Origin of the sequence: Acetobacter musti (genome assembly GCF_011516835.1) — a bacterium.
In the GTDB taxonomy this organism is placed as follows: domain Bacteria; phylum Pseudomonadota; class Alphaproteobacteria; order Acetobacterales; family Acetobacteraceae; genus Acetobacter; species Acetobacter musti.
This window is the reverse complement of the sequence record NZ_WOTB01000001.1, coordinates 1-57,497: the sequence shown is the minus strand read 5'-3', so window position 1 is coordinate 57,497 and position 57,497 is coordinate 1. Positions and strand designations below refer to the sequence as shown.

Sequence of the window (57,497 nt, the reverse complement as noted above, 5' to 3'; positions counted from 1 at the left end):
TTCGACGAAGGCGGCGCCGCTTTCCGGAGCGGAAGCATTGCCGCGGTTCGTGGTGGAGGATGTCTTGCCGCGTTTCGCGGCGGGGGAGAAGCCGGAGATCGTATCCATCATCTTTACTCCGCAGCCACGGGGGCAGAGGCCTGTTTGCCGGTAACCTGTTCGCCGACGGTCTGTTCGCCGATCCAGCGGTCGATCTGTGCCGCCGCGTCGCGGCCATCACGGATGGCCCAGACGACGAGGCTGGCGCCGCGCACGATATCGCCGGCGGCGAAAACGCCAGGGATGGAGGTTTCGAAGCGCTCGCGGTCGACTTTGACCGTGCCCCAGCGCGATACTTCCAGGTCCGCGGCCTGCCACAGCTCGGGCAGCGGCTCGGGATCGAAGCCGAGCGCTTTGATGACGAGGTCCGCCTTTATGGTGAACAGGCCGTCGGGTTCCGGTTCGATGGACTGGCGGCCGGTGGCGTCCGGCAGGCCGAGCCGCATGCGCTGGGCGCGTACGCCGGTGACGGTCTCATCGCCGAGGAAGGCTTCCGGGGCGGCGAGCCAGACGAACTCAACCCCTTCTTCCTCCGCGTTCTTCACTTCGCGCACCGAGCCCGGCATGTTCGCGCGGTCGCGCCGGTAGAGACATTTTACCGAGCGGGCGCCCTGACGGATGGCGGTGCGGACGCAGTCCATGGCGGTATCGCCGCCGCCGATGACGACGACGTCCTTACCGGCCGCGTCGAGTTCGCCCGCGGGGACTTCGTCACCGAGCGAGCGCCGGTTTGAAACCGTCAGATAATCCAGCGCGCGCACGATGCCGGACAGTCCCGCGCCGGGGCCGCCGGTTTCGCGCGCTTTATAGACGCCGGTTGCGATCAGCACCGCGTCATGGCGTTCGCGCAGCTGCTTCAGGGTGATTTCCCCCTCTCCGCTGCCGATCGCCTGGCTGAGATGGAAGACGACGCCCTGATCCTGAAGCAGTTTTTCCCGGCGCGCGACGATGTCCTTTTCCAGCTTGAAGCCGGGGATTCCGTAGATCAGAAGCCCGCCGACCCGGTCGTGGCGATCGTAGACATGGACCTGATGGCCGGTGGCGCGCAGGCGTTCGGCGGCGGCGAGGCCTGCCGGGCCGGCTCCGATGATGCCGACGGAGCTGCTGAGCTCGCGCACCGGCATGGCGGGTTTCACCCAGCCCTTCTCGAACGCCGTGTCGGTGATGTAGCGTTCGACGGCGCCGATGGTGACGCTTTCGAAGCCCTTTTCGATGACGCAGTTCCCTTCGCAGAGACGGTCCTGCGGGCAGATGCGTCCGCAGATTTCGGGAAAGGTGTTGGTCGCCTGCGACACGGCGTAGGCTTCTTCGAGCCGCCCTTCGGCTGTCAGCATCAGCCAGTCAGGGATGTTGTTTCCGAGCGGGCAGTGAATCGAGCAGAAGGGCACTCCGCACTGCGAACACCGGCTGGCCTGCGTGCCGGCCTGCGCGGGCGTAAAGTCCTCATAGATCTCGTCGAAGTCGCCACGGCGCTCGCCGGCCTCGCGCCTGGGAGGCTGCGCCTGCGGAACAGAGACGAACGAGAGCATTTTCGCGGACATGCGCTGAGGTTCCTTGTCGACGGGTTGCTCCGCCGGACGGACGCTGCGGCGTACTCATCCTGTCTGAAGCCGGAAGCAGCGATAGCTTAGCGCCAGTCAAAACAAAAGACAGCAGTACTGTCCTATTTACCAAAACAAACCCGGAGGCACTTCCGGCATCGATTTCGGGAAACGGGAAAAAGGGTCCGTTTGAGACCTAATTTACGCCACTCACCTGATTTATAACGAAATTTTTCTCCGAGCCATTGGCGGCATACCGTCTGAGGCAGGCGGGGGCGATCAGGTCCATCGGGACGGGCGCCATGCCGAGTTCCTGGAATCCGGGCATTCCGGCGGCCACGACATTATCCACGGACAGCATCCGGAGCTGGTCCCGTGTCAGCATCCGTCCCGGCAGCCGTTCGAGGATGGTGGCCTGGAGAGAGGCGAGGCCGGCGGGCACGGCGAAGACGGGTTTGCTTCGTCCCGTCATCACCAGAACGCGGCGGCAGATTTCCGCCATTGTCAGCACCTCCGGGCCGCCGAGTTCGCACACGCTGGTTTCCGTCGGGCGGACCTCGGCGGAGGCGGCGACGATGCGGCGGATGGCTTCGGCGACATCGGCCACATAGACCGGCTGCATGCGTGTCTGCGCGCCGTAGACCGGCATGACGAGGGGGACGTACCGGGCCAGGGCGGCGAACAGATTGAGGAAATGATCTTCCGGTCCGAACAGCACCGAAGCCCGGACGATGGTGGCCGCCGGGAAATTCAGACGCACCTCTTCCTCGCCGGCGCCGCGGCTTTTTGCGTACAGGGAGCCGGCCGATGTCGAGGCGCCGATCGCGGACATATGGATCAGCGTTCCGACGCCCTGGGCGGCGGCGATCCGGGCGACGCGGGCGGCGCCTTTGACGTTCACGGCCTCCAGTTTCGCCACGGTCGATGCCGAAAGGATGGCGGCGAGATTGATGACGACGCTGGCACCGGCGATGGCGGCTGTGACATCGTCCTCGCTCTGAAGCGGGGCATAGAAGGGCGCGACCTGTCCGACCGCGCCGAGCTGGCGCAGGCTGTTGGCGAGGTCGGTGCGGCGGCAGGCCACGCGGACTGCGTATCCGTCTTCCGCCAGTTTGCGGACGACATATGTTCCCAGAAATCCTGATCCACCGAAGACGGTCGCAACCGGCTGACCTGTCATCAATTCCACTCCCCGCGTCGTCCGGGGAACAGCCCCGGATCATCACACCGGAATGACAACGTGCGAAACGCCAGTCAGGCCGGTCTTTCTGCGCGATACGATACATCCGGTATGCTCCCTGTCCACAGGGCGGCTGTTCATCCGCGCGTGAACAGCCGGAACGGCGGCGGGAGACCGCGCTCCGTTCCGGGCGGGTCGCGTTGTTTCGGCGGGTCTGAGGGCTTCCGCAGGAGCCGGAGAACCCAGCGCGATAAATCTTTGATAAAATAATAAAAGTTTTTGGGTGCCGCCTTTTTTCAAAAAGGCGGCGTCTTCCGAAGCTTTTTGAAAAAAGCTTCACCAAAAACTTCTTTATAATTTATCAGGCGGTTTCAGAGACGGACTTATTCTCAGTGTGTTTCGGTACCGATATGGGAAGCTGGCAGCCATTGCGCGATTGCCGGCTGGGCGCGCAGGCGGAGGCCGATATTCGCCGCCACCTGTTCGGCGCTGCGGCTGGCCGCGATCCGCGCGCCCGAGGTGGCGGAGCTGGCGGGGGCTGCTTTCATCTGCGCGACGATGTCGGGGCTGAATGTGGCGCCGGCGATCGAGGGGAGCAGATCCTCGCGGCCCTGCGGGGTCAGGCGCGATGCGATCTCAGCCTGATTTGTGACGACCTGTTCCCAGACGAGATCGGGCTGTTCGCTGTTGTAGGCGAGTGTTGTCAGCACACGAACGATACGTCCGTTCGGGATGGCGCCGCTCCATGCCAGACGGGCGGCTTTACGGACCAGTTCCGGATTCTGAGAACGGGCGAGGGCTGCGAAAAAGCGGCGTTTCTGTTCGGTGTCCGGCACGTTCCGGACGACATCCGCGAGCACGGCCCATGTTGCCGGGTCGGCGTGGAGGCCGACGGTCTGCATGACCGGCTGCACCAGGGAGGGATCGAGGGCCGCCGGATTTTTCCGCCATACCTCGAACCGTCGCGCGGCTTCGACGGCGACATCGGGATCGTCCATGATGCCGAGGGTCTGGATGATCTGCGGGCGCAGCAGCGTGTCGGGGAAACTGTCGCCTGGCTTCGGGTCCCAGCCCAGCCGGGTCAGCTGCGGTTTCAGCAGGTCCCGGACGAAGAGCCGGAACAGGGGGCGCGACGGCGAGCCGCGCAGCAGATCGTCGAGCCGGGTGAGATGGTCGATCGTGTCCTGCCAGACCGCCACGCTGGTCTCGCCATTCCGGGACAGGCCGGCCACGAGATCGAGGTAATCGGCCAGGTCGCCTTTCTCCGCCAGAAAGAGAGCGAACTGGTCGCCGAGGAGATTGACCCGGTCGGTGGCGTCGAGGCGGGTGAAATTCGCTTTCAGGGAGCGGAAGGAGTCCGGATCATAGGCTGTGCGGTAATATCCGCTCTCGCCGAGATTGGCCTTGATCGCGAGATTGCAGCCAGGGAAATGAAGGGTTGCGTTATCGGAAAGCACGACTTTCTGCGCCGTCACGCCGGGGCCGCCGATGACGACGGGCACATGCCAGTGCAGCGGTGAGGCGTCCGGATCGTGAATTGTGAACCGGCTCTGCTTCAGAGAAACAGATGTGTTGCCGTTCCGGCAGGTTTCCGAAACGCTGACCAGCGGGATGCCTGGCTGTTCGGTGAAGGAGCGGGCGACGGTTCCGACATCCTGATGTGACGCCGCGGAAAGGGCGTTCCAGAGATCGGCGCTTGTCGCGTTGCTGTAGGCGTGCGCTTTCATATAGGCGCGCATTCCGTCCCGGAACGTGTCCGGTCCGAGCCATGTTTCGATCATGCGAATGACCTGCTCGCCTTTTTCGTAGCTGATCCGGTCGAAGGCGCTGCCGGCCTGGCTGACATCGCGGATGGGCTGCTGAATCGGATGCGTTGTCGCGAGGGCGTCTTCTCCCATGGCGGCTTCGCGTCCTTTGTGTTCGCGCGGCCAGATTTCCCAGGTGGGATTGAAATGATCGAGCGCCTTCGTCTCCATCCAGGTGGCGAAGCCTTCGTTCAGCCAGATATTGTCCCACCAGGCCATCGTCACGAGATCGCCGGACCACTGATGGGCCATTTCGTGCGCGACCACGAGATAGACGAGTTCTTTCGTGCCGGGCGAGCTGTGGGCGGGGTCGTAGAGCAGGTCTTCGTCGATGAAGGTGATCGCGCCCCAGTTTTCCATTGCTCCGGCTTCGTAATTTCCGGGGACGGCGATCAGGTCGAGTTTCGGGAGCGGATAGGCGGTTCCGAAATAGGCGTTGTAATACGGGAGGATTTCAGATGCGGCCTGCGTGGCGTATTGCGTGTTCCGCTCTTCTCCTTTCGGAGCCCATGTGCTGACCGGCGTTCCGTCGGCTGTTCCGTGGGTTGCGGCGAGATCGCCGGCGACCAGCGCCAGGAGGTAGGTCGACATGCGGGGTGTTCTGGCGAACGCCACGTGCTGCGCGCCGCCTGGCGCGGGGGTCACTGTTTCGGCCGGCATGTTGCTGATCGGCTGCCAGCCTGCCGGCAGGGTGACGTTCAGACGGAACGTGGCCTTGAAGGCCGGCTCGTCCCAGCAGGGGAACATGCGCCGGGCGTCGGCGACTTCGAACTGGGTCACGAGCATGCGTTTCTTCGCGCCGGCGGCGTCATGATAATCGTCGTAATAGATGCCGTTGGGCGTTTCCGGGATCGGGCCGCTGTAGGTGATGTCGATTTTATGCGGCCCCGCCGGAAGCGGGCGGGCCGGGCGCAGTGTGAGCGTCTGCGCTTTCTCGTCCGTGCTGACGCTGACCGGCGCGCCGTCGGCCGTGGCGGAGCGGATCGTCAGGCCGGCCTGACTGAGGATGACGGTCTGCGCGGCGCCGGAGACGGTGACGGCGATCGATTCATGGCCTGAGAGGGTCAGGGCTTTCATGTCGGTGACGAGGTCGATGTCGTAAGCTGACGGCACGACGGTTTTCGGCAGCTGGCCCGGTGTTTTTGCGAATGAGAACGGCGCCTCGGCGCTGGCCGGGCGGCATGCCATCATGGACGACATGGCTGCGGTGCAGAGCAGTGTTGAGGCGAAGAGCAGAGAATTGCGCATGATGATATCCCGGGCCGTGACCGGGCGATGGAAACACAGTCTGTTCCGGACCGAAAGATATTGCCTCTCTCCGCGAAACCCCTCTTGACCGGTTCGGGCTGCACGTTTAAACGGCTCCTCCAGCGCCCGGGAGCAACCGGGTTGTCATCTTGCCCAGATGGCGGAATTGGTAGACGCGCAGGTTTCAGGTACCTGTGGCCGCAAGGTCGTGGAAGTTCGAGTCTTCTTCTGGGCACCAGAGTTTTTCTCAAAATCAGCATGGACGGGCCATGAGTGGCAGGCGGAGCTCAGCCGGTGACGCGATCACGCTGTATCGCGACGATCTGCCGGACGGGCTTGATCTCGGCCGGAGCGTTGCGGTCGACACCGAGACCATGGGCCTGAATCCTTACCGGGACCGTCTCTGTCTTGTGCAGCTTTCCTCGGGCGACGGCACGGCGCATCTCGTGCAGCTCGTTCCCGGCCGGCCGGGCGGGGCTCCGGCGGACTGTCCGAATCTGAAGCGGCTGCTGTCCGATCCGTCCGTTCTCAAGATCATGCATTTCGCGCGTTTCGATGTCGCTGTTCTGCAGCGCACGCTGGGCATCACCGTTGCCCCGACGGTCTGTACCAAGATTGCCGCGCGGCTTGTCCGCACTTTCACCGACCGGCATGGTCTGGCGGCGCTCTGCCGGGATCTGCTGGGTGTCGAGATCAGCAAGCAGCAGCAGAGCTCTGACTGGGGCGCTCCGGAGCTGACTCCGGAACAGCTTGCCTATGCGGCGTCGGACGTTCTGCATCTGCATGCTCTGTGGGAGAGGCTGGAGGCGCTGCTTGTGCGGGAGGACCGTCGGGAGCTGGCCCAGGCGTGTTACGATTTCCTTCCGGCCCGTACCCGGCTCGACCTTCTCGGGTATGAAGATCCGGACATCTTCTCCCATCGCGCCTGATTTCAGCGCGCGACGCCGGCGGGCCGTGATTGACCGGCACGTTCCAAGGGACGATAGAGGCTGGCATGAGCAACCCTGATCCACGCGGGCCATCTGCAGGAACGGTCGCGATGCGGCGGACCGGCCGCGACACGGCAGAAAATGGCACCGCAGAATGTGGCACCACAGATCCGTCACGTCATCCTGCGGCTTCAGGCTCCGGCCCGGTTGTGGCCGCGCGCGCTGTCCTGACGACCGAGATCGCGGGGCTGGCGGCGCTTGACGCGGCCATGGCCGATACGGAGGGGCTCGGGGCGGCGTTTACGCGGGCGGTTGACTGTATTGCCCGGCTCGATGGCCGTGTCGTTGTCACCGGGATCGGCAAATCGGGTCATATCGGCCGCAAGATTCAGGCCACGCTCAGCTCGACCGGTACGCCGGCGATTTTCGTGCATCCGGTGGAGGCGTCTCACGGCGATCTCGGGATGCTCGCCGCGGGCGACGCCGTTCTGGCGCTGTCCAACTCCGGCGAGTCATCGGAGCTGGCCGATATTGTGGCGCACAGCCGGCGCTACGGGCTGCCGCTTCTTGCCGTGACGGCCTGTGCGACGTCGGCTCTGGCGAAGGCGGCCGATATCGTGCTGCTGACGCCGGCGATGCCGGAGGCCTGCCCGATGGGGCTGGCGCCGACCACGAGTAGTCTGATGCAGCTTGCTCTTGGCGATGCGCTCGCCGTTTCCCTGATGGAGCGTCGGGGTTTCACTGCCGGAGATTTCGGCGTCTTTCATCCGGGCGGGCGGCTGGGAGCGAAATTGCGGACTGTCCGTGATCTGATGCGGACCGGGGAGGCTGTTCCGACGGTTCTGCCGGTCACCGTGCTTCGGGACGTGATCGTCGAGATGACTCACAAGGCGCTGGGCTGTGTTGCCGTGACGGATGCGGATGGCGCACTGACCGGGATTATCACCGATGGCGATCTGCGTGGCGTGCTCGATCGCGATCTGACGCGCACCTGCGCCGGAGAGGTGATGAATCGCCGGCCGCTGACTGTTGGACCCAATGTTCTCGGGGCTGAGGCGCTGCGGCTGATGAATGACCGGCCGAAACCAATCACGTCTCTCTTTGTTCTGGATTCAGGGAGACGCGTGACCGGTGTGATTCATGTTCATGATCTTCTGCGGGCAGGCGTTGCCTGATGAGCGACGATCCGGAAGATCGCGCCGGGGGTCCGCCGGACGGGCGTCGTGAGCCGTCTGTTACGGGCGCGTCTTCCGCCCGTGGGGCCGGTACCCGTGAGTCCGGTCTCCGTGAGTCCGGGCCGCGTGTCGAGCGTCAGGATTTCAGCCGCTCTGACGAGACCATACGCCGCCAGCGCACTGTGATCGAGGCGTCCGTTCTTGCGACGCGGCGCGCGCCGGGGGCGGCCGAGCTGGCGCGGCGGCAGACCGTGCTGCGCTGGGCGAAATGGGTGTTGCCGGGGCTGGCGCTTCTGCTGCTCGGGTCGATTGCCGTGTGGCCGGAGATCGACCGCATGATGAATGCCAGCCACACGGCTCTGACCGAGGCGACGCGGCTGAAGCTGGAGAGCGGAAATCTTGAGGGCGCCATTTATCGCAGTGTCGACACGCATGGGCGGCCTTTCATGATCACCGCGAAGACGGCTCACCAGATCGATCAGGACCGGATCGATCTGATCTCACCTGCGGCCGATACGCTGACCCAGAGCGGGCAATGGCTCTATCTGCAATCCGAGAACGGGGTTTACATGCAGCATGAGCAGATTCTGGATCTGACGGACGAGGTGACCCTTTATCGTGACGATGGTCTTATGATGCGCGGACCGATGGCCGATGTGGAGATGCGTCAGGGGGTTGTCGCATCCGATGCGTGGGTCCATGCGGAGGGGCCGTTTGGTGTCCTGGATGCGAGAGGCTATTTCCTGTCGGAACACGATGGTATTGCTCAGTTCCGTGGTCCGGGACGACTGATTCTGAATGACGACCGCGCCGGTCCGCACGACAAGGCCAGTTGAATGGTGCTCTTCTCCCCTGCCTTCATGACACGCCGGTCCGGCATGAGCGCCCGCGCGGCTTTCGCTTCTCCCGTGTTTTCCGGTTCTGCTGTCTTTTCGGGTTCTCTGGCATTCTCCGGCGCCGCGGCGGCTCTGATCGCCCTGACAGCTCCTGTGGATGCAGCCCGGGCTCAGGCGATCGATCTGTCTCATGGCGGGCAGATTACCGTGACGGCGGTGGGTGGCTTCGACTGGGATCAGAACGCGCGGAAGGTCACGGCGTATGATCAGGCGCAGGCTGTGCGGGGCGATGTCACCGTGACGGCGGATCGTCTGATTGCGTATTATCGCAAAAAGGAGGCCACGCCGGATGCGGTGAATCCGGCCGAGCCGGCGGAAACGGCGCCGGGGGCGGCTCAGGGTGGAACTGCTGCGCAGAGTGGAGCGACGCAGGGCGGCACAGCTCAGCCTGGGGGAGCGCCGGGTGGGACGGCGCAGGGCGGCGGCACGGCGCAGACAGGGACAGCGCCGGCCGGGGGTGACAAGGCTCCGGCTTCTGCCGGTGGTCCGGCCGGGACGTCTTCGCCTTCGCAGTCCGGGGGCATGGACAATTCCGGTTCGAATGAAATTTACCGGCTGGAGGCGATCGGCCACGTTCATATTTTCACGCAGACGGATCAGGGCTGGGGTGACAAGGCCGTTTATGACATCGACAAGGCGACTCTGGTGATGACGGGTCACGCGCTGAAACTGACCACGCCGCAGGACGTTCTGACGTCACGCGATTCGATGGAATATTACTCGGATACGCGGATTTCCATCGGGCGTGGCGACGCGACGGTGACGACCAATGAGGGGAAGCAGATTCGCGCCGATGTGCTTGTTGGTTACAGCGCGCCGCCGGACAAGGACGCTCAGCCTGCCGCCGGGGCGGCGTCGGCTCCGAAGCCGGCCCCGAAACAGGGGGGCGATCCGATCGCGGGCGGGTCGGGCAAGCTTGAGAAGGTCAATGCCTTTGGTCATGTCTGGGTGCGGACGCAGACGGAAGTCATTACCGGCGACAGGGGGGTCTATGTTCCTGACACCGGGATTGCCCGGGTTGTCGGGAATGTTCATATCACGCGCGGGCAGAACCAGCTTCAGGGGTCGGCGGCGGTCATCAACATGCATACCGGGATCGCCACGATGACGGAGCGTCCGGGATCGCGTGTCAGCGGGCTTGTTGTACCGAACAATGATGGCAACAGCGGTGGTGGCCACTGACCATGGCGAATTTTCTGGAAATCGATGAAGAAGACGTGACCGTCATTCCGGCCGAAGCCGGCGATGTGGCCGGCGATGCGGTTGTGGGGGACCGGAGACATGGGCTTTTCGCGGACGGGATTGGCAAATCCTACAAGAAGCGCGAGGTTGTGAAGAATGTCTCGATCGAGGTGCATCGTGGTGAGGCGGTGGGTCTGCTTGGCCCGAACGGCGCGGGAAAGACGACCAGTTTCTATATGATCGTCGGTCTCGTGCAGCCTGACACCGGGACGATCACGCTGGACGGCGCCGATATTACCCGCCTTCCGATGTATCGCCGTGCGCGGCTGGGGATCGGCTATCTGCCGCAGGAAGCCAGCATCTTCCGGGGGCTGAATGTCGAGCAGAACATCATGGCGGCGCTGGAGGTTGTCGAACCCGATCCGGACAAGCGTGACGCCATGCTGGACGGGCTGCTGGGCGAGTTCGGCATCTCGCATCTCCGCCGCTCCCCTTCTCTGGCTCTGTCCGGCGGCGAGCGGCGGCGACTCGAAATCGCGCGGGCGCTGGCGAGTCAGCCGCATTACATTCTGCTTGATGAGCCGCTGGCGGGGATTGATCCGATTGCGGTGGGCGAAATCCGTGATCTGGTGTCGCATCTGAAAGACCGTGGCATCGGCGTTCTGATCACCGATCATAATGTGCGTGAAACGCTGGGCGTCATTGACCGGGCCTATATCATGCATGGCGGTCAGGTGCTGATGCAGGGTCTGCCGGAAGAGATCGTCACCAACGAGGACGTGCGCCGCGTGTACCTCGGAGAAACCTTTACAATCTAATGTCGCCGTATGGCGATATCTCCCGGTCTCCGGCTCAGTCAGACACATAGTCTCGTCATGACGCCACAGCTGCGTCTGGCGATCAGGATCATGCAGATGAGCAGCGTCGAGGTGACGCAGCTCGTCGCGGAAGAGCTTGAGCGCAATCCGTTACTGATACAGGACGACCGGGAGGGGCCGGAGACGGCGGCGCCGGAAAGGCCGGCGCCGGATCAGATCGCCGGGGATGCCGGTCATGCTCTTTCCGCGCTGACACCGCTGAAAAGCGGCACTCTTGCGGGGCCGGGAGACCATCCTCTCGATACCGATTACGCCGCTGAAGCCTGTGGCGGGGGGTTCGATGACGGCTCCGGCGTTGACGGGGCGCCTGTTCCCTGGCGGCATGGCGCTGCCTCCTGGGAGGGGCAGGACGACCTGGCGGCGGCGGTGCAGCCTTCTCTTCAGGATCGTCTGAGCGCGCAGTTGCGGCTGACGGCTGGTCTGACGCCCCGGCAGCGTCTGATCGGGGCGAATCTGATCGCCTGTCTCGGGCCTGCGGGCCGGCTGGAGAATTCGCCTGCGGAGATTGCGGCCGCGCTGGGTGTGCCGCCGGACGATGTCGAACATGTCCGCGCGCTGATGATGACGGGTTTCGAGCCGGTGGGGCTTTTCGCGCGCAGTCTGAAGGAGTGTCTGACCGCACAGCTTGTCGTGCAGAACCGCTTCGATCCGGCGATGGAGGTGCTGCTCGGTCATCTCGATCTGATTGCGGGCAGGCATTACACGAAGCTGCGCGGTCTCTGCGGCGTCGATGAAGCGGATTTCGCGGAGATGCTTGCCGAGCTTCGGCGGCTCGATCCCAGGCCGGGATTCGAGGCTGAGGCCGACCCCGCGGTGACGATCATTCCGGATGTGCTGATCCGGCGCGCGGCGGAAGGGGAATGGCTGGTCGAACTCAATGAGGAGGCGCTGCCTCGTCTGCGCGTCGATGACAGGCTTCAGATGCGCGTCGTTCTGCATGGAGGGAAGGAAGACCGTGGCTTTGTGCAGGCACGGATTGCGGATGCGAACGGGCTGATACGGGCTCTTGCCCAGCGTGGCCGGACGCTTCTGCAGGTCGCCTCTGAAATAATGAGACGTCAGAGCGATTTTCTGAAAGAGGGTGTGACGGGGCTGCATCCGCTCACATTAAAGGACATTGCCGGGGCGACGGGGCTGCATGAAAGCACTGTAAGCCGGGTCACGTCGGGGAAATACATTGCCACGCCGCGCGGTGTGCTGGAGCTGAAATATTTTTTCACGAATGCGGTCAGGCGGATCGACGGTGGTGAAAATCACAGTGCGGCGGCCATTCGTTTCAAAATCCGCAGTATGGTGGACACCGAAACGCATGGCGCGATCCTGTCGGATGACGAGATCATGCAAAGACTTCGCAAAGAAGGAATAGACATCGCCCGCAGAACCGTGGCCAAATATCGGGATGCGCTGCACATTGCGAGTTCCGTGCAGCGAAAACGGGAGAAAGCCGCCCCGGCCTGACGGTACGCGGACTGTCAGGCGTTTACGGGCGACCGGTTTCCTCAGTGAAAGGAGCCTGTCAGAATGCAGATCCACGTTTCCGGTAAGCAGATAGACCTGTCTGATGCCCTGAAGCACAGGGTGACCACGCATCTTGATACCATTGCCGAGCGTTATTTCGATCAGGCAATGGAAGCGAATGTCACTTTCAGCAGGGCCCGTTCATTTTTCACGTGTGATATCAATGTTCATGCCGGTCGGGGTCTCACGCTTCGGGGTGAAGGCGAGGCCGCCGATGCTCCGACTGCGTTTGATGACGCCGCTGAACATATTGCCCGGAGGCTGCGCCGGTATCGCCGCCGGGTCCGGTCGCATTCGCGTGCGACGGCGCGTCATCCGGGTCCTGAGATCGGGCGGACCTATATTCTCCAGCCCAACGATCCGCAGCCTGCTTCGGCGGTGTCCGACGACAGGGCGGATGGTCCGTATGCGACGATCATCGCGGAGCAGGCGACGGAGATTGCGCTGCTGAGCGTCAGTGAGGCTGTGATGCGGCTTGATCTTGCGGACCGGAGTCTTCTGGTATTCCGCAACAGCGTCAGCCGGCAGATCAACATCATCTACCGGCGTGACGATGGCAATATTGGCTGGGTTGATCCCGGAGTTTCGTAATCACGACTTCTGATGTCGTCTCCCGGGCGATCATGTTGCCCGGGGCCTGTTGTCCGGGGTTGTGATGTCCGGCGGACTGGCGCTGTCCGGAGACAGCGCCGGCGGACCGGAATGGATGGCCCGGCAGGTGGTCAGTGAATGGTCATCGCCACCATCTCGTGTTCGGTAATCGCGGAGAACGCTGTTTCCGGATCTTCCGCGACGCCCATGATCTGGCCGTTTGCGGCGTGAATCGCAAAAACATTGCGGCCTTCACTTCTGTTTTCACGAACATAGACTAGTTTCGGCAGACCGAGTGTCAGAAACTGGTCGTCTGTCAGATTGCGGATATCCACGACGCCGGCCCCCGCATCCTGTGTGGCCCTGTCCTGTGGAGTCCTGTCGTCTCCGTTTGTCACATTTCTCTGCATATTTCCCTCCCGCGCCCCGCGCAGGCTTCAGCTGCAAAGGACCGGCCGCGCCGGCCCTGCCGTGTCATCAGTCATCGCCGATACTGCGCACCACACGCGGCGTCTGTGGCTTCACGCCTTCATCGGAGACTTTCCGGGGAGCGCCGCCTCTGCTGATATCGATGCGTCTTACCCGCACTTCCGGTTCCGGACGATACAGGTCAATATTCAGCAGCCCGTTATCGAGCCAGGCGCCGCCTATATCGATCCCTTCCGCGAGCACGAATGATTTCTGGAACTGCCGCGACGCGATGCCGCGGTGTAAGAAAACCCGTCCCTGCACATCTTCGGACTGCCGTCCCCGGATGACCAGCTGGTTGTCTTCCTGGGTGATCTGGAGATCGTCCATTGTGAAACCGGCGACGGCGAGCGTGATCCGCAGCGCGGACGGGCTGATCTGTTCGATATTATAGGGCGGATAGCCCTCTCCTGATGACTTCGACGCCCGTTCCAGCATGGTTTCGAGATGATCGAACCCAAGGAACATCGGCGACCCAAAAACCCGGCCTGACATTGCAGCCTCCTCTGATGAGCGAGACGAAACACGACCCCGTTACGGCGATCGTATCATCAGGATATGGACTGACGCGGGGCGGATGCAAGAGGGGGCGGCGCTTCGATTCCGGGTTCGACTCCGGCGGAAAGCTATCCGCTTACTGCATCACATGCATGTGAGCACGTCAGTGCTGTTTGGCTGCCGGTTCTGCGGTCCCCTTTTTGCCCGGAAAAGAGTCAGCAATCCGGCTTCAGAATGTGCATTTTATATAGTCATATGACTGGTTTTTGTGCTCATTATGTAATCATATGAAAGCCGGGCTGACGGCGCCTGAGAGGTGATGGCGCTCTTTTATTCATCCGTCCGGTGTTGAAAACCGCCTGTTAACTGTCGTTTTTTCTTTCTACATCTCCCATGCGTGTTTGCTTACTCAGGTATCCGACGGAAAAACTTGCCTTCGATCGCAAGGACGTGCTTTCTCCGCATAACACATTCATTCGGAGATATGACTATGCTTATGCACGAAACGTTTAACTTCCTCACGAACCCGGTCAGCGCACTGGCTACAGTTTCCCTGTTTGCTTTTGTTCCTGCCGTTGGCCTGCTGATGATTGCGACTGTTCTGTCCGACCGCGTCACGAACTGACGATGCCTGCCGGGACGACACGGCCCCGGAGAAACGCCTGAGAGGGCATAATGCCGATACAGGCGGGTAACCCGGATCAGATCTGATTTCTGTTCTGGTTTACGGTTTCTCCGGTGCGTGTTCCGGCGTCTGCGTGCGCAGAAGATATATCGCAGGGATCTCTCGCAGGGGATTTCCGGCGTGAGTCCGGAGAACGACGACGGGCCGGTTACTGTGTGACGGGGTCCGGTATCAGTTCTGGCGCCTGCTGATCCGTTGCGGATACGAGATGGCTTTTCCGTCTGACGATGGACGTTTAGCCTGGCCGGCCAGACGGTCTCTGGCTGTTTGATTTCTAAAATATCAGATGCATATCAGAAAATGTTCTGACTGCCGTCCGGGCTGAGCGCTATCCCCGATGACGCCACCCGGTTCCTTTGCCGTGACGATTTTGCGGCGTGGATTACTTTTCAGTTCCGCAAACAGCCTGATACTGTCGCGATCATTTCAATGGGCGTGATTTTCGGACGGCTGTGACTGCAGGACGTCCCTGAGGATTTCCATCTGCGGACGTTCGGAGCCGTCTTTTTTCGGCTCCAGGGTGTACATGTATTCGCCCCAGAGCGGGCCGCCGGCCCAGTAGGTCCATCCGTACCAGAGAGACGGACGCGAATAGATATAGGTCATGGCGTGACGGAGATCCGCCAGACAGGCGGGGCTGCGGCCGACGCCGAATTCGCCCAGCACTCCTTTTGCGTGATGCGCCTCGAGCCAGTCGGCAAAGGGGGCCAGGCGTCCTTCGACCTGATCCTCCGAAACGCAGTCAGGTGCGGTGCCGGAGGAATCGCGGTCGAAATACTGGTGGGCTTCGAAGAGCAGTGCTTTGCGGGGGTCGTGCAGACGCGCGAGCGCCGTTCCGTTGACCTGCTGGAAATTATGCGCGCCGTCCCAGTCTATACCGGCTGCCAGGATGCGGTTTGTCGCGCCGGTCTTTCGGATGGCGTTGATCGCCTGCTGCTGGAAATTCGCCCATTCATCAGCGGATTTCTGCTTCGGTTCATTCATCAGTCCGAAAAGCACGGACGGGGATGAGCCAAATTCGTGTGCGAGTTTCACCCAGAGATCCGTAAAGAGTGCGACGGGTGCTTCTTCGGTGCCGATAAGCTGGCCGCGATAGGCTCCGTAATTATGGATGTCGATGATGGTAAGGGCGCCGGCCGCCTGGGCCGCTGTGACGAAATCCCGGACATGCTGAAGATAGGCCTGGTCGAGCGGGCCGGACGGTTCCGGCTGCAGACGTTCCCATGACAGGGGCAGTCTGAAAAGTTTCATGCCGTGGGACGTGTAGTAATCGATTTCCTGCTGTTTCGGAAAGACATAGTCCCAGCCATAACGTCCCGGAATTTTCCCTGACGCGAATGCCGGACCGGCAAGGTTGACGCCTGGCAGAATGGCGGCCTGTGCCGGAGCCGCGAAGACCATACTGGCGGAGAGCAGGGTGGCGCAGAACGGAATGGCGGAGAGTGCGGCAGCGGCGCATGAGGTAATGGAAAAACGAGCGGCGGGACGACGGATTTTGATTCGCATCATTGTCTCCGTTGGGGTCGGTTTCTGACTCAGTAATCTGCCATCCGGAGCCTGTTATCCGGGGTCTGCTGTTTATCTGTTATCTGCTGTCAGATGCCTGCTCTCAGGGCCTCCGCCGGTCGCAGGATACGGGACAGGCGCTGTCAGTTCCGATGAAGTTTTCTGACGTCACCACAGGATCGCGTCAGGCGCAATGTCTGATTGTTCTGAACATGCCATTGATCGTATCGACAGGAACCGCAATGATCGGGCTGCTCAGCAGACACATTTTCCCTCTTCCCCATCAAGAGAGAACACACGCCGCATGTCCTGTTTTCTTGTCCTTTCGGTGCATGACTTCCGCTCCCGCCGCAAGGCGAGTGTCCATTTTATTACGTCCGAACTGGCGAAACGGGGCCACACCAGATTTTTCTCAACGGGGCTCAGCACTCTTTCCGAACGTCGTGGCGACACCCGCACCGATCTGGGCGGACGCGCGAACCGGGTCGAGGTGACTGACGGGGTTGAGTGTTATCTGCAGCGTGGCCTGTGGCATCCGTTCCGTCTCAAAAAACCGGCTCTTCGCTTTTTTGAGGCGGCGATGTTCCGGCTTTACCGGCGCCGGATGCCGGAGGTTCTGCGGCAGTGGATTCGCGAGGCCGATGTTGTCTTTATCGAATCCGGCATGGCGGCGGTGTATGTGGAGGATGTCCGGCGGATCAAACCGTCCGCCCGCATCGTCTATCTGGCTTCCGACGATCTTTCGGTCATTGGCGCGGCCGGGACCATTCTGCGGGATTTCTCGCGCAATTTCGACAAGATCGATCTTGTGCGTCTTCCGTCGCGTCTGCTGCTGGAGGGAATGCCGCACGGACGAAGCGCGATTTTTGCTCCGCATGGCGTGGATCGCGCGCTGATGGACAAACCCCGCGCATCGCCATTTGACGGGCGGGCGGCCTGTGTCTCTGTCGGGTCGATGCTGTTCGACGCATCGTTCTTCAATCTTGCGGCTCCGGCTTTCCCCGATCTTGAGTTCCATGTCATCGGAGCGGGCCGGGCGGCCGAGGCGCTGGATCGCAGGCCGAATATTATCGTGCATGACGAGATGCCGTTCGAGGAGACGCTCGCCTATGTGCGGAACGCCCGGTTCGGTGTCGCGCCGTACCGGGATGCCAGCACGCCGCGTTATCTGCTCGATACGTCTCTGAAGCTCAAACAGTTCGCCTATTTCGGGAAGCCGGCGGTCTGTCCGGATTTCGCGATTGGCGATATTCCCGGCCGCTTCGGTTATACGCCCGGGGACAGCGCGTCGATTGCCGCCGCGATCCGGGCCGCTCTCGCCTGCGATGAGCCGATTTCCATCGATCTGCCCGAGTGGAGCGAGATCGTCGACCGGCTGCTTTCGCCTGAACGTTTCCCGGAGTTTCGTCTTGCTCCGCAGACGGACGGGCAGACGGTCGCGGTGTACCGCACGGAAATCCTGCCGCTTTCGGAAACATTTGTCCGCGATCAGGCTCTCGCTCTGCGTCGCTGGCATCCCGTGCTGATCGGGGAGCGGGAGATCGGCAAGCTGCCCCTGGACGGGCTTGAGATACGGGCGTGCAGCAAGGGGCCGGCGACATTTTTTCAGAAGGTCCGTGGTGTCATTGGCCGGCGATTCGATCTGCCCTCCCCTGGCATCATGCGGATCGCCCGTTCTGTCGCGCCGGCGCTGGTTCACGCCCATTTCGGTTTCGATGGTGTGGAAGCCTGGCCCGTTGCCCGCCGGCTTGGCGTGCCTCTTCTTGTTACCCTGCATGGTTCGGATGTCACGACACGGATGGACTGGTTCGCTGCCGGCCGGTCCGGACGGCGGTGGAAGCGCTATCCGTCCAGACTTGCCAGGCTGGCTCGTGAAAAAAATGTCGGTTTTGTTGCCGTTTCAGGCCCCATCCGGGACGCGGCGATCCGCATCGGTCTTCCGGCGGAACGGATTTCGATCTGTCATATCGGTGTGGATGTGGACCGATTCCGTCCTTCGGAACCGACTCCCGGACAACGGGCGCCGGTTATTCTGTTCGTCGGACGGCTTGTTGAGAAGAAGGGCGCCTCTTTCCTTCTTGAGGCCTTTGAGCGGGTGAGACATGCGGTTCCGGGTGCTGAGCTGGTTATCGCCGGGGACGGGCCGGACAGGCCGGAGCTGGAACGACGCGTGGGGGGATCGGCGGGGGTCACGTTTATGGGCGCGGTCAGCCGTGACACGATTCAGGATCTGATGGCGAAGACCCGGGTGTTCTGTCTGCCGAGTATCGTTGCCCGAAACGGCGACATGGAAGGATTGCCGCTCGTTCTTCTGGAGGCTCAGGCCAGCGGCGTGCCGGTCGTGACTTCGGCGAGCGGCGGCACCACCGAGGGCATGATCGACGGCGAAACAGGTTTCGCTTTCGCGGAAAAGGATGTGGATGCGCTGGCGCGTCATCTCATTACGATTCTCAGCGACGACACGCTTGCCGACCGGTTTGGTGGTGCGGCCCGGTCTTTCATCGAGGAGGCACATGATCTCCGCGCCTGTACCGCACGTCTGGAAGCTGTTTACGATCAGATGGTGTCCCGATGACGTCCGGCTTTTCGGTCATTATTCCCGTCTATAATGCGGAAAATTTTCTGCTGCGCGCGGTTCGTTCGGTTCAGGAGCAGACGCTGGCTCCGCTTGAGATTCTGATGGTCGACGACTGTTCGACGGACGGGACGAGAGACGTTGTCGCAAAGCTTGCTGAAGCGGATTCCCGCATCCGGCTTCTTCAGACGGCGCAGAACGGGGGGCCGTCCGCGGCGCGGAATCTTGGGATCAACGCTGCAAAGGGAGACTGGATCGCCACGCTCGATGCTGACGATGCATTTGAGCCGGATCGTCTGCGCCGCCTTGCGGATCTGACTGCCGGCGCGCCTGAACCGGATATCGTCGCGGACGATCTTCTTTATTACGATTCGGGTGCGCATTGTCCGACCGGTCCTGCTCATGCCACGCGGGGTTTTACTGGCAGGGACATCACCCTTGCGGATTATCTCCGGCATAATCTGGCGGATGGCAAAGGCGCGGACTGGGGTCTTCTGAAACCCTGCTTCCGGCGCGACTTTCTTATGCGGACGAATCTGCGCTATCCGGCTTCGATGCGTCATGGCGAGGATTTCGCTTTTATGGTGTCGCTGCTTGAAAGCGGCGCGCGCTTCAGGCTCCTGGATGAGGCTCTCTATCTCTACACGCAGCGATCGGGAGCGATCAGCAGGCGCGTGTCCGATCTTTCACGGACCAGCATTGCTTACGGGGCTCTGGCGCGCTCGGCGCTGACGCTCGCGCGGGAGCCGGGGATTTCTGGCCGGCCGGACCTGGTGACGCTGCTGCGCCAGCGGGCCGACGGGCTCATGCGTCTTGATGATGCGCATTTCTTTTCTGTCGCCGTTCGCAGGAAGGATATCGGCGGCCTGCTGCGCAGGCTCAGAGAGCGGCCTTCGTTCGGGCCGTTTATCTGTCTGCTGATCTTTCGGGCCATCTGCCGGCGCGTTGTTCGCCGAGGGTAGAAGCTGTTCCTGAAACTGCCTTATGAAAATAAAAGTTTTTGGGTGCCGCCTTTTTTCAAAAAGGCGGTGTCTTTCGAAGCTTTTTGAAAAAAGCTTCACCAAAAACTTTTATCTTTATCAAAGATTTGTCGTGAAATACGGCTGAGCAGCCTGTTTCCGGAAGCAGTCAGGTCTTTGGCGGGAGTTTTCCCTGCTGTTTCAGGCTCAGCCAGTTTCCTCCCTGAAGAGCGATCATGTCATGCAGGGTGACTGCCAGAAGTGCTCCGGCGCGTGTGAGTTCGCGGGCGAGGTCTTCATCTCCGGGGGCAAACCGGGCTGGTCCCTGCCCGCTCGTGGTGCAGAGTCTGACCGCTATCAGAGCGGTCGCATGCAGGCTCAGGGCGCGGCGCAGAATCTTCGCGGCTTCGATCCGGGGGCCGCGACGGGCGCCCTCCCCTGTATTTTCGGCGCCTGTGTTTTCCGTGGGAACGGCTTCGTCGCCAAGCAGGCGATTGCGATTATCGAGGAACAGAATACGCAGCTGTCCGGGCACGGCTCCGTCCAGGGCTGTGTCGAAATATCCCAGGAGGGCATCCCAGTTGCCGAGCACGGGCCGCTGGCGCGCTTCCGCTTCGGCGAGACGGCATGCTGCCACGGCGGGCAGCTTCAGGGCGGTGATTGTCTCATCGTTCAGCTGTGCGGAGCGGAGCGCGGCGGGTGACGCGTTGAGGACGCTGGCGAGCGACCCGAACCGGTTGATCAGCGATTTCGCCAGCGGCTTCGTATCGCGCCGGGGAATTCCGTAGAACAGCAGCATTTCGACGAGTTCGTAATCCGCCAGCGCCGCTGCCCCGCGCGACAGGACGCGCTCCCGCATCCGTCCCCTGTGTCCTGTCGGTCCCGTGCTGGCAAACCGGGACGGCTCCGCGTTTTTCAGGCGCGGGAATGGCGAGTGCGGTGCGTCCATCCGTGATCATCCATCAGTGAGCCGCCGTTGCTTTTCCGTCGCCTTTGATCGGTGAGAGAAGGAAACAGAAGGGGACGACACAGAAGGCGGCGATGCCGAAAATCATGAAGGCTTCATTATAGGCCAGCATGGCGACCTGCTGCCCGAAATCGACGAACAGATGCCGCTGGGCCAGGGCGGAGGCGGCCTGCGGCTGGTTGTGGTCGAGGGCGAACTGCCGGCCCTGTGCGAGGTAATCGTTAAAGGGCTGATGAAACGGTGTCATCCACTGTACCATGTCGGACTGATGAGCCTGCCGGCGTTCGGTGATCAGCGCGGTCGCGCCCGAGATACTGAGTGAGCCGAGGAAGTTCCGGACCATCGAGAAGAGCGCGGAGGCATCGGCATTCATGTCGCGCGACAGGGTTGAATAGGCGATTGTCGACAGGGGCACGAACAGGAACGCGAGGCACGCCGTCTGACTCATGCGGAAGAAGACAAGATGCCGGAAATCGAGATACGGCACGAGATGGGCCGACCAGAACAGGGCGAGTCCCATCAGGGTGAAGCCGATTGCGATCACCAGTCTGACCGACATGACTGTCATCAGCCTGCCGACGATGGGGATCAGGAAAATCACCGCGATGCCGCCTGGCGAGAGGACGAGGCCGGACAGGGTCGCGGTGTAGCCGATGACCTGCTGCGCGAACTGCGGAACGATGATGGCCGATGAATAGAGCAGCGCGCCCATGGCGCCCATCAGGAAGGTCGCGACCGCGAAATTGCGGTCTCTGAACACCCGCAGATCGACCGCCGGCTGCTTTGCTTTCAGGAGCCAGATGACGGCGCCGATGATGCCGGTCGCGGCCAGCACGCCCATGATGCAGATGAAGTTCGAGCCGAACCAGTCATCATCTTCGCCGCGATCGACCATGACTTCCAGGCATCCGAATCCCAGCGTGATCAGGCTGATGCCGATCACGTCGATGGGTTCCCGGCGCTTCACCGCCCAGGGCGGGTCGTCCACCAGAAAGGCGACCGCGACTGTCGTGGCGATTCCGAACGGCACGTTGATGAAGAAAATCCAGCGCCAGGAGAAATTGTCGGTGATCCAGCCGCCGAGCGTTGGCCCGAGCACCGGGCCGACCACGGTGGCGATAGCGGTGAGGCCGAAAGCCGCCGCGCGTTTTTCCGGCGGAAATGTGTCCAGAATGATGGATTGCTGATTGGGCTGCAGTCCGCCGCCGAAGAACCCCTGGAGGAGCCGGAAGACGATCAGCTCGCCCAGGCTGGTGGAGATTCCGCAGAGGAAGGACGTGACGGTAAACATGGCGATGCACACCATGAAATAGGTCTTGCGTCCGAACAGTTTGCCCAGCCAGCCGGAGATCGTCAGGACGATGCCGTTGGCGACGAGGTAGGATGTCAGCGTCCAGGTGGCGTCGTCATATGTGCTCGACAGGCTGCCGGCGATGTGGGGCAGCGAGACGTTCACGATCGTTGTGTCAAGAATTTCCATGAACGCCGCCATGGTGACCACGAAAGCGATCAGCCATGGATTGTGCTTCGGCTTCCAGTCGTCAGCGTGGCTGCCGTTGCCCCCGGAAGCCGTGCTCATGGTGAGCCGGGCTCCGGCTGCCGGACATTGTGCGGCTCATGCTGCGGCCCGTTTTGAAGGCCGTTCTGCGGGCCATGCTGCGGGTCGCGGTCGACGATGCGGCCGTCGGGGCCGCGTGCCGGCGCGGTGTCCGTGTGGACGACCGGCACCACGGAAAGGCCGAGGGCGAGCGGCACTTCCGGGTCCAGCCCGCGATCGATGCGGATTTTGACCGGGACACGCTGGACGATCTTCACGTAGTTGCCGGTGGCGTTCTCCGGCGGGAAGGCGCTGAAGGTGGCGCCGGTGCCTTTCTGCAGCGAATCGATATGGCCGTGCAGATCGTGGGCCGGGTAGGCGTCCACCTCGATATCGACCAGCTGACCGGGGCGCATGCTGGTGATCTGGGTTTCCTTGTAGTTCGCGATCACCCACACTTCCGGTTCGACGATCGAAAACAGGCTCTGGCCGGTGGAGACGTAACGGCCGGCCTCGACATTACGCTGGGAGATCCAGCCATCGTGCGGGGCGCGGATTTCCGTCCATTGCAGGTTCAGGTCCGCCAGCGCGAGCTGCGCTCTGGCGTTTGCGAGCTGAGCTTCCTGGCCGGAGACCATGGCCTTTGCATTTGCGACGTTTGGCACGACCGGCGTTGCGATTTCGACCTGCGCCTGTGCTTCGTCGACCTGGGCACGCGCGGCATCGAGGGACGCTTTCGAGTAATCGATATCCTGCTGCGACGTTGCGGCCCGCATGACGGAGTGCTGGCGTTTGTAATCCGTTTCGGCGCGGAATTCCTGGGCTTTCGCCGCTGCGAGCTGTCCCCGGGCGGCGAGCAGGCGGCCGGGGAAGTTCTTTTCGGCGACTGCCAGCAGCATCTGATTGCCGGCCACCGAGGCTTCGGCCTGGGCTTCCGCGGCGGCGGCCTTGTCACGTTCGGCCTGCCAGTCACGCGGGTCGATCCGCGCGAGCAGTTGTCCGGCGTGGACGAACTGGTTGTCATCGACCAGGAGTTCGGTGACGTATCCGGAGACATGCGGTGCGATTGTGATCGCCCGGCCCTGGGTGAAGGCGTCATCCGTCTCGATATCAAACCGGTGCAGGAACCAGTAGACCGCTGCGGCGACGATCAGGAGCAGCAGCACCAGAATCAGGACTGCCCGGATCAGCGGATTGCTTTTTTTCTTAGGAGGCTTTCCCCCTTTGGCCGGGGCCGAAGCGGGACCACCGGAAGCAGTTGATTCGGTTGTCCCATGATCCTGCTGTTCGTCGGCCATGCCGTCTCCGTCTGTACACCTGAAATTTCGTCGAACGGCCGATTTTCAGCGCGTGACAACGCTGACCGATCGGTTCGGTCAGTTTTTCGCACGGCATTCAACTCTCATCAAGTCGCAGACGATACGAAGACGGGATTATCTGACGGCATCGGAAGCCAGATTGATCTTGACCGCCCGTTTGGGTGCAGGCAAAAGACGCCCGGACGAGAGCGGTCCTGTCATGCCTTTTTGCTGGCATGTCTGCCGGGTTAGCACAGTGGTAGTGCAGCGGTTTTGTAAACCGAAGGTCGGGGGTTCAAATCCCTCACCCGGCACCATAATTTTCAGAACAATTTGAAATGCGATCTGTCCGGATGAGCCGTTTGTGAAACGGTTTTTCGGGGCTTTGTTCCGCGCCCCGCAGGGGACTACCGCAGTCTCCTGAGGAGTCTCCGCCCGCGCTGGCGCAGGCGCAGTATGGCGTATCGTCTGGCAAAAAGCCGGACTGCTCTGGCGTAAAGCGCCCTGTCGGCGCGGGTCAGTGCGTCCAGGCGCGCGAGCAGTGCGGGGGTCATCGGCTCTTCGGGAGGCTTCACGAACGCCGCTTCGTTCCGCACCAGATCGTTGAGGACCTGGAGGGGGGCGACCGGCTGCATCGCCAGTCCTGTCGCGTCATTGATGAGGAGACGCGATTCTTCCATCCGTTCGACCAGCCCGAAGGCTGTCATCGCTCTGAGCGCCGTCCAGGCCTGTTCGCCGGCCTGCTCCGGGTTCGTGATGAGGATGTCGTCCGGTCCGGTCTCGCCTTTTGCCCCTGTGCGGATCAGCTGGCCTGTGATGGCGTCCCGGACCGAAGCGCTCCGAATGACGACGGGATCGGAGAAGAACGTCTCCGCGTCCATCGTCCGGGCGCGGCGGACCAGCGGATGGCTCTGTGTGGCTGCTGTTTCGCGGTGTGCCCGCCAGAAACGCCAGAGCGACATCAGCCGCGCCCGCGGTTCACGCAGCATGGTGATGACCTGCACGGTGCCGGGGATCGAACGGCAATATGCGAGATCGAAATGGCCAGAGAACAGATCGTACCGGGAGAGTTCGTTGATCGTCCAGCATCCCAGCGCGTCGAACCGCTCGGGGCAGATCCGCTCTGGCGGAAACTGGCTGGCCAACATCGCATGCAATGTGCTGCCGCCGCATTTCTCGATGTGAACGAAGGCCAGGCGACGTCCGGCGAGGACGGTACGGGAGATTTCACCGGCGTCTTTTTTCAGCTGTCGCAGGCGTGCCGCGAATTCATCGCTCAGCATGAGACGCCGGGCCAGAGTCTGTTCGCTGTCTGCCGGCTCCCGCGCTGCTTCGGCCTCGCGCTCGGCCTGTGTCGGCTCCCGGCCGAGCAGGAGGGGCCAGATCGGCGAAAGCGGGTCGTCAGCCATTTGCGGACAGGCTCTGAACGGGATTTTGCGAGGTTTGTGGTGAGCCCTGGCAGGGAGTGTGGTCTCTCTGAGTCAGGTTCACGGGCAGACAGGTGGTCATAAACGAACGGGGGTGAAGGGGCCTGCAGCCTCCTTCACCCCCGTTTGCAGGACTGACGATCACCTGAGGATCAGGCGGATTTCGCCATGATCTCTTCCGCGACATTGCGCGGAACCGGGTCGTAATGGTGGAACTGCATCGTGAAGGATGCGCGGCCTTTCGTCATCGAACGGAGATGCGAGATGTAGCCGAACATTTCCTTCAGCGGCACCTGAGCGCGAACCATGACGGTCGAGCCTGAGGTCTCCTGGCTCTGGATCATGCCGCGACGACGGTTCAGGTCGCCCACCACGTCACCGACGTGATCGTTCGGGGTTGTGACCTCGACGTCCATGATCGGCTCGAGGATCACCGGACCGGCCTGCTTCATACCCTCGCGGAAACAGGCTTTTGCGGCGATTTCGAAGGCCAGAGCCGACGAGTCGACATCATGGTACTTGCCGTCCAGCAGCGTGAATTTGAAATCCACGGTCGGGAAGCCGGCGAGCACGCCGCTTGTGGACTGGACGCGAATGCCTTTTTCGACGGCCGGGATGTATTCCTTCGGAACCGAGCCACCGACGACCTTGTTCTCGAAGGCGATACCTTCGTTCCGCTCCTGCGGGGCGAACTCGATCTTCACTTCGGCGAACTGACCCGAACCACCGGACTGCTTCTTGTGGGTGTAGGTCTCGGTGTGCGGCTTGCTGATCGTCTCGCGGTAAGCGACCTGCGGGGCGCCGACATTCGCGTCCACGCCATATTCACGACGCAGACGGTCGATGATGATGTCGAGATGCAGCTCGCCCATGCCGGAGAGAATGGTCTGGCCCGTTTCCTGGTCGGTCTTCAGACGCAGGGAAGGATCTTCGCCGGCCAGCTTCTGCAGAGCCAGCGTCATTTTCTCGACGCCGTCCTTTGTCTTCGGCTCGACCGAGAGATCAATGACGGGAACCGGGAAGCTCATCCGCTCCAGCACGACCGGATCGGCCGGATCGGCCAGCGTGTCACCCGTCTGGCTGTCTTTCAGGCCGACGAAAGCGGCGATGTCACCGGCATGGACTTCGGACAGTTCCTCGCGTTTGTCGGCGTGCATCTGATAGATGCGGCCGATACGCTCCTTGTGCCCTTTCGTCGTGTTCAGAACGGTGTCGCCGGTCTTCAGAACACCACGATAGACGCGCACGAAGGTCAGCGTGCCGTATTTGTCGTTGATGATCTTGAACGCCAGGCCGGCGAACTTGCCGTTCGGGTCGACCGGGATGATCGGCAGTTTCTTCTCGTCCACATCGTCGGCGTCTTCCGGCGGGGCGCAGCGGATACCTTCGACGTCATCGGGAGCCGGCAGATAGTCGATGACGGCATCGAGAAGCGGCTGAACGCCCTTGTTCTTGAACGCCGTGCCGCAGAGGACCGGGCGGAACTCGCCGGTCAGCGCGCCCTTCTTGATGCATTTCTTCAGGGTTTCGACGGAGACGTCGCCCTTTTCGAAATACTCTTCCATGGCGTCGTTATCGACGGCCAGGGCTGTATCGAGCAGGTTCTGACGCGCTTCCTCGGCTTTCTCTTTCAGATCGGCCGGAATTTCCTCGTCATGGAACTTCGCGCCGAGCTCGCCGCCTTCCCAGACGATCGCCTTCATCTCGACCAGATCGACGACGCCGAGGAAGTTCTCCTCGGCTCCGATCGGGAGCTGAAGCGGGATCGCAACGATGTCCAGCTTCTCTTTCAGCGTATCGAAGGCGCGATAGAAATCGGCGCCCGTGCGATCGAGCTTGTTGATGAAGATGATGCGCGGAACATTGTAGCGGTCGGCGAGACGCCAGTTGGTCTCGGACTGCGGCTGCACGCCCGCGACGCCTTCGATGATGAAGATGGCGCCGTCCAGCACGCGGAGCGAGCGGTTCACTTCGATGTTGAAATCGATATGACCCGGCGTGTCGATAATGTTGATGCGGTGGTCTTTCCACTCGCATGTCACGGCGGCGGAGGTGATGGTGATGCCGCGCTCACGCTCCTGCGCCATGTAATCGGTTGTGGTGTTTCCCTCGTGAACCTCACCGATCTTATGCGACACGCCTGTGTAATACAGGATGCGCTCGGTCGTCGTGGTCTTGCCGGCGTCGATATGCGCGGTGATCCCGATATTACGGATTTTCGAGAGTTCGGACTGGGCGGACACGGGGGTTCTCCGGGAAACGGCTGGGCCAGGAATGGGCCAGAAAACGGACAGAGATGAACAGGCCTGGGGCAGGAAATCTATGGAGCATGGCGGGAGAGATGTCTCTCCGCGCCTTTGCCGGATATGAAACAGGCTCCGGTCCGGAGCCGGCCACCGCTACGACGCTGTCTTGACACAGCCTCCGCAGGCATGCGGCGATCAGGACTGGCGGCGGCCCGCCGCAATGCGGGGTCTGCCGCCGTCAGACTTCAGGCAGCGGCGCCTGCCTGCTTCTTCGCTCTGGCGCGCTGGATACGGCGCTTGATCACCTGAGCTTCGGTGGTGAGGTTACGATTCGGCGTGTCGAGCAGGAAAGCATCCAGGCCGCCGTTATGCTCGATCGTGCGCAGGCCGCGCGTGCTGACGCGCATCGGCACCGACGCTCCGAGGATCTCGGAAAGAACCGAGACTTCCTGAAGATTCGGCAGAAAACGGCGGCGGCTCTTGTTATTGGCGTGGCTGACGTTGTTGCCCGTCAGGACACCCTTGCCAGTGATCTCGCAACGGCGGGACATGATTACTTCCTCGGTCAAAAAAGAACAGGGGCCGAGGCGATGCCCGGCTTTCATCCTTCACAATCAGGCGCGGCTTATGACGGAGGCGTTCTCCACAGTCAAGCAAACTATGGCGGTCAGCCGGCACGAATGTGCTGCGCGCGGCTCTTCCCGCCTGGATTTGCCGGTTCTGCGCCCTCCGGCTCCCCCGCCCGATAAAGCGGATCAGGTAAAGCGGGTCAGGCGCTCCCGGACGGGCTGGCCTTCCCGGCCTGCTGCAGTTCGCCGGAACGCACGCTCTGCATGGCGCTGTCCAGGATCTTCAGAATCGTATCGCGATCCATGGTGCGGGCGAGGAGGCCGAGCGATCCGCCCAGCAGGGCGGAGGCCACGGAGAGCGGCGCGTGGTGCTCGTCGAGCAGATGCTCGATGGCGTGCTCGACGACCATCGCGCATTTGGTCAGTTCTTCGGAGATCTGCTCGGGCTGGGGGCCGGATTCCGTCACCTGTTTCGCCGGGGTCTGTTTGTCGCTCGTTTTACTGTCGGTCATATCGTCTCATCCTCTGATAACGCCGGTCATGCGGCCCTGCGTTCTGTTCAGCCAGTCTCAGACCGGCAGTTTTTCCGGCACAGTCTGCGCGGAATCGTCCATTCCGGCATCCTGCGCGGCCCACATGGCGGCGTACAGGCCGCCTTTCGCCACGAGATCGGCATGACGGCCCCGCTCCTGCACGCGACCGTCTGCCAGTACCAGTATTTCGTCTGCATCGACCACAGTTGAAAGACGGTGTGCGATCACGACAGTGGTACGTTCAGCGGAAACCGCCCGCAGCGCCGACTGGATCTCCCGTTCGGTATGGGTGTCGAGCGCGCTGGTGGCTTCGTCCAGGATCAGGAGCCGGGGGTCCTTGAGAATCGTGCGGGCGATGGCGACGCGCTGTTTTTCGCCGCCGGAGAGTTTCAGCCCCCGCTCACCGACACGTGTTCCGTAACCGTCGGGCAGCGACACGATGAAGTCATGGACCTGGGCCAGCCGGGCCGCGTGTTCGATCTCTTCCTGGGTGGCGCCGAGACGCCCGTAGGCGATATTGTAGCCGATGGTGTCATTGAACAGGACGGTGTCCTGCGGGACGACGCCGATTGCGGCCCGGAGGTCGGCCTGGCGATAGGCGCGGACATCATGGCCATCGATCATCACGTGGCCGGACCAGACGTCATAGAAGCGGAACAGCAGCCGGCTGATGGTCGATTTTCCGGCGCCGGTGGGGCCGACGATGGCGACGAGGGTGCCGGGAGCGGCGGAGAAGCTGACGCCGTGGAGAATCTCCCGGTCGGGCCGGTAGCCGAAATGGACGTCTCTGAACGCGACGCTGACGGGTGCGGCGTCGTGCAGTCTTGCCGCGATCGGCAGGGGGTGGGCGGGGTCCGCGACCTCGACCGTTTCCTCCAGCAGGCCGAACATATGCTCCAGATCGACCAGCGCGTTACGGATCGAGGAGTAGATGGAGCCTAAGAAATTTAGCGGTGCGTAGAGCTGGAGCAGGTAGGTGTTGACCAGCACGAAACGTCCCACGCTCAGGCGGCCGGCGGAGACGTCCGCGCCCGCGAGCAGCATGATCAGCATCAGGGCGGTCCCGATGATCGCGGCCTGGCCGAAATTCAGGAGTCCGAGCGTGTACTGGGTCTGCGTCGCCGCGCGGGCGTAGCGGGTCTGGGCGTCTCCGTAGCGTCTCGCCTCGTGCGCCTCGTTGCCGAAATATTTGACGGTTTCGTAATTCAGCAGGCTGTCGAGCGCCTTGTCGGTGGCTTCGCTGTTGATGTCGTTCATCCGGCGGCGGATGCCGATTCGCCAGGAGGTAAAGGCGAAGGTGAAGACGACATAGGCGATGACGGCCAGCAGGATCATTCCGGCGTAGCGCCAGTCGAACACGATCCATATCAGTCCGATGACCATGAACGCCTCGAGAAGCGTTGGCACGATGATCAGGCCCATCCGGAGCAGTGTTTCCACGGCCTCGGTGCCGCGTTCGATCGCGCGGGTCACGCCGCCGGTCCGGCGGTCCATATGAAAGCGGAGCGACAGTTCGTGCATGTGAACGAAGCTGCGCATCGCGGCGTCACGGGCGACCCTGTACCGGACCGGCGCGAAGACCATGTCGCGCAGTTCGTTGAAGGCGGACGACATGATGCGGACCAGTCCGTAGCCGACGATGAGCAGGACCGGGACGGTGACGACGGAATCGGGGCGGGAGAGGTGGTCGATGATCCGGCTGTAGAGCCAGGGCACGGCGATGGTCACGACTTTGGCGAGCACCATCAGCAGGAGCACGGCGATAACGCGGAGGCGCAGGCCGGGATCGTTACGGGGCCATAAGTAAGGCAGCAGCCTGGAGAGGGTAAGACCTGCGGGCCGGGACGGTCGGGGCGCAGCATTCGACGGGGGACTCATGCGTCCCGATGTGGCAGCTTCACGCGGTTTTGCAAGCCCTCGTGATCCTGACGGGCGGCGGCCCGGCATTGTCAGCGCCCTGCTCTCCCCGTAGGAAAAATGGCCAGACGCCCGTTATGGGCTCAGACTGCTTCTGTCAGTTCGGAAGGTTGCCATGCTCCGTCACCCTGCTTTGTTCCGCCCTGCCTGTCATCGGAGAGACGGGAAATGAGCAACGCCGCGGATGGCTTCATGCGCCATATCGAGGCCTGCAATACGGCCGTTCTGCCGGGCGGGCGGCCGGTCTTCAGGCTGGGGGGAGAGGCTGCGGGTTATATCGATCCCCGCATTGCTCCGGAGCTTGGCCGGCTGGGTCTCGCGGATGGCGCGGCGTTCTCGCTGACCGATCCCTCACGGCTTGAGGCGATCGGCCAGCGTCTTGCCGATGAGGGCTTCTACCGGTCACATCACGAGCTGTTCGACGTCCGCACCGCCGAAGACCGGCCGCCTGTCGCGCGGATCGACCGTGGGGCGCTGCCTCTCTTCGGGCTGATCGCGACCGGCGTTCATCTCAACGGGCTTGTCCGCAGGGAGGACGGTCTGCATCTCTGGGTCGGGCGGCGTTCGGCCGGGAAGCGCCTCGATCCGGGCAAGCTCGATCATCTCGTCGCCGGCGGCGTCTCCGCCGGGCTGACGCCGGATGCCGCGCTGTTCAAGGAAGCCGGAGAGGAGGCCAGCCTGCCTCCGGAGATCATGAAGAATGCCCGGCATGCCGGGACGATTCGCTATGCGCTCGATCGTCCGGAGGGGCTGCGCCGCGATCTGCTGATCTGTTACGACCTGGTTCTGACGGATCTGTTCACGCCGGAGCCGGCGGATGGCGAGGTGGAGGAGTTTCTTCTTCTCCCGATCGCTGAGGTCTTTCGACTTGTGCGGGATACGGATGAGTTCAAGTTCAACGTCAATCTCGTGCTGATCGATCTCTTTCTGCGGGAGGGGCTGATCGATCCGCAGTCGGCGGAAGGCAGGAGGCTCCGGAGCGGGCTTCATGGTGACAGGAGCGTCTTATGAGCATGACACGCCGGATTGCGCTGACGGCGTTTGCGCTGCTCGTCACCGGATGTCAGGCGCCTGACGGCGGGACGCGGCCGGCGATGCGGGAGGCGACACAGGCGACGGCGCAGCCGGTCGCGGGGGAGAGTGTGCCGCGGCTTTGCGGTGCCCTGGGCGCCACGTCTGACCTTCAGATTACACTGATGTTCGGGATGACCCGGCCTGAGGGCGGCGTCGTGACAGATGCGGACTGGCGGGGCTTTCTTCGCGATGTGATCACGCCGCGCTTTCCGGCGGGTCTGACGGTTCAGAACGGCCTTGGTCAGTGGCAGGACCGGGAAACGGGCCGCATCGGCACGGAGCCGTCGCGGCTGGTGTGGGTCGTCACGGAGGAAACGCCGGATCTGGGGAACAAAATCACGGCGATCCGGGATGCGTATAAGAAGACATTTCACCAGCAGGCTGTCGGGCTGACCGTCACCAGGGGGTGTTCGTCTTTCTGACGGCCTCCGCGCCGGAAGGACGAGGCCGGGAAAGACGAAACCGGGACGGGGCGGCCTCCCCTGCCCTTCCGGTGGAAAAGCTGTCGGGCTTTTCCCGGCTCAGGCGTGAGGGCCTGTCAGAGAAACAGGTTTCAGAGAGCAGGTTTCAGGGGACGAGGACTGTCGCGGTTGCCGCGCAGGCGATCCCTTCTTCCCGGCCGGTAAAGCCCAGGCGTTCCGATGTGGTCGCCTTCACGGAGATCCGGCCGACATCGACCTGCAGCAGGGAGGCCATTCTCTCCCGCATGGCCTGGGCGTGGGGGCCGATTTTCGGGCGTTCACAGATAAGCGTGACATCCGCGTTGACGAGCATACCGCCTTTGCTGCGCACCAGTTCGCCGGCATGGACGAGGAAGCGGGCGCTGTCGGCGTCTTTCCACTCGTTCTGGCTCGGCGGGAAATGACGTCCGATATCGCCTTCGGCCAGGGCGCCATAGATTGCGTCGCACAGGGCGTGGATGCCGACATCCGCATCGGAATGTCCCGCGAGTCCCCGCGTGTGGGGAATGGTGATGCCGCAGATGATCAGCGGACGGTTTTCAGCAAAGGCATGAACATCATACCCGAAGCCGGTGCGCGGCAGCAGGGCCGGGCCGATCAGGCGTTCCAGACGCACCAGATCCTCCTCATAAGTCAGCTTGATGTTGTCTTCGGAGCCTGGCACCAGCGCCACGCTGAACCCTGAGCTTTCGAGCAGAAGGGCGTCGTCCGTGGCGGTGACGCCGCTCTGCGCCGCCGCGGAGCGGTGCAGGTCGCGCAGCAGGGGGAAGCGGAATCCCTGCGGGGTCTGGGCTCTGAACAGATGTTCCCGCGAGACGGTGCCTGCAATCACGCCGTTTTCGCCGCGCTTGAGGGTATCGGCCACGGGCACGGCGGGGATGGCGCCGGGGTGGTCCGCGAGGGCGGCGATCACGCCTTCGATCAGGGCGGCGGTGACGTACGGACGTGCGCCGTCATGGACGAGGACGAGATCCGGTTTCTGATCTTCGGGAAGAGCATCCAGCGCTTCGAGTCCGGCCCGGACGCTGTCCTGGCGCTCGGCACCGCCGGCGACGGGCGGGAGGAAGGTCAGACCGTGCAGGGCTTCTGCCAGGAGGTCCGGGTCACCGACCGGCTGCAGCAGCGCGACGTGAGGCAGCAGAGCCTCCGCGGCGTGACGGATGACGGGACGGCCGGCAAGCGTCACAAACTGCTTGGCGATCGTATGACCGGTGGCGGCGGCATAACGGCTGCCCAGCCCGGCGGCGAGAAGAATGGCGGCGACACGCATGATGCGGAAGCAATGCGGGCGGAAGCCGTCTGCGTCAAGCGTCCGGGGGCCTTGCCGGGGCTGGCGGAGAGCGCTGATCCCGGTGGCGGGGATTTCAGGGATGGCGTTCCGCCTGGAACTGTATGGATTGTGAGGAGAGGACGGGGCGGGCCGTTACTCGCTGGCGGGCAGCCGCCGGGTATCACCCGCTGGCTGTCACTTACTGGCCGGTGCTCAGTGGCGGGGGCTCAGTTGTTGTCGCTCACAGGCTGAAAACGTAGCGAAGTCGCCCGTCGCTGCCCTCCCCGTCCCGTTGCAGGACGTCGCTGCGGACGAGGCGGGCCGCCGCGGCCGGAATTTCGACGGAAACGGTTGTGGGCACAGGCGGGCTTACGAAACGCCAGACCGGTGTGAGCGACGGGGCGACGGTCCGGTGTTCGGTTACGTAGCGAATCAGCGCATCGCGGTTTCCGTCGGGGGCGGTCAGGATGATGTGCCCCGTGCCTGTGCCGGGGAAATGGCCGCCGCCTCCGGCGCGGTAGTTGTTTGTGACAATAGCGAAAGACTGTTCCGGATCGACGGGACGGCCGTTGAACTGCAGATCGGCGATCCTGCCGGCATCGGGGTTCAGAAGGCTGCCGTCGGGGGCGTAGCGCGGCGGCTGTGTCACGTCGATCGCGTAGGTCAGGCCGGCGATGATGTCGAAATTATAGCCTGGCAGGTCCGGTGCGATTAACGGCCGGGCCGGGGTCTGTCCGGGCACGATCTGACTGAAGATGATCGCGGACCGCTCCAGCCATTCTCTGACTTCGGCTCCGGTGCAGCGGACGACGCTCACGGTGTTGGCGAAGGTGTAGATATTGGCGAGGTCGCGCATTGTCAGCGGGCCCGGAGATATATCGACAAAGGCGTCCGGCGACATTCCGCCTGTGCTGAACGCTGCCGCCGCCGAGAGCAGCGGCAGGGACGCGGCGTCCGAACGGGCGAGAAGAGGGCGCGCATACCAGAGCTGCGCGGCGTTCACGAGCGCGACGCACGGGTCGGGCTGAAGAAACGTGAAATAGGTATTCAGGGGCACGCTGGTCATGCCGACCGGCTGCGCCATCCATGCCATTGTTGCCGTGTGGGCCGGGAGCGCTGTCGCGTCGGTCGGGGCGTCGTTCTGTGTGAGCGGAACGACGGCGCCCGATTCACGCCGGCAGATCGGCCGCACCTCGCAGCGGGATTTTTCGATGATCCAGCCGCCGCCTTTTTTACGCCGGAGATCGAGATCGATCAGGCCCAGATGGCTGCCCCGGAATCCGGGCATGACGGCGGGCTTTCCGGCGAGCGTGCCTGCTTCTGCGTCCACGCCGGGCAGCCCGTCGTAATCCGGGCCGGGGAACACCCGGTGGGTATGGCCTGTGAACACCACGTCGATGCCGGGTACTTCGGCGAGGTACAGAGCGGCGTTCTCATCTCCGCCCTGGCGCGGTGTCGCTGAGATGCCGGAATGACAGAGGGCCACAAGCACGTCGCAGCGGGCGCACAGGGCCGGCACGACGCGGCGGGCGGCCTCGACGATGTCGGTTGCCTGGACAGATCCGGTCAGGTGCATTGCGTCCCAGATCATGATCTGGGGCGGCAGGAACCCTGTTACGCCGATCTTGAGGGAATGAGGCTGACCGGCTTCGTCGGTGACCTCCCGTTCGAGCACGACGCTGCGGGGCACGAGGGGTGTGCCGTCGGGATACTCCGCATTGGCGCAGACGAAGGGGAAATCGGCGCTTCGCAGCGCGTCTTCCAGGAACGCCAGGCCGTAGTTGAATTCGTGATTGCCGAATGTCGCCGCGTCGTAGCCGAGCCGGCTCATGGCCCGGAACATCGGGTGACCGCCTGCGTTCTGCAGGTGACCGGGCAGAGCCATGTAATCACCCAGCGGGTTGCCCTGGATGATGTCGCCATTATCAAAAAGCAGACTGTTGGAGGCTTCCGCCCGTGCCGCGCGGATCAGGCTCGCGACGCGGGTGAGTCCGGCCGTGCTGTCCTCACGGGCGCGGTAATAATCCCAGGCGCAGAGAAACATGTGGAGGTCCGACGTCTCCAGCAGTCGCAGCCTGACGAGGGGGGATGTCACCGTGCTGCTGCTCTCCTGCAATCCGGCCCGTCATGCGGGACGACCGGGGCGTTGCGAGACATTCCGCGAGACCGGCGTGACCTGAACAGGGGCGGCGTTATCCCTCGCGGGCAGTCAGCGACGATGCGGCGCCGCATCGTTCAGACCTCGGCTTCGCCCAGAATGCGGGACGTATCGCCGGCCCAGGGTCCTTCGTACCGGGCGAGCCAGTGTTCGGCCTGTGTCGGGCCGCCGGCCGCGATCGCAAACAGCGGGGCGAGATAAATGGTTTCGTCACGCCCGTCTCCGTCACGCAGATTGCGCGCCCGCAGGCCGTCGGCCGCGATGGCGATCATGCGGGCCGCCACGTCCCTTACGGTTCCTGTTCCGAACGGGGTGGCGAGACCGCGGGCCGGGACGTCGCCGCGCAGGGTCCGGTAGCTTTCGGGGTCGTGTTCCCGGACCAGGGCTTCTGCGGCGGTGAGGGCGGCGTCATCGTACAGGAGTCCGGTCCAGAGCGCCGACTGGGCCAGCATCATATCCGGCGATCCGGCGTCCGCGCCCCGCATTTCGAGGAACGTCTTCAGGCGGACATCCGGGAACACCGTTGTCAGATGGTCCTCGAAATCGCCGATGGTCGGGGTGTAGCCGTCGAGGCCGTCCTGACGGTCGCCGGCCAGCCAGGCGCGGAATGACCGGCCTGCGACGTCGATCATCTTTCCGTCGCGGACGATAAAATACATCGGGACGTCGAGCGCCCATTCGACATAGGCGCTGAATCCGAAATCATCCCTGAAGCAGATTTCGGGCATTCCGGACCGCGCGTTATCGGTGTCCGTCCATACGCGCGCGCGGTTGGAGAGCCAGCCGTTCGGTCTGCCCTCATAGAAGGGCGAATTGGCGAACAGCGCCGTGGCGACGGGCTGCAGGGCCAGAGAGACCTTCATCTTCCGCGCCATGTCGCTTTCGGACGAGAAATCGAGATTGACCTGCACGGTGCAGGTCCGCTGCATCATATCGAGACCGAAAGAGCCGACTTTCGGCATGTAGTTCCGCATGATCGCGTAGCGGCTTTTCGGCATCCATGGCAGTTCCGCCCGGGTCGCCAGCGGATGGAAGCCGAGCGGGGCGAAACCCAGTCCCAGCGCGCGGGCCGGGCCGCGCAGGTCGGAGAAATGCCGGGCGAACTCTTCAGCGGTCTCGTGCAGGCTGGTCAGGGGGGCGCCGGAAAGCTCGAACTGCCCTGCCGGCTCCAGCGAAATGGCGCCGCCCCGGTGCGCGCCCTGCCCTTTCAGGCCGATGATCGCTCCATTATCTGTAATGGGCGACCAGTCGCCCTGCGCTTCCGTGGCTCTGAGCAGGGCCTCGATGCCTTCCGGAGCATAGGGCGGTGCGGAGAACGCGGCGCGGGTGGCGGTTGCCGCTTCGGGGCGGACAAAACCGAATTTTTCGTGCTCCGTGCCGATCCGCCAGGCGTCCCGGGGCTTACAGCCCGACGCCAGCACATCAACGAGCTCTTTCGTGGACGTGACGGGCCGGCCGTCCTGATCAGCGGGATTAGACATCAGCGCACAGGCTTCCAGTAAGGGCGGCTGGTCCCTGTGCGGTGACGGGACCATCCCGCTCCGACCAGTCGCCGCCTCAGGCGTTTCGAATCCGGGCATCGAACAGGGCGAGCGCAGCCGCGACAGCTGTCTCGGCACGCAGAACCCTGTTGCCCAGTGTTATTGGCGTAACAAAGGGGCGGGCAAGCGCCGCGTCAAGTTCCGCGGTACTGAAACCCCCTTCGGGGCCGGTCAGGATCCCGTCGCCGGGACGTGCTCCGGCGAACGTTCCGATTTGTTTTTCGTCCGGTTTTTTATCCGGCTGTTCGGAAAATTCCCGTTCGCCGAGCCGTTCCACGGCTGTGAAAAGCGTATTTTCGGGGTTCCAGGCGCCGAGGAAATCCATGAACCGGGCGGGTTCCGCGACGACGGGGACGCTCAGCCGTTCGCACTGTTCGGCGGCTTCGGTGGCAATCGAATCGAGACGCGCTCCGTTCACCCGCTGTCCGACCGTGCGTTCCGTAATGAGAGGGATGAACCGGCTGACGCCCAGTTCCGTTCCCATTCGGATGACGAGATCCGTTGCGTCTCTCTTGAGCAGCGCGAACGCCAGGACCGGGCCTGCCTCCTGCTCCGGTGTGCGCAGCCTTGTCTGCAGGATGAACGTGCCGCGGTCACGCCGGAGGCCGGCGATTCGGGCCAGCCATTCTCCGTCGCGTGCGTTAAACAGACGTACCTCGTCGCCCTCGCTCCGTCGCATGACGGTTCCGAGATAACGTGCCTGTTCGGGCGACATGGGGCAGGTCGTTTCCGGTCCGACGCTCTGTGCCGCCTGGTCCGGAGCCATAAACAGACGGGGCAGAGTGTGCAGCGGGGTCGGCATGGCGGCGTTCCTGGTCTGGCGGCGTTGGTTCAGGTTAGGGCAGACCGGTTAAAACAGGACGGCCATTGACCGCGACCGGACAGGTCCGCATCAATCGGCGCGATTTCGACAGGATTCGGTCTTCGGTCAAGTCTCCCGAAGCGGATTGCGAGCCGATCCGTATCATTAACGTTTCTGACGACCGGAGAGAGCTACGGTGCCGAGCCCCGCAACCCCGCATACCGACATTCGCATCACCGGATGGATCGGCCGCCTCCCGCCTTCGGTCCGTCCGTATGCGCTTCTGGCCCGTCTGGACCGGCCGATCGGCACCTGGCTGCTCTTTCTTCCGGGGGCATGGGGGATTCTGCTTCCGGACGCGGGCGGCGGCATTCAGCCCGATGAGCGAATCCGTCTTCTGGTGCTGTTCGGGATCGGCAGCGTCGTGATGCGGTCGGCGGGATGTGTCGTGAACGATATGTGGGACCGCGACATCGACAGGCAGGTCTCCCGGACGGCGGGCAGGCCTCTGGCGTCGGGCGCTCTGCGGATGCGTCATGCGGCGGTTTTTCTTGTCATGCTGCTGCTGGCCGGTCTGCTGATCCTCATTCAGCTCAATCCGCTTTCCCGGATTCTCGGCGCCTCATCGCTGCTGCTGGTTGGCCTCTATCCGCTCGCCAAGCGTTTTACCTGGTGGCCGCAGCTGATCATGGGCTTCACGTTCGGGTTTGGCGCCCCGATGGGTTATGCGGCGGCGACCGGCCGCTGCGATGCGGCTCAGGCGATGCTCTATCTTGCCACCATTCTCTGGCAGCTTGGCTTCGATACAATTTATGGCTTTCAGGATATGGAGGATGACGCCCGCATCGGCGTGAAATCCACATCCCGCCTTATGGCCGGCCGGGCGCGCGCTTTTGTCGGCGCCTGTTACGGGGCGGCCGGGGTCGCCCTGCTCGCGGCGGGAGCGATGGCCCATACCGGTATCTGGTTCTATCCCGTCTCGCTGCTGTGCGTCGCACTGCTTCTCAGGCAGGCGGTGTCCGTCAATCCGGCCAGTCCGTCCCTTTGTCTGGCTCAGTTCCGGGCAAACCGGAACATTGGGCTGGGCATTGCGATTGCGTGCTTTGCGGGTCTGCTGACCTGATCTCTGTCTCTGCCGCAGGGCATTTTCCGGGAGTGCCGTCTGTTGCGACGAAGAACTGTTCGTTTGTTCTGTGCTCACCGGCGGGAGCGCAACAGGAGCGGGTCTGCTGACTGACGTGGCCGGTGCTGGTGCGGCCGGAGACTGCGGACAGTCATGTTCTTGATCTGCGCGAAACTGTATTGCTTCGTACATATATACTGAATGTTAATACCTGAAAGTAATTCCCGGCAGGAAACCCTTAATATTCCTGCATATTATCGTCAGAATTTTCACAATGCATGGGATTGTCGGGGGAAATTCTGAGCCCCGGAATGAAACTAAAAATTAAGCCTGTTTTTTCAATACGATAGAGCCATCTGAAGTTTTTAAACATGTTTCGAAAGACTCTGTTTCCATATTATTTTTATTCTTCATGCATTATTTATAAGACGTTATACCAATAAATAACTGTTATTATTTCATAATAATTGTCTAATTATAAAAATTAATATTCCTATGAACATTTAACAACAACAAATACAAAAAATATTTTTGTACTCAAAATTATAGCAACACCTGCCAGCGCGTTAAAGAAACGTTAATTCTCAGCTTCGCTTTTCAACGGGTATCGGAATAATGGCGACGTTCACCCATTCACGGCAAACAAGAGAGAGTATTTATGCCTCGCGCCCTGACCTGGTCTTCCGAACTGGATGAAAAACTTGTCTTTCTTCTCAACAAAAAGAAGATGACGCTTCGTAATGCCGCCAAAGTACTTGGAGTAAGTCGGAGTTTTATCCATCGCAGGTCACAGAAAATGCAGTACAATTCTCATTTCCGGGCATGCAGCACTGCGCGGGAACAGGCCGGTTTCGAGCCGCTTGCTGTCGGGCATCCGATCAGCTGGCGCGCTATCGAGACGCGGCATCAGTCCAGGCTGCGCATGGAGCCGGTGCTTTATCAGACGAAAGCTGCCTGACCGGACCGGTCAGGCAACTCCCGAAGTTCCGGCCCGTCGGGTGGCGGATATCAGCCGCCTGAATGAGCCGGATGCAGGACACAGTCTGATCCGGGCAGCCCGCCACTTTATGCGGGACGTCACACTGAACAGACCGGAATGGTGAACATCGTGCGGAACCGGACGCACCGGGCCCGACGAATGGCGCGGGCGTCACAAAGCGTGGCGCCCGCGTCTGCATTTTGGCATATGCGTCGGACGCGCATCACGGCCGGACCGGCCTGCATGTTATTTTGTCCGCTGCCCTCAGGAAACGCCGATGTCGTCCGGAACGCCCCCATCCCCTTCTCCCCGAACCGGCGGAGACGATCCGGACCAGACCAGTTTTACAGGTCTCGGGCTGAGTCCTGACCTTATCTCCCGCGCGGCGGCAGCGGGGCTCGTGCATCCGACACCTGTTCAGCAGGCCGCGATTGCCGGGCTGCTCACCACGCGCGACGCCCGTATCCTCGCGCCTACGGGAACCGGCAAAACGGCCAGTTATCTGCTTCCCCTCATGGAGATGATGAGCCGCGGGAAGACATCGACGGCGCTTGTGATCGTACCGACACGGGAGCTGGCCCGGCAGGTTGCTGAAATGGGCAGAGCGCTCGCGCCCGATCCGGCGCTGATCCCGTTTGCGGTCTATGGGGGCGCCCATGAAGTCGCGCCCGCCCCCCGGCGTGGCGGCCGGCCCGGTGCTGTCAAACCGGCTCCGGATGCCGGTCTGCCGCCTGCGGGATGCCGCATTATCATTGCGACACCCGGGCGTCTTCTCGACCTGTTGCGGACGGAACAGCTTGATCTCACCTCTTGCCGTCACCTTGTTCTTGATGAGGGTGACCGCCTGATGACGAATGAATTCCGGGAGGAAATGCAGGATATCCGCGCGCTCCTGCCGCCACAGCGCCAGACCGTTCTGGCTTCCGCGACTCTTTCGGCCGGCAGCGCGGTCGTGGCGCAGGATTTCCTGCATAAGCCGCTGCAGATCGAGCCGGCGGGACATACCCGGCCTTCCGTGCGGCAGGCGATTCTCTTCGTCGAACCGGATGCGAAACCGGCAGCCGCCGAAGCGCTGCTGACCCGTCACCGGAACCGGAGCGCCATCGTCTTTGTCGCCACCCGGGACGAGGCGGATACGCTCACGCATTATCTGCGCAGACGAAAGCTCAGCGCTGTCGTGCTGCATGGTCGGCTTACCCAGCCGACCCGTAACGCGGCGGTTCAGGATTTCGAAAGCGGGAAGGCCATGATCCTTGTGGCGACGGATATTGCCGCGAGAGGTCTCGATATCGAACAGGTCGGTCAGGTGATCAATATGGCGCCGCCGTCTCTGCCCGAAACCTATCTGCATCGGATCGGTCGTACGGGTCGTGCCGGGCGGCAGGGCTGGGCGGCGACCCTGTGTGCTGCTGCCGAACGCAAGACGATGCGCAGGATCGAGAGCGAACTCGGACTCCGGCTGACGGTCATGCCTGTCCCGGAATTGTCGCCGGCTTCTGCGGCGTCGCGGCCGGTCCGGCGAAAAACGCGGCGCTGAGGGCGTCTGGCAGACGTATTTCGTCGGCCGGGGATGCAGGACCGGACTATGGAGGCTTCCGTGTTCCGGGTGTGGAAGCAGACACACTGGCTACCTGGCTGCCGCGTTACCGGGCGGCGTGCCGATGACATGAGGGATGGGGTATCCGGGCCGGGTTCAGGGTAAGGTTTTCATGGAGTCAGGGTCTTCCAGTCCGGCAGAAGCCGCGCCAGGCGGTCGATCGCCTCTGGCGTCATACGGGGCATGTGCGGCAGTTCGGCAAGCACCCTTACTCTGCCGTGTTCTTCAATCGCTCTGCGGTTGTCGGGGTTGAGCGGTCCGTTCAGCACGACACCCAGCACCGCCAGGCCGCGCTCCCGCAAAGCGGCCAGGCTCAGCAGCGTATGGTTCAGGGTGCCGAGACCGCTTCGGGCGACGAGCACTACCGGCAGGCCGCATCTGCCGATGATGTCGATCATCATAAGCCCCGGCATCATTACTTCCGGCGTCATCATTCCGGGCTGGCCGGTCGTGGCGACTGGTGATGTTACGGGGACCAGCAGGCCGCCGGCGCCTTCGACCACCAGGGGCCGGGTCCCGTTCGCTTCCGGCAGGACGAGACGGGAGAGATCGACGTGCCGGCCCTCCGCTCTTGCGGCCGCTTCGGGGGAGAGTGGTGCCAGAAATGTATCCGCCGGGGGGAAAATCCGTTCCGGCGCCGCTCCGGTCAGGCGTTCAATCTCCGGTGTATCGCCGTCCTCGTCGGCGAGGCCGGTCTGAAGCGGTTTCCAGTAGGACGCCTGCCAGGCCCGGACCAGACATGCCGAGACGATCGTTTTGCCGACACCGGTATCCGTTCCTGTCACGAACACTCCGGGCCCTGGGGGCGTCCGGAACAGGCCGTAAGCGATTTCCCATGTTATCGAGGCGCCGTTCTTATCGAAGCGCCGGAGGACGCGCCGCATGACGCCGGGTGTCAGAGGCCGGCTGCCGGGAAGTGGCTCTGTCGCGCCGATGCGGCGCAGTCCCCGCAGAAACGCGAGGCCGCTCTCCGGCTGCTCGATGAGTGTTTCGGACAACCAGCGTCCGGCCAGGCAGGAGGATCTCTCCGGCCAGCTTTCGGCAAGCGTCTGAAGCGTCGGATACAGGCGGATGCCGGCACTGACATTTTCGGCCTCGTGGGCGACTTTCCACTCCGTGAAACTTTCCGAGGCCAGGGTGGAGACCGCGAGAACGCCAGACGGAGCCAGCAGGCCGGCGAGGGCCGACAGAACCTTTTCTCTGCTTTCCGCCCATTGCAGGGCGAGATTGCCGCAGATGAGATCGAACGGTCCCTGAACTGCCGTCGCCTTCTCAGGCTCGGCCATATCCATGCGAACGAACGTCACGCCCTTACCACAGCGGGCCTGCGCTCTCGCCAGCATTCCGGGGGCGATATCCGTCGCTGTGATGTCGGCTTCGGGCCATGTCTCGCACAGGAGAGCGGTCAGGGCGCCTGTGCCGCAGCCGAATTCCAGAATCCGGGCCGGCGCATGCTCTCCGAAAGCGGATCTGATCCGTGTCATGAGACGACGCGCCGTCAGCCGCTGGACCGAGGCTGCGGTGTCGTAGTCATCCGCGGCGTCGAAACGGGCGCCGATGCGGTGACGTGCGTTCCTGCCGCGATCAGGCCGCGTCATTATGCTGCTCCATGACAGTCCGGATAAACCGGGCACAAAGATCGGGGTGTGTCAGTGGCAGAAGATGCCCTCCGGTTTCCGACCAGCACACGAGGTCCGGGGGGAAACAGGCTTCCGTCATCGCGGGAGTGACGACCGGGTCATCCCTGCCGGCGAGCACCGCGCTGATTCGCCGACGGGATGAGCGGGCGTCACCGTTTCTCAGCATCGTCAGACCGTCTCGCAGCCGCTCCCGTACCGGCGTGCCTGTGGGCAGTCCCTGTTCTTCTGCTGAAGGGCGTGGGTCGATCAGGCCGCAGCTCGCATGAAACTGCCGGACCGCTGTGTCCGGGTCACGTTGCAGGGCTGTCATCATGCGATCCAGCACGCGCGGAGCGATTCCTGAGGGAAAATCAGGGGCGCGGGCGAAGCACGTGAAGCCGTTGATGCCGAGAAACAGGCTGCCTTCGGGCAGGAGATCGTCCGGCATTGAGAGCAGGCGCAGCAGGCCGAGGGAATGGCCCACGAGGGTCAGAGGTTCGCCGGTCGGAATGGTGAGGTCGGGAGGGCCGAAGAAGCCGAGATCCGGAACGATGACGCCGCTTCCGAGGCTGCGGGCCGTCTTTTCCCAGAAATGCCTGTCGAAACCCCATCCATGAACGAGGACGATCTTCATCAGCCGTGCCCGCAATGCCGGATAATGGCTTCTGCGAGACGTTCGACCATCTCCTCGTCATGCGCGGCGGACAGGGTCACCCGCAGGCGGCTCTGTCCACGGGGCACTGTCGGGGGCCTGATTGCGACCGCGAGAAAGCCTTCGGCTTCCAGCGCCGCGGCGGCCTGCATGGCTTCCGCCGCGTCGCCGATCATGACCGGCACGATCTGCGTCGAGGAGTCTCCGGTGCTCAGGCCGGCTTCGGCAAGGCGCGCGCGGAGGACGGCTCCGTGCCGTGCGACGCGCGTCCGTTCCGTGTCCAGGTGGGGCAGCAGGTCGAGTGCTGCGTCGGCGGCGCCGAGGACGGAGGGAGGCAGGGCTGTCGAAAAGACGAATCCCGACGCTGTGTTGAGCAGCCAGTCGCACAGCGCCGCCGAGCCGGCAATATAAGCGCCCATTCCGCCCAGCGCCTTGCTGAATGTCCCCATGACGAGGGGCACGGCATTCTGCTTCCCGCCGGGGGATGCGTCATTTGCCGGTTCTGTTCGGGCTGCTCCCTCTCCCGCCAGTCCCGCGCCGCCGGGGCCAAGAACGCCTGTTGCGTGCGCCTCGTCGAGACAGAGGAAGGCGTCGAAGCGATCCGCCACGCGCGCCAGGGCGGCGACGTCGGCACGGTCGCCGTCCATGCTGAAGACGCTTTCGGTCAGGATGATCCGCAGTCCCGGCTCCTTCGCGCGGCTCAGAAGCAGGGATTCGAGATGAGCGGGGTCGTTATGCCGGAAGCGGATCTGTCTTACGCCGGCTGCGGCGCAGCCCTGATGGAGACTGGCGTGATTCAGCCGGTCCGTGAAGACGAGGGGCGCCGTTCCGGTCTGTTCGATGGAAAGGCGCGCCAGAGCCGGCACGAGGGAGGCGTTGGCCTGCCAGCCGCTGGCGAAAAGAAGCGCGGCCTCGCAGCCTTTCAGAGCGGCGATTTTTGCCTCGACCTGTTCGTGCAGAGGCATGTTTCCCGTTACCAGCCGCGATGCGCCGGAGCCGGTGCCGAAACGGGCCGTCCATTCGGCGGATCGCTCTGCCAGCGCCGGGTGCCGGGCGAGTCCGAGGTAATCGTTTGACGAAAAATCGGTCAGACGGCTGCCGTCGGGCCGGGCCAGTGTGACCGGTCCCACGGGGGTGAGTGTTTTCAGGCGCCGCCGTCTGCTTCCGGCGTCGAGCTCCGCGAGGGCCTGCTGAAAAAGAGGATCGAACCGTGTCATGATGTCGCTGTGGTGCCGGAGGCGGGCGTGCCGGTCAATCGTGGCCGGACGGTTGGCCCTCGGAGCCGGGACCGGTTCCGGAACGGGGCTGGCGGCCCGGATCGGATCGCTGCCGGACGGGCTGCTGCTGAACGGGCTGCTGCCGGAGGGAGGCGGGTATCGTGTTTCGCCTGCCTGTCCGGGCATCTGTTCTCCGCTTCAGCAGTGCGGATGAACGCTGTATAGGTCGGCGGCCGGCCCATTTGCAGAAAACGGAACTCTCCTTGTCCACACCAGACTGGTATATCACGGGTCTTCCGCATGTCTGGCTGCCTTACAGTCAGATGAAGACCGCTCCGGCTCCTCTCGCGGCACGGTCCACCCGTGGCAGTCTGATCGAACTGGAAGACGGGCGGGTTCTGACGGACGGGGTGGCGGCCTGGTGGACGGCGTGTCACGGCTATAATCATCCGCATATTCGCGCCTGCGCGGCTGAACAGCTGATGCGTATGCCGCATGTCATGTTCGGCGGGATGGTGCATGAGCCCGCGCTGAAGCTGGCCTCGCGGCTGGCGGCGCTTCTGCCGGGCGATCTGGACCATGTTTTCTATACGGATTCCGGTTCCGTCGCTGTTGAGGTCGCCATCAAAATGGCGGTTCAGTACCGGATCAATCGCGGAGAGGCCGGCCGCGTGAAGCTGCTTTCCTTCCGGGGCGGCTATCATGGCGACACTCTTGCGACCATGGCGGTCTGTGACCCGGAAGAAGGGATGCATCACCTTTTTGCCGGCGTGATGCCATCGCAATATGTCGTCGGTCTGCCGGTGGACGAGGCGTCCACCGCCGCGTTCGAGGCCTTTCTCGCGGAACATGCCGCGACGATCACCGCCATTATCGTGGAGCCTCTCATTCAGGGGGCTGGCGGCATGATCTTTCACAGCCCCGGGGTGCTGCGCACTCTGCGCCGGCTTGCGGACAAATATGGTGTCCTGCTGATTCTGGATGAAATATTTACCGGCTTCGGGCGGACGGGGACGATGTTCGCCTGCGATCAGGCCGGGATAGTTCCGGATATCATCACGCTGTCAAAGGCTCTGACCGGTGGCACGGTCGCGCTCGCGGCGACCGTCGCGCGGCGCCATATTTACGAGGCGTTTCTCTCCGACGATCCGGAGCATGCGCTGATGCACGGGCCGACCTTCATGGCCAATCCGTTTGCCTGCGCCTGCGCGAACGCTTCCCTCGATCTGTTTGCAACCGAGCCTCGTCTGGAGCAGGTCGCGGCTGTCGAAGCAGCGCTTCGTGACCAGCTTGAGCCATGCCGGACGCTGCCGGGGGTCCGCGATGTCCGGGTGATGGGCGCGACGGGTGTTGTCGAGCTGGATCGTATCGCCAGTCCTGAAGCCCTGAGAGCCCGGTTTACGGAGGAGGGTGTGTGGATCAGGCCGTTCCGCAATATCGTCTATCTCACGCCGGCGTTTACGATCACTGCCGATGAGCTGTCCCGCCTGACCGGTGCGATCCGGCGTGTGCTTTCCGGTTCGTAAAACCGGGTTACGCGGCCGGGACATTGTCCGGTGCACTGTCTGGTTTTGCGGGGAAGCTGGTTTTTGTGGTGCGGTCTGAAGGACTGTTTCAAAAGGCTGCCTGTGAACCTCCGGTTAGTTATACAGAAGTTTTTGGTGAAGCTTTTTTCAAAAAGCTTCAGAAGACACCGCTTTTTTAGAAAGAGGCGGAACGCAAAAACACAGCATCATCGGTTTTTGTGAAAGGTTTTGTCTCTTTGAAGCTTTTTGAAAAAAGCTTCACCAAAAACTTTTATAATTTAAAAGCGGTTTTACAGGACGGCTTTTAAAGCAGTCTCCGGAGTGGCAGGGACTTTCTTCTACTCGGCCCTGAGGATTCCGGACGAGATTTCGACGAGGAAATCCAGAACGGTCCGTGTCCGCAGGGGCAGCGTTCTTGGTCCCGTATGAACTGCGTAAAGCGGCATGGGCGATACGTGCCACTGTGGGAACAGGCGGACCAGTTCGCCGGATGCGATCAGGTCGCGGACCTGAAATTCCGGCAGGAGTCCAATGCCGACTCCGGCCTGGACGGCATACAGCGCGGCCTCGCTGCTGTTGGCGCGAAAGACCGTTGCGGGGGCGACGACGCTTTCTTCGCCGTCGCCATAAAAATGCCAGTCCTGACGACCGCCACCATAGGTGTAGACCACACAGGCCTGATCGGCGAGGTCGCGCGGGTGCTCGAGTGATCCGTTCGGGGTGAAATTCTTTGCGGACATGACAAGAGACCGGTGCACTGAGCCGAGCTTGCGCGCGATCAGCGATCCTTCCGCGATTTCCCCGACGCGGATGGCCAGATCGAGGCCTTCCTCGACCAGGTCGCCGAAGCCGTCCCGCATGATCAGTTCGACGGAGAGATCCGGATGACGTTTCAGCAGATCATTGATCCGCGATGTCAGATAGAGCCCGAAAGCCGTTGTTACGCCCAGGCGAACGAGGCCGGACACGGAGGCACGGCGCCGGCCAAGGACCGTTTCGGCGGTTTCGAGGATTTCCAGCACTTCATAGGCATGCGGAAGAAGACTGCGTCCGTCTTCCGTCATCATGAGGCTGCGCGTGGTCCGCGCGAACAGCGTCGTTCCGTAATGGGCCTCAAGCAGCGCGATATGCCGCGAGATTGTTGGCTGACTCGCCCCTGTTTCGCGGGAGACTGCGGAAAAAGAGCCTGTCGCCGCGACGCGGACAAAGCTGTGCAGGGCAGAAAGGAGGTCCATCAGACGCCGCCATGAAAGGAATGTGACGCGATGATGACCAACTGTTTATTTATACACAATATGGCGGAAATGGAGGCCGCCATACCGAAAACGCATTGGCTTCATTCAGATTGGAATGGAAGCCGGATCAGTGACGTCCCCCGCCCCGGCGTTCGCTGACGGAGAGTCTTCGCTCCGCCAGCCGCGCCAGCCTCACGAATGGCAGGCCCAGCAGCAGATAGGCCGCGCCGACCATCAGTCCCGGTCCGAAATAATCGAAATACGTCGAGGACAGCCGCACATAGGTCTGGCTGAGTTCCGTCAGGGTAATGATGCTGACCAGCGAGGAGTCCTTGAGCAGCGAGATGAAGTCGTTGGTCATGACCGGCACCACGACGCGGAATGCCTGGGGCACGACGACATAACGCAGCGCCTGAAAATGCGTCATGTTCAGGGCCGTCGCGGCTTCCATCTGCCCGCGCGCCACCGACTGAAGCCCCGCGCGGTAATTCTCCGCTTCATAGGCGGCGTAGTTCAGGCCGAGCCCGATCACTCCGGCCACGAAAGGCGAGAGACGGATTCCGATGCTGGGAAGTCCGTAGAAAATGAACAGGATCTGGATCAGCAGGGGTGTGCCCCGGACGATCTCGACATACAGCGTGGACAGTGCTGCAAGCCAGGATGGCCCGTACCGGCGGGCCAGAGCCAGGCCCAGCCCGATCCCGACCGCGAGAACCATGGCGCAGCCGGAAACGACCAGGGTGAGGAGCGCCCCGCGTCCGATCAGCGGCAGGAAGCTGACATATCTGTAAAATCTCGCCGTCCAGCCGCTCGTGGGGGCGGTGGAGGCCAGATAATGTTCCCATTCGGTCGGAACGATATTGGGCTCCGAATGATCGCCGGTCCATTCCGCCATCTCCGGTGTCCAGAGATTCCATCGCGCCAGAATCCGGTGCAGCGAGCCGTCCGCCACCATGGCCTGAAGGGCGGCATCCACCTGATGCCGCAGGTCCTGGTTGGCGCCTTTTCGGAATGCGATTCCGTAGGCGAGATGGCCGACCGGCGGGCCGGCGATCCGGAAGTCCGGATCGGCCTCGCCGTAATACAGGGCGATCGGCCCGTCGAGCAGGACGGCGTCCAGCCGGCTGTTCCGCAGATCGGCGAAAGCGTTGGATTCTTCGTCGTAGGAACGGAGAGTGATGTCGGCGCGGCTTCGCAGCATCCGTTCGGCGAGCGTATCCTTGATTGTTCCGATGGTATGGCCGCCGAGACGCTCGAAAGAATCCAGCCCGGCCTGATCCCGGCGGACGACGATCCGTTCCGATGTCACATAATAGGGCCGGCTGAAATCGAGCGCCTCGACATGTTCGGGCGTCATTTCGATGCCGTCGGCGACCATGTCGTAGAAGCCGCGCTGAAGTCCGGGAATCAGCCCGTCCCAGTCATTCTGGGTGAACTGCGTTTCTCTCCCCAGCCGCCGTCCGATTTCCTGCATGATGTCGTATTCGAATCCGACCATGCGGCTTTCTTCGGCCGGATCATGAAAGGTGAACGGCACATTCGCCGAGCCGTCCGCCGCCCATCGCAGCGCGCTTCCTGCGTGTGTGTTTCCCCCCTGTATATTTCCGGCCTGCGCGTCTTCTGCCCGTGCGTCTTCTGCTCTTATTGCCGGGACGGCGGTCAGGCTGGTGAGCACTGCGAGCAGCAACGCACCCCACACTGCTTTTTTCACAGAGAGGCTCCGAGGAATTCGCGGGTACGGGGGTCCCGTGGATTCAGGCACATCTCATCGGGATCACCGGTTTCGATGATTTCGCCGCTTTCCATGAACACGATCCGGTCGGATGCCGCGCGTGCGAAGCGGATGTCATGCGTGACCACGATCTGGGTCATTCCTTCCCGGTCGAGGGCGCGCATGACTTCGAGCACTTCCTCGGCGACGCGGGGATCGAGGGCGGAGGTCGGCTCGTCATACAGCATGACGTCCGGGCGCATCGCGAGGGCGCGGGCGATGGCCGCACGCTGCTGCTGGCCGCCGGACAGCGTGGCGGGGTAGCGCAGCGCCGCTGCTTCAAGGCCGACTTTGGCGAGCAGGTCCCGGGCTTCGGCTTCGATCACCGAAGGCGCGACGTGCTTCACGACCCGTGGCGCGAGCATGACGTTGTCCAGCACCGTTCGATGCGGGAACAGATTGAAAGACTGGAACACCATTCCGACATGCGCCCGCAGCTGATGCGCCAGCGCCTCGTCAGACGCGCGCCACGGGCCGCTGCTGCGGCGAATGCTGTCATCGGCGATGGTGACGACGCCGCTGTCGGGGATTTCGAGAAAATTCAGGCAGCGGAGAAACGTCGATTTTCCGCAGCCCGAAGGTCCGATGATGGAGACGAGCTCTCCGCGCTCGACCGTCAGCGAGACGTTGCGGAGCACCTTATGGGAATCGAAGGATTTACAGAGCGATTCCGCGCGCAGAACCGTCTCAACGCAAAAAGCCGACCCGGTTTCCACCGGGTCGGCAATTTCATGGTCGTCGTAAGACGAGTGTGTCTCAGGCAGCCTTGAGCATCCCGCGCAGAACGTAATGAAGGATGCCACCATGCCGGTAATATTCGACCTCGTCCAGAGTATCGATACGGCAGAGCAGCGGCACTTCTTCCGTTTTTCCGTCGGCGCGGTGAATGACCATCGTCACGTCCATCCGGGGTGTGATCTTCTCAAGCCCCTTGATGTCGATGACTTCATCGCCTTTCAGACCAAGCGTCTTGCGTGTCGTGCCTTCCTTGAAGAGCAGGGGCAGAACACCCATGCCGACCAGGTTGGAACGATGGATACGCTCGAAGCTCTCTGCGATCACGGCCTTGATGCCGAGCAGCAGGGTGCCTTTGGCGGCCCAGTCACGCGACGAGCCCATGCCGTATTCCTTGCCGCCGAAGACGACCAGAGGCACGTGCTCTTTCTTGTACTCCATGGCCACATCGTAGATGAAGCCTTCCTTGCCATCGGGGAAGTGCTTGGAAAGCCCGCCCTCTGTGCCCGGAAGCATTTCATTCTTGATGCGGATGTTGGCAAATGTGCCACGCACCATGATGCGGTCGTTACCGCGACGCGAACCGTAGGAGTTGAAGTCCTTCGGCTGCACGCCATGTTCGATCAGATACTTGCCGGCCGGTGAGTCTTTCTTGATCGAACCGGCGGGTGAGATGTGATCGGTCGTGATGTTGTCGCCGAGCAGGGCGAGAACACGCGCGCCGTTGATATCGCCGCCACCTGCCGCGGGCTCGGCCGACATGTGCTTGAAGTACGGCGGGTCCTGCACGTAGGTGGATTTCGGATCCCACTTGTAGGTCTCGGAACCTGTGGCGACCTTGAGGTCCTGCCACTCCTTCGTGCCCTTGGACACGTCCTTGTAGCGCTTGATGAACTCTTCGCGGTTGATCGACGATCCGATCAGCGCGGCGATTTCCTTGTTCGTCGGCCAGATATCCTTCAGGTAGACCGGCTTGCCGTCCTTCGACGTGCCGAGCGGCTCCTTCGTGATGTCCTTACGCATTGTGCCGAGCAGCGAATAGGCGACAACGAGCGGCGGGCTGGCGAGATAGTTGGCGCGCACGTTCGGGGAGATACGTCCCTCGAAGTTACGGTTGCCGGAGAGGACCGACACCGCGACGAGCTTGTTGTTGCCTTCGATCGCATCGACGATGTTATCGGCCAGCGGGCCTGAGTTACCGATGCAGGTCGTGCAGCCATAGCCGACGGTGTTGAAGCCGAGGGCGTCGAGGTCTTCGGTCAGGTTGGCGCGGTTCAGATAATCGGTGACCACCTGCGATCCCGGCGCCAGCGACGTCTTCACCCAGGGTTTCGGCTTCAGGCCGAGAGCACGGGCCTTACGCGCCACCAGGCCGGCGGCGATCAGAACGGCCGGATTGGAGGTGTTGGTGCAGGACGTGATGGCCGCGATCACCACGTCGCCGTGGCCGATCTCGTAATTCGTACCGGCGACTTTCGCTTTCTTGTCGATGTCGTTGGCGGGGACGCCCAGACCGGAGACCAGCTCCTTTTCGAAAGCCGATGTGGCGTCTGTCAGAACGACGCGATCCTGCGGACGCTTCGGACCCGAGATGGACGGCACGACCGTAGAGAGATCGAGTTCCAGGGTGGAGGTGAAGACCGGCTCAGCCGTTTCGGATGTACGGAACATCCCCTGGGCTTTGTAGTATTCCTCGACCAGCTTCAGGCGGTGCGCGTCGCGGCCCGTCTCGTGCAGGTAATCGAGTGTCAGTTTATCGACCGGGAAGAAGCCGCAGGTGGCGCCGTATTCCGGAGCCATGTTCGCGATCGTCGCACGGTCGGCGACCGGCAGGTGATCGAGAGCAGGGCCGAAGAACTCGACGAACTTGCCGACCACGCCCTTTTTACGCAGCATCTGCGTGACGGTGAGCACGAGATCGGTTGCCGTTGCGCCTTCCGGCAGCTTGCCCGTGAGGCGGAAGCCGATGACGTCCGGGATCAGCATCGCGATTGGCTGACCCAGCATGGCGGCTTCGGCCTCGATGCCGCCGACGCCCCATCCGAGCACGCCCAGGCCATTGACCATGGTCGTGTGGGAGTCCGTGCCGAACAGCGTATCCGGGTAGACGTATTCCTTACCACCGACTTCTGCGGTCCAGGCTACCTGAGCGATGTGCTCGAGGTTCACCTGGTGGCAGATGCCTGTGTCGGGCGGGACCACGGAGAAGTTCTTGAACGCTTCCTGACCCCAGCGCAGGAACGCATACCGTTCGCCGTTGCGGTCGAATTCGATCGTGATGTTTTCCTGGAGCGCGTCCTTCGTGCCGTAGACGTCCACCATGACCGAGTGATCGATCACGAGGTTGACCGGCACCAGCGGGTTCACCTTGTCAGGATTGCCCTTCAGCTCGACAATTCCGTCACGCATCGCGGCGAGGTCGACGACACCGGGAACGCCGGTGAAGTCCTGCATCAGAATGCGGGAAGGCTTGAAGGGAACTTCCTTCGTGCTGCTGCCTTTTGGCAGCCATGCTGCGATCTTTCTCGCATCATCCTGCGTGTAGGACCGTCCGTCCTCGAAACGCAGAATGTTTTCAAGCAGCACCTTGAGGCTGACCGGCAGACGGCTCACGTCGCCGATGGTCTTCTCCGCCTCAGGAATTGAGAAATAATGGTAGGTCTTACCGTCAACCTTGAGCTCACGCCCGGTTTTCAGCGAATCGTGCCCAACCGCTTTCATGTAACTTCCTCCGCGACAACAGCATCACGCTGGCATGTCGATACCGGCAGCGTCACATCACGATCTGCGATGAACGCCTTTGCCCGGGAATTACCCCGCTCGCCGGCTTGATCTCTGATCGGCGCTAGAACATACCGGCGAAGGGTCCGGGCACAAGCGTACCGGCGACCACGAGAACGCGAGCACAGGCCCGGACAGGGCTGTTTCCGGTCACAATTAAGGGATCACTCCAATTTCGGCCGCGCCTGATCATATGCCGCTCCTGCGCGCGGAAGATATCTCCGTCTTCCGTGGTGAACGACTCGTACTGGACAATGTCAGCCTCACCCTGGACGCCGGTGAGGCCCTGCTGCTCACCGGTCCGAACGGCGCGGGGAAATCCACTCTGCTGCGTGTTCTCGCGGGGTTGCGTCATCCGGATTCCGGTCGCCTGCTCTGGCAGGACACCGACATTCTCACGGACCGGACCATGCATGCCGCGCATATCGCCTATCTGGGACATCAGGACGCTCTCAAGCCTGGTCTGACGCTCGTCGAGAACCTGGCGCTTTTCTCCCGGGGTAAGTCGCTGGATGAAGCACTGGACGTGTTCGACCTCGTACATCTGGCCGATGTCCCTGTCCGTCTGTTCTCAGCCGGACAGAAACGGCGGGCGGCGCTGACCCGCGTCGTCCTGGCCCGCGCGCCGCTCTGGCTGCTGGATGAGCCGAGTCTTGGTCTGGATGCGCGGTCCGTGGATCGACTCGGAACCGCGCTGGCACGACACCGGTCGGAGGGGGGCATGATTGTCGCCACGACTCATGTTCCGCTGCCGTTGCCCGACACGCGTCACCTCGCTTTGCCGGGCGCTCCGGTTGTGGACGATGCGCGGTGGCACGAACCGGCATGAGTATGGGCGGCCTGTTTATCGCGATTGTGGCGCGGGAACTGCGTCTGGCGCTCCGGCACGGTGCTGACACCCTTGGTTCGGTGCTGTTTTTTGTTCTGGCCGGCGCGTTGTTTCCGCTGGCTCTGGGTCCTTCGCCGGAGCTGCTTCGCCACATGGCGCCGGGCGTGATCTGGGTCTGCGCCCTTCTGGCCGCTCTGCTGCCGCTGGACCGTCTGTTCGGTTCGGAACTGGAGGATGGCTCCCTGGATCAGCTTCTGCTGCTTGGCCTGCCCCCGTCTCTCGTGGCCCTTGCGAAAATGGCGGCGCACTGGCTGACCACAGGGGTGCCTCTGCTGGTCGCCGCCGTTCCCATGGCCATTATGCTGGGGCTGCCACCAGCGGCTCTTCCGGTGCTTATGGCGGGTCTCGTTCCCGGAACGATTGTGCTGTCCCTCGTCGGGGGCATGGCCGCGTCTGTCGTTCTGGGCGCCCGGCGGGGCGGGGTGCTTCTTCCCCTCCTCGTATTGCCGCTTGTCACACCGGCGCTGATCTTTGGCGCTGCGGCGGTCGATTCAGCGCGGACCGGCCTTCCTTTCGCGCCTGATCTGGAACTGCTCATGGCTTTCATGGCCGGGGCGCTGCCTCTGTGCCCGCTGGCCGGGGGCGCCGGATTACGGGCTGCGGCGGAGTAGGTTTTCAGGCGGTCCGCTGCGCATGGACAGCGGCGGCATCCGGATTTTCCGGGGCTGAGGCGAAGCGGGCGCTAATTCTCAGCAAGCGCCTGGCGGCTTGCGCGGACGCGCATGACCCGCCGGCCTTCCATTTCCAGCACTTCGAACAGCCATCCGGAAAAGACCACCTTGTCGCCTACGGTCGGGACGCGGCGCAGCAATGCGAGGATCAGGCCGCCGAGCGTGTGATAATCCCCTTCTCCCGGCAGTTCGCCGAGGCTAAGACGATCCTTCACCTCATCGGCCGGTTCGGCGCCTTCGAGGATCACCACGTCGCCGGCTCTCGCCTCCAGAACGGTGTGCTGGCCATGCTCGCTGACCTCGCCGACAATCGCTCCGAAGAGGTCCGAGGCCGTGACGATGCCTTCGAACGACCCGTATTCATCGACCACGAGGGCGACGCCGAGGGGGATGGAGCGCATCCGCTCAAGCATATCGAGCGCCGAGATGGTGTCCGGCACCACGACCGGCTGTCGCAGCCCGGCTTCGATCGAGACCGGCATTCCGTCCAGCAGCCGGTCCAGCATGTCGCGGGCGAGAATGACACCGACGGGGTTATCCACGCCGCCTTCACAGACCACGAGCCGTGAATAGGTCGTCGAACGCAGTGTCGAAACCAGCACGTCCCGTCCGGCGTGACGTTCGATCCAGCTGATCTCGTTACGAGGGGTCATGATCGCGCGGACCGGGCGGTCGGCGAGCCGCAGGAGGCGCTCAATCATTGTCCGCTCTTCGTGTTCGAGCACGCCTGACTGCGCGCCTTCGGCCAGGACGGCCCGCAGTTCCTCTTCCGTGAGCGTCTGCTTGTCCGCCGGCGCCACGCGCATGAGCCGCAGCACCAGATCCGAGGACTGCCGGAGGAGCCAGACGACCGGGCGCACGACGGTTGCCAGCAGATCGAGCGGCAGGGCCAGCCGCGCGGCGATCCGTTCCGGATGCTGGAGGGCCAGTTGTTTGGGCACCAGCTCTCCGAGGACGAGCATGAGGGACGTGATCGCCACCACCACGACAATCATCGAGATGTCGGCCGCGAATGGCCGCAGTGCCGGAAAGCTTTCCAGCCAGGGGGTCAGCGCGGCCTCGATTTTGATGCCGCCAAACGTGCCCTCAAGGATCGAGACGAGGGTCATGCCGACCTGAACGGTCGGGAGGAAGCTCTGCGGATCGTCAGCGAGCTTCAGCGCCCTGTCCGCGCCGCGCACGCCCCGTCCGTGCAGAATAACGAGTCGGGGCCGTTTCACGGAGATCAGAGCCAGTTCGCCCATCGCGAAAATGCCATTGAGGACGACGAGGAGCAGGATGATGAGGATCGAGAGAGTCATGACACCCGAAAATGTACAAAAAAGGGGCGGAACCGGCTGGCTCCGCCCTCTTCCGGCCTGATCTCGCCGAACGACCGGACGCGGCGTTTAGTCGGCGGCGTCCGCCGGGACGGCGGCGTTTTTATCGGCGGCAGCGTTAATCACTGTCGTCACACGCGGCATCCTGGCAGGTTTCTTGCGGGCCGTGATTTCCTTCATCTGCTCTTCGACCTGCTCGGCATAGATATACTGGGCCGGGCGCTGGTTCGCGAGCGAGATTTCAGGCGCCATGGGCTTCTCGGTCTCGGGGCCGAACAGGGCGACCTTCGCGATATGCCAGGGACGACGCACGGCATCCATCACGGCTGTCGATTCATACCCCGAATGGACCATGCAGTCGGCGCATTTTTCGTAGTTGCCAGTGCCGTAATCGTCCCATTTTGTGTCGCTCATCAGCTCGTCGAAGGACTTCGCGTATCCTTCGCCCAGCAGGTAACAGGGACGCTGCCAGCCAAACACGTTACGAAGCGGCTTGCCCCACGGCGTGCAGTGGTACGTCTCGTTTCCGGCCAGGAAGTTGAGGAACAGCGGTGACTGCGTGAACCGCCATTTGTGACCTTTCCCCAGACGGAAAATGTCGCGGAACAGCTGTTTCGTTTTCTGCCGGTTCAGGAAATGCTCCTGATCGGGCGCGCGCTCGTAGGCATAGCCGGGGGCGGTCATGATTCCGTCCACGCCCATCGCCATCACTTCGTCGAAGAACGATGCGACGCGCTTCGGATCGGCGCCATCAAACAGGGTGCAGTTGATGGAGATACGGAATCCGCGGGCTTTTGCTTTTTTGATCGCGGCGACAGCGCGCTCGTAGACGCCGTCCTGACAAACGGATGCGTCATGCATCTCCCGGTCGCCGTCGAGATGCACGTCCCATGAGAAGAACGGGCTCGGCTCGTAATCATCCATCTTCTTTTCGAGCAGAAGGGCGTTCGTGCAGAGATAGACGTATTTCTTCCGCTCGATCAGCGCCTTTGCGATCTGCGGCATCTCCTTATGCAGGAGCGGTTCGCCGCCGGCGATTGCGATAACCGGCGCTCCGGCCTCCGCATCCGCATCGAGACATTCCTGCAGGGTCATCCGCTGGTTGAGGATGGCCGCCGGATAATCGATCTTACCGCAGCCCGCGCAGGCAAGGTTGCAGCGGAAAAGTGGCTCGAGCATGAGCACGAGTGGATAACGTTTCCGTCCGGTAATATGCTGCCTGACGACATATGCGCCGACCCGGACGGCCTGCATCAAGGGTACCGCCATTACGCTCTGCTCCTAAGCCGGCAGGATCACCGGACTGCCTGTCATGTTGCGGACATATATATGAGCATGTCCGGGATGAAGAATATAAATTGTCTCGTGGCCCAGGCCTGCGGGCAACACATGGCCCGCGTGCGAATATACATGACCACGATCTCTGAATGGCTCGGCTATAGGATAGCCCGCTCCGGACACTCAAGGCCTGATTGCAGATATGTTGCATTAATAACACACAGGCCAGTCAATCGAAAAACTATGCTTGTCAGAACAGAGGAAACGCGACCAACAGAACAGCCGGTTTTGGACCTGTTTTTTCATTCGCCCGCATGGAATACGTAAAAGGCTCCCTCAAGCGCTTCCGGAACAGAAGAAAAACCGGACGCTGAGCGGGTCTCGCGCATATCCCGGCGTGTCATGATCCGCAATGATCCGGTCATGCGCGTCTCTCCGGCGAAAACCAGACGGATATGACATCAATGACTCACGGCACAGCAGCTTCATCAACCGGTGACGGGGCGACGCAGAAGAGCATTCCTTCCCGGGGCCGTTTTCCGTTACTGGACCGGGTAGAGTATCCGTCTGATTTACGGAATTTGTCGACGGAGCAGCTGAAGCAGGTTGCGGACGAGCTTCGTGCTGAGACG

General features: G+C 62.5%; 47 protein-coding genes and 2 tRNA genes (1 of these 49 running past the window's edge). 20 read left to right on the top strand and 29 right to left on the bottom strand.

Going from position 1 to position 57,497, the window contains the following annotated elements; genetic code table 11:
* The 4 genes from gltB to GOB93_RS00220 all read right to left on the bottom strand — a co-directional run.
* A protein-coding gene (gltB, locus tag GOB93_RS00235; protein WP_242010445.1) for a glutamate synthase large subunit crosses the window boundary here: on the bottom strand, positions 1 to 111 show its 5' portion. It extends 4,497 nt beyond the left edge of the window; 111 of the gene's 4,608 nt are visible here — the first part of the coding sequence; the start codon lies at positions 109 to 111; the stop codon falls past the left edge of the window.
* Between the two features lie 2 nt (positions 112 to 113).
* Positions 114 to 1,580 (bottom strand): NAD(P)-dependent oxidoreductase, encoded by a 1,467-nt coding sequence (locus GOB93_RS00230; RefSeq protein WP_173581607.1) that lies wholly within the window; start codon positions 1,578 to 1,580, stop codon positions 114 to 116.
* A gap of 196 nt (positions 1,581 to 1,776) precedes the next feature.
* Positions 1,777 to 2,760 (bottom strand): complex I NDUFA9 subunit family protein, encoded by a 984-nt coding sequence (locus GOB93_RS00225; protein WP_173581606.1) that lies wholly within the window; start codon positions 2,758 to 2,760, stop codon positions 1,777 to 1,779.
* A gap of 389 nt (positions 2,761 to 3,149) precedes the next feature.
* Positions 3,150 to 5,813: a M1 family metallopeptidase gene (locus GOB93_RS00220; RefSeq protein ID WP_242010444.1), complete on the bottom strand. Its 2,664-nt coding sequence runs from the start codon at positions 5,811 to 5,813 to the stop codon at positions 3,150 to 3,152.
* A gap of 151 nt (positions 5,814 to 5,964) precedes the next feature.
* Between GOB93_RS00220 and GOB93_RS00215 the strand changes: the two genes are divergently transcribed.
* The 8 genes from GOB93_RS00215 to hpf all read left to right on the top strand — a co-directional run bounded on the left by GOB93_RS00215 (position 5,965) and on the right by hpf (position 12,982).
* A tRNA-Leu gene (locus tag GOB93_RS00215) sits at positions 5,965 to 6,051 on the top strand.
* A 31-nt stretch (positions 6,052 to 6,082) separates the two neighbouring features.
* A complete protein-coding gene (locus tag GOB93_RS00210; RefSeq protein WP_173581605.1) occupies positions 6,083 to 6,742 on the top strand; it encodes a ribonuclease D in 660 nt (219 codons plus the stop codon).
* Positions 6,743 to 6,852: 110 nt separating this feature from the next.
* Positions 6,853 to 7,917 carry a KpsF/GutQ family sugar-phosphate isomerase gene (locus GOB93_RS00205; protein WP_173581604.1) on the top strand — a complete coding sequence of 355 codons (1,065 nt, stop codon included), beginning with the start codon at positions 6,853 to 6,855 and terminating at the stop codon, positions 7,915 to 7,917.
* Positions 7,917 to 8,753 carry an LPS export ABC transporter periplasmic protein LptC gene (lptC, locus tag GOB93_RS00200; protein WP_173581603.1) on the top strand — a complete coding sequence of 279 codons (837 nt, stop codon included), beginning with the start codon at positions 7,917 to 7,919 and terminating at the stop codon, positions 8,751 to 8,753. The genes GOB93_RS00205 and lptC overlap by 1 nt, the downstream gene beginning before the upstream one ends.
* 42 nt (positions 8,754 to 8,795) lie before the next feature.
* Positions 8,796 to 9,995 carry an LptA/OstA family protein gene (locus tag GOB93_RS00195; protein ID WP_173581729.1) on the top strand — a complete coding sequence of 400 codons (1,200 nt, stop codon included), beginning with the start codon at positions 8,796 to 8,798 and terminating at the stop codon, positions 9,993 to 9,995.
* A 2-nt stretch (positions 9,996 to 9,997) separates the two neighbouring features.
* Positions 9,998 to 10,813 (top strand): LPS export ABC transporter ATP-binding protein, encoded by an 816-nt coding sequence (lptB, locus tag GOB93_RS00190; protein ID WP_173581602.1) that lies wholly within the window; start codon positions 9,998 to 10,000, stop codon positions 10,811 to 10,813.
* A gap of 9 nt (positions 10,814 to 10,822) precedes the next feature.
* A complete protein-coding gene (gene rpoN / locus GOB93_RS00185) occupies positions 10,823 to 12,331 on the top strand; it encodes an RNA polymerase factor sigma-54 (RefSeq protein WP_173581601.1) in 1,509 nt (502 codons plus the stop codon).
* 63 nt (positions 12,332 to 12,394) lie between these two features.
* Positions 12,395 to 12,982 (top strand): ribosome hibernation-promoting factor, HPF/YfiA family, encoded by a 588-nt coding sequence (hpf, locus tag GOB93_RS00180; RefSeq protein WP_173581600.1) that lies wholly within the window; start codon positions 12,395 to 12,397, stop codon positions 12,980 to 12,982.
* A gap of 131 nt (positions 12,983 to 13,113) precedes the next feature.
* On the opposite strand, the gene GOB93_RS00175 is transcribed toward hpf, so the two are convergent.
* Both GOB93_RS00175 and GOB93_RS00170 read right to left on the bottom strand, forming a co-directional pair.
* Positions 13,114 to 13,392 (bottom strand): DUF1150 family protein, encoded by a 279-nt coding sequence (locus GOB93_RS00175; RefSeq protein WP_173581599.1) that lies wholly within the window; start codon positions 13,390 to 13,392, stop codon positions 13,114 to 13,116.
* A gap of 67 nt (positions 13,393 to 13,459) precedes the next feature.
* Positions 13,460 to 13,945: an Hsp20 family protein gene (locus tag GOB93_RS00170; RefSeq protein WP_173581598.1), complete on the bottom strand. Its 486-nt coding sequence runs from the start codon at positions 13,943 to 13,945 to the stop codon at positions 13,460 to 13,462.
* A gap of 499 nt (positions 13,946 to 14,444) precedes the next feature.
* On the opposite strand from GOB93_RS00170, the gene GOB93_RS21890 reads away from it, so the two are divergent.
* A complete protein-coding gene (locus tag GOB93_RS21890) occupies positions 14,445 to 14,573 on the top strand; it encodes a hypothetical protein (RefSeq protein ID WP_277877188.1) in 129 nt (42 codons plus the stop codon).
* 486 nt (positions 14,574 to 15,059) lie between these two features.
* On the opposite strand, the gene GOB93_RS00165 is transcribed toward GOB93_RS21890, so the two are convergent.
* Complete coding sequence (locus GOB93_RS00165; protein ID WP_242010441.1) at positions 15,060 to 16,142, bottom strand: glycoside hydrolase family 5 protein; 1,083 nt, start codon at positions 16,140 to 16,142, stop codon at positions 15,060 to 15,062.
* Between the two features lie 301 nt (positions 16,143 to 16,443).
* On the opposite strand from GOB93_RS00165, the gene GOB93_RS00160 reads away from it, so the two are divergent.
* Entirely contained in the window at positions 16,444 to 18,714 is a 2,271-nt protein-coding gene (locus GOB93_RS00160; RefSeq protein ID WP_173581597.1) for a GumK N-terminal domain-containing glycosyltransferase, read from the top strand.
* Positions 18,711 to 19,676, top strand: coding sequence for a glycosyltransferase family 2 protein (locus tag GOB93_RS00155; protein WP_173581596.1), 966 nt, complete (start codon positions 18,711 to 18,713; stop codon positions 19,674 to 19,676). Before GOB93_RS00160 ends, GOB93_RS00155 begins: the two co-directional genes overlap by 4 nt.
* Positions 19,677 to 19,842: 166 nt before the next feature.
* On the opposite strand, the gene GOB93_RS00150 is transcribed toward GOB93_RS00155, so the two are convergent.
* Genes GOB93_RS00150 through GOB93_RS00140 form a run of 3 tightly spaced genes read right to left on the bottom strand, consistent with a single transcriptional unit; the run spans position 19,843 to position 23,475 of the window.
* Positions 19,843 to 20,622 (bottom strand): JAB domain-containing protein, encoded by a 780-nt coding sequence (locus GOB93_RS00150; RefSeq protein WP_173581595.1) that lies wholly within the window; start codon positions 20,620 to 20,622, stop codon positions 19,843 to 19,845.
* 13 nt (positions 20,623 to 20,635) lie between these two features.
* A complete protein-coding gene (locus GOB93_RS00145; protein ID WP_173581594.1) occupies positions 20,636 to 22,219 on the bottom strand; it encodes a DHA2 family efflux MFS transporter permease subunit in 1,584 nt (527 codons plus the stop codon).
* The gene (locus GOB93_RS00140) at positions 22,216 to 23,475 is read right to left on the bottom strand and encodes an HlyD family secretion protein (protein WP_173581593.1); all 1,260 of its coding nucleotides are present in this window, start codon (positions 23,473 to 23,475) and stop codon (positions 22,216 to 22,218) included. The genes GOB93_RS00145 and GOB93_RS00140 overlap by 4 nt, the downstream gene beginning before the upstream one ends.
* Before the next feature lie 242 nt (positions 23,476 to 23,717).
* On the opposite strand from GOB93_RS00140, the gene GOB93_RS00135 reads away from it, so the two are divergent.
* Positions 23,718 to 23,792: transfer RNA gene (locus GOB93_RS00135), tRNA-Thr, on the top strand.
* A gap of 90 nt (positions 23,793 to 23,882) precedes the next feature.
* On the opposite strand, the gene GOB93_RS00130 is transcribed toward GOB93_RS00135, so the two are convergent.
* The 5 genes from GOB93_RS00130 to GOB93_RS00110 all read right to left on the bottom strand — a co-directional run bounded on the left by GOB93_RS00130 (position 23,883) and on the right by GOB93_RS00110 (position 30,128).
* Positions 23,883 to 24,884 (bottom strand): hypothetical protein, encoded by a 1,002-nt coding sequence (locus GOB93_RS00130; RefSeq protein WP_173581592.1) that lies wholly within the window; start codon positions 24,882 to 24,884, stop codon positions 23,883 to 23,885.
* 170 nt (positions 24,885 to 25,054) lie between these two features.
* Positions 25,055 to 27,145: an elongation factor G gene (fusA, locus tag GOB93_RS00125; protein WP_173581591.1), complete on the bottom strand. Its 2,091-nt coding sequence runs from the start codon at positions 27,143 to 27,145 to the stop codon at positions 25,055 to 25,057.
* A gap of 248 nt (positions 27,146 to 27,393) precedes the next feature.
* Positions 27,394 to 27,699 carry a 50S ribosomal protein L28 gene (gene rpmB / locus GOB93_RS00120; protein ID WP_173581590.1) on the bottom strand — a complete coding sequence of 102 codons (306 nt, stop codon included), beginning with the start codon at positions 27,697 to 27,699 and terminating at the stop codon, positions 27,394 to 27,396.
* Between the two features lie 218 nt (positions 27,700 to 27,917).
* Positions 27,918 to 28,229, bottom strand: coding sequence for a hypothetical protein (locus tag GOB93_RS00115; RefSeq protein WP_173581589.1), 312 nt, complete (start codon positions 28,227 to 28,229; stop codon positions 27,918 to 27,920).
* Between the two features lie 57 nt (positions 28,230 to 28,286).
* Positions 28,287 to 30,128 (bottom strand): ABCB family ABC transporter ATP-binding protein/permease, encoded by a 1,842-nt coding sequence (locus GOB93_RS00110; protein ID WP_173581588.1) that lies wholly within the window; start codon positions 30,126 to 30,128, stop codon positions 28,287 to 28,289.
* A gap of 207 nt (positions 30,129 to 30,335) precedes the next feature.
* Here GOB93_RS00110 and GOB93_RS00105 point away from each other — a divergent pair, with 207 nt between their 5' ends.
* The gene (locus GOB93_RS00105) at positions 30,336 to 31,178 is read left to right on the top strand and encodes an NUDIX hydrolase (protein WP_173581587.1); all 843 of its coding nucleotides are present in this window, start codon (positions 30,336 to 30,338) and stop codon (positions 31,176 to 31,178) included.
* Complete coding sequence (locus GOB93_RS00100) at positions 31,175 to 31,663, top strand: DUF3574 domain-containing protein (RefSeq protein WP_242010440.1); 489 nt, start codon at positions 31,175 to 31,177, stop codon at positions 31,661 to 31,663. The genes GOB93_RS00105 and GOB93_RS00100 overlap by 4 nt, the downstream gene beginning before the upstream one ends.
* Positions 31,664 to 31,808: 145 nt before the next feature.
* On the opposite strand, the gene ispF is transcribed toward GOB93_RS00100, so the two are convergent.
* From ispF to GOB93_RS00080, 4 genes are all read right to left on the bottom strand, one after another.
* Positions 31,809 to 32,972, bottom strand: coding sequence for a 2-C-methyl-D-erythritol 2,4-cyclodiphosphate synthase (ispF, locus tag GOB93_RS00095; protein WP_173581586.1), 1,164 nt, complete (start codon positions 32,970 to 32,972; stop codon positions 31,809 to 31,811).
* Between the two features lie 241 nt (positions 32,973 to 33,213).
* Complete coding sequence (locus GOB93_RS00090) at positions 33,214 to 35,067, bottom strand: bifunctional 2',3'-cyclic-nucleotide 2'-phosphodiesterase/3'-nucleotidase (RefSeq protein WP_173581585.1); 1,854 nt, start codon at positions 35,065 to 35,067, stop codon at positions 33,214 to 33,216.
* 140 nt (positions 35,068 to 35,207) lie between these two features.
* Positions 35,208 to 36,611: a glutamate--cysteine ligase gene (locus tag GOB93_RS00085; RefSeq protein WP_173581584.1), complete on the bottom strand. Its 1,404-nt coding sequence runs from the start codon at positions 36,609 to 36,611 to the stop codon at positions 35,208 to 35,210.
* Between the two features lie 76 nt (positions 36,612 to 36,687).
* Complete coding sequence (locus GOB93_RS00080) at positions 36,688 to 37,473, bottom strand: 16S rRNA (uracil(1498)-N(3))-methyltransferase (RefSeq protein ID WP_173581583.1); 786 nt, start codon at positions 37,471 to 37,473, stop codon at positions 36,688 to 36,690.
* Between the two features lie 196 nt (positions 37,474 to 37,669).
* Here GOB93_RS00080 and ubiA point away from each other — a divergent pair, with 196 nt between their 5' ends.
* From ubiA to GOB93_RS00065, 3 genes are all read left to right on the top strand, one after another.
* Positions 37,670 to 38,596 carry a 4-hydroxybenzoate octaprenyltransferase gene (gene ubiA, locus GOB93_RS00075; protein ID WP_173581582.1) on the top strand — a complete coding sequence of 309 codons (927 nt, stop codon included), beginning with the start codon at positions 37,670 to 37,672 and terminating at the stop codon, positions 38,594 to 38,596.
* A gap of 658 nt (positions 38,597 to 39,254) precedes the next feature.
* A complete protein-coding gene (locus tag GOB93_RS00070) occupies positions 39,255 to 39,554 on the top strand; it encodes a hypothetical protein (protein WP_173581571.1) in 300 nt (99 codons plus the stop codon).
* Positions 39,555 to 39,852: 298 nt separating this feature from the next.
* Complete coding sequence (locus GOB93_RS00065; RefSeq protein WP_173581581.1) at positions 39,853 to 41,112, top strand: DEAD/DEAH box helicase; 1,260 nt, start codon at positions 39,853 to 39,855, stop codon at positions 41,110 to 41,112.
* A gap of 170 nt (positions 41,113 to 41,282) precedes the next feature.
* Here the strand turns inward: GOB93_RS00065 and bioD are convergent, their stop codons facing one another.
* Genes bioD through GOB93_RS00050 form a run of 3 tightly spaced genes read right to left on the bottom strand, consistent with a single transcriptional unit; the run spans position 41,283 to position 44,660 of the window.
* On the bottom strand, positions 41,283 to 42,770 hold the full coding sequence (gene bioD, locus GOB93_RS00060; protein WP_173581580.1) for a dethiobiotin synthase: 1,488 nt from the start codon (positions 42,768 to 42,770) through the stop codon (positions 41,283 to 41,285).
* Positions 42,757 to 43,425, bottom strand: coding sequence for an alpha/beta hydrolase family protein (locus GOB93_RS00055; protein ID WP_173581579.1), 669 nt, complete (start codon positions 43,423 to 43,425; stop codon positions 42,757 to 42,759). Before GOB93_RS00055 ends, bioD begins: the two co-directional genes overlap by 14 nt.
* Positions 43,425 to 44,660: an aminotransferase class I/II-fold pyridoxal phosphate-dependent enzyme gene (locus GOB93_RS00050; protein ID WP_173581726.1), complete on the bottom strand. Its 1,236-nt coding sequence runs from the start codon at positions 44,658 to 44,660 to the stop codon at positions 43,425 to 43,427. The genes GOB93_RS00055 and GOB93_RS00050 overlap by 1 nt, the downstream gene beginning before the upstream one ends.
* Positions 44,661 to 44,923: 263 nt before the next feature.
* On the opposite strand from GOB93_RS00050, the gene GOB93_RS00045 reads away from it, so the two are divergent.
* The gene (locus tag GOB93_RS00045; protein ID WP_173581578.1) at positions 44,924 to 46,186 is read left to right on the top strand and encodes an adenosylmethionine--8-amino-7-oxononanoate transaminase; all 1,263 of its coding nucleotides are present in this window, start codon (positions 44,924 to 44,926) and stop codon (positions 46,184 to 46,186) included.
* Positions 46,187 to 46,524: 338 nt separating this feature from the next.
* Here the strand turns inward: GOB93_RS00045 and GOB93_RS00040 are convergent, their stop codons facing one another.
* The 4 genes from GOB93_RS00040 to acnA all read right to left on the bottom strand — a co-directional run bounded on the left by GOB93_RS00040 (position 46,525) and on the right by acnA (position 52,648).
* On the bottom strand, positions 46,525 to 47,421 hold the full coding sequence (locus GOB93_RS00040; protein WP_173581577.1) for a LysR family transcriptional regulator: 897 nt from the start codon (positions 47,419 to 47,421) through the stop codon (positions 46,525 to 46,527).
* Positions 47,422 to 47,548: 127 nt separating this feature from the next.
* A complete protein-coding gene (locus GOB93_RS00035) occupies positions 47,549 to 49,066 on the bottom strand; it encodes an ABC transporter substrate-binding protein/permease (protein WP_408742320.1) in 1,518 nt (505 codons plus the stop codon).
* Between the two features lie 62 nt (positions 49,067 to 49,128).
* Positions 49,129 to 49,998: an amino acid ABC transporter ATP-binding protein gene (locus tag GOB93_RS00030; protein ID WP_173581576.1), complete on the bottom strand. Its 870-nt coding sequence runs from the start codon at positions 49,996 to 49,998 to the stop codon at positions 49,129 to 49,131.
* A complete protein-coding gene (gene acnA, locus GOB93_RS00025; RefSeq protein WP_173581575.1) occupies positions 49,949 to 52,648 on the bottom strand; it encodes an aconitate hydratase AcnA in 2,700 nt (899 codons plus the stop codon). Before acnA ends, GOB93_RS00030 begins: the two co-directional genes overlap by 50 nt.
* Positions 52,649 to 52,871: 223 nt before the next feature.
* Between acnA and ccmA the strand changes: the two genes are divergently transcribed.
* The gene (gene ccmA, locus GOB93_RS00020) at positions 52,872 to 53,537 is read left to right on the top strand and encodes a heme ABC exporter ATP-binding protein CcmA (protein ID WP_456304259.1); all 666 of its coding nucleotides are present in this window, start codon (positions 52,872 to 52,874) and stop codon (positions 53,535 to 53,537) included.
* A 2-nt stretch (positions 53,538 to 53,539) separates the two neighbouring features.
* Complete coding sequence (ccmB, locus tag GOB93_RS00015) at positions 53,540 to 54,208, top strand: heme exporter protein CcmB (RefSeq protein WP_173581724.1); 669 nt, start codon at positions 53,540 to 53,542, stop codon at positions 54,206 to 54,208.
* A 71-nt stretch (positions 54,209 to 54,279) separates the two neighbouring features.
* Here ccmB and GOB93_RS00010 read toward each other — a convergent pair whose 3' ends face one another.
* The 3 genes from GOB93_RS00010 to GOB93_RS21885 form a co-directional block, all read right to left on the bottom strand.
* On the bottom strand, positions 54,280 to 55,569 hold the full coding sequence (locus GOB93_RS00010; protein WP_173581573.1) for a hemolysin family protein: 1,290 nt from the start codon (positions 55,567 to 55,569) through the stop codon (positions 54,280 to 54,282).
* Positions 55,570 to 55,656: 87 nt separating this feature from the next.
* Positions 55,657 to 56,856, bottom strand: coding sequence for an adenosyl-hopene transferase HpnH (hpnH, locus tag GOB93_RS00005; RefSeq protein WP_173581572.1), 1,200 nt, complete (start codon positions 56,854 to 56,856; stop codon positions 55,657 to 55,659).
* Positions 56,857 to 57,167: 311 nt separating this feature from the next.
* On the bottom strand, positions 57,168 to 57,290 hold the full coding sequence (locus tag GOB93_RS21885; protein ID WP_277877186.1) for a hypothetical protein: 123 nt from the start codon (positions 57,288 to 57,290) through the stop codon (positions 57,168 to 57,170).
* Between the last annotated feature and the right edge of the window lie 207 nt (positions 57,291 to 57,497).

Coding starts and splice junctions, on each gene's coding strand:
- bioD (WP_173581580.1), bottom strand. CDS start 42,770: ATGACGCGGCCTGATCGCGGCAGGAACGCACGTCACCGCATCGGCGCC.
- GOB93_RS00165 (WP_242010441.1), bottom strand. CDS start 16,142: ATGATGCGAATCAAAATCCGTCGTCCCGCCGCTCGTTTTTCCATTACC.
- GOB93_RS00230 (WP_173581607.1), bottom strand. CDS start 1,580: ATGTCCGCGAAAATGCTCTCGTTCGTCTCTGTTCCGCAGGCGCAGCCT.
- GOB93_RS00210 (WP_173581605.1), top strand. CDS start 6,083: ATGAGTGGCAGGCGGAGCTCAGCCGGTGACGCGATCACGCTGTATCGC.
- GOB93_RS00140 (WP_173581593.1), bottom strand. CDS start 23,475: ATGGCCGACGAACAGCAGGATCATGGGACAACCGAATCAACTGCTTCC.
- GOB93_RS21890 (WP_277877188.1), top strand. CDS start 14,445: ATGCACGAAACGTTTAACTTCCTCACGAACCCGGTCAGCGCACTGGCT.
- acnA (WP_173581575.1), bottom strand. CDS start 52,648: ATGAAAGCGGTTGGGCACGATTCGCTGAAAACCGGGCGTGAGCTCAAG.
- ccmB (WP_173581724.1), top strand. CDS start 53,540: ATGGGCGGCCTGTTTATCGCGATTGTGGCGCGGGAACTGCGTCTGGCG.
- lptB (WP_173581602.1), top strand. CDS start 9,998: ATGGCGAATTTTCTGGAAATCGATGAAGAAGACGTGACCGTCATTCCG.
- GOB93_RS00225 (WP_173581606.1), bottom strand. CDS start 2,760: ATGACAGGTCAGCCGGTTGCGACCGTCTTCGGTGGATCAGGATTTCTG.
- GOB93_RS00080 (WP_173581583.1), bottom strand. CDS start 37,473: ATGCCGACCCCGCTGCACACTCTGCCCCGTCTGTTTATGGCTCCGGAC.
- GOB93_RS21885 (WP_277877186.1), bottom strand. CDS start 57,290: ATGACCGGATCATTGCGGATCATGACACGCCGGGATATGCGCGAGACC.
- GOB93_RS00150 (WP_173581595.1), bottom strand. CDS start 20,622: ATGGACGCACCGCACTCGCCATTCCCGCGCCTGAAAAACGCGGAGCCG.
- hpnH (WP_173581572.1), bottom strand. CDS start 56,856: ATGGCGGTACCCTTGATGCAGGCCGTCCGGGTCGGCGCATATGTCGTC.
- GOB93_RS00065 (WP_173581581.1), top strand. CDS start 39,853: ATGTCGTCCGGAACGCCCCCATCCCCTTCTCCCCGAACCGGCGGAGAC.
- GOB93_RS00205 (WP_173581604.1), top strand. CDS start 6,853: ATGCGGCGGACCGGCCGCGACACGGCAGAAAATGGCACCGCAGAATGT.
- GOB93_RS00100 (WP_242010440.1), top strand. CDS start 31,175: ATGAGCATGACACGCCGGATTGCGCTGACGGCGTTTGCGCTGCTCGTC.
- GOB93_RS00115 (WP_173581589.1), bottom strand. CDS start 28,229: ATGACCGACAGTAAAACGAGCGACAAACAGACCCCGGCGAAACAGGTG.
- GOB93_RS00050 (WP_173581726.1), bottom strand. CDS start 44,660: ATGACACGGTTCGATCCTCTTTTTCAGCAGGCCCTCGCGGAGCTCGAC.
- GOB93_RS00145 (WP_173581594.1), bottom strand. CDS start 22,219: ATGAGCACGGCTTCCGGGGGCAACGGCAGCCACGCTGACGACTGGAAG.
- lptC (WP_173581603.1), top strand. CDS start 7,917: ATGAGCGACGATCCGGAAGATCGCGCCGGGGGTCCGCCGGACGGGCGT.
- GOB93_RS00195 (WP_173581729.1), top strand. CDS start 8,796: ATGAGCGCCCGCGCGGCTTTCGCTTCTCCCGTGTTTTCCGGTTCTGCT.
- GOB93_RS00085 (WP_173581584.1), bottom strand. CDS start 36,611: ATGTCTAATCCCGCTGATCAGGACGGCCGGCCCGTCACGTCCACGAAA.
- GOB93_RS00040 (WP_173581577.1), bottom strand. CDS start 47,421: ATGGACCTCCTTTCTGCCCTGCACAGCTTTGTCCGCGTCGCGGCGACA.
- GOB93_RS00055 (WP_173581579.1), bottom strand. CDS start 43,425: ATGAAGATCGTCCTCGTTCATGGATGGGGTTTCGACAGGCATTTCTGG.
- GOB93_RS00175 (WP_173581599.1), bottom strand. CDS start 13,392: ATGCAGAGAAATGTGACAAACGGAGACGACAGGACTCCACAGGACAGG.
- GOB93_RS00160 (WP_173581597.1), top strand. CDS start 16,444: ATGTCCTGTTTTCTTGTCCTTTCGGTGCATGACTTCCGCTCCCGCCGC.
- GOB93_RS00070 (WP_173581571.1), top strand. CDS start 39,255: ATGCCTCGCGCCCTGACCTGGTCTTCCGAACTGGATGAAAAACTTGTC.
- GOB93_RS00010 (WP_173581573.1), bottom strand. CDS start 55,569: ATGACTCTCTCGATCCTCATCATCCTGCTCCTCGTCGTCCTCAATGGC.
- GOB93_RS00155 (WP_173581596.1), top strand. CDS start 18,711: ATGACGTCCGGCTTTTCGGTCATTATTCCCGTCTATAATGCGGAAAAT.
- GOB93_RS00105 (WP_173581587.1), top strand. CDS start 30,336: ATGAGCAACGCCGCGGATGGCTTCATGCGCCATATCGAGGCCTGCAAT.
- GOB93_RS00030 (WP_173581576.1), bottom strand. CDS start 49,998: ATGGTGGCATCCTTCATTACGTTCTGCGCGGGATGCTCAAGGCTGCCT.
- hpf (WP_173581600.1), top strand. CDS start 12,395: ATGCAGATCCACGTTTCCGGTAAGCAGATAGACCTGTCTGATGCCCTG.
- rpoN (WP_173581601.1), top strand. CDS start 10,823: ATGGCGATATCTCCCGGTCTCCGGCTCAGTCAGACACATAGTCTCGTC.
- GOB93_RS00110 (WP_173581588.1), bottom strand. CDS start 30,128: ATGAGTCCCCCGTCGAATGCTGCGCCCCGACCGTCCCGGCCCGCAGGT.
- GOB93_RS00170 (WP_173581598.1), bottom strand. CDS start 13,945: ATGTCAGGCCGGGTTTTTGGGTCGCCGATGTTCCTTGGGTTCGATCAT.
- GOB93_RS00130 (WP_173581592.1), bottom strand. CDS start 24,884: ATGGCTGACGACCCGCTTTCGCCGATCTGGCCCCTCCTGCTCGGCCGG.
- ispF (WP_173581586.1), bottom strand. CDS start 32,972: ATGCGTGTCGCCGCCATTCTTCTCGCCGCCGGGCTGGGCAGCCGTTAT.
- rpmB (WP_173581590.1), bottom strand. CDS start 27,699: ATGTCCCGCCGTTGCGAGATCACTGGCAAGGGTGTCCTGACGGGCAAC.
- GOB93_RS00220 (WP_242010444.1), bottom strand. CDS start 5,813: ATGCGCAATTCTCTGCTCTTCGCCTCAACACTGCTCTGCACCGCAGCC.